Annotated in this window: 37 protein-coding genes (2 of these 37 only partly in view); 28 read left to right on the forward strand and 9 right to left on the reverse strand. The window is 34.6% G+C overall.

Annotation, left to right across the window (positions count from 1 at the left end; translation table 11 throughout):
- The 3 genes from carB to LXH21_RS13490 all read left to right on the forward strand — a co-directional run.
- On the forward strand, positions 1 to 1715 hold the 3' portion of the coding sequence (gene carB / locus LXH21_RS13480; protein ID WP_239866776.1) for a carbamoyl-phosphate synthase large subunit. It extends 1138 nt beyond the left edge of the window; the window shows 1715 of its 2853 coding nt (coding positions 1139-2853); its start codon lies off the left edge, out of view; the stop codon is at positions 1713 to 1715.
- Between the two features lie 1570 nt (positions 1716 to 3285).
- Positions 3286 to 3732, forward strand: coding sequence for a GNAT family N-acetyltransferase (locus LXH21_RS13485; RefSeq protein WP_239866778.1), 447 nt, complete (start codon positions 3286 to 3288; stop codon positions 3730 to 3732).
- Between the two features lie 119 nt (positions 3733 to 3851).
- A complete protein-coding gene (locus LXH21_RS13490; protein WP_239866780.1) occupies positions 3852 to 5018 on the forward strand; it encodes an alginate lyase family protein in 1167 nt (388 codons plus the stop codon).
- Positions 5019 to 5057: 39 nt separating this feature from the next.
- Here the strand turns inward: LXH21_RS13490 and LXH21_RS13495 are convergent, their stop codons facing one another.
- Positions 5058 to 5879: a hypothetical protein gene (locus LXH21_RS13495; RefSeq protein WP_239866783.1), complete on the reverse strand. Its 822-nt coding sequence runs from the start codon at positions 5877 to 5879 to the stop codon at positions 5058 to 5060.
- A 369-nt stretch (positions 5880 to 6248) separates the two neighbouring features.
- On the opposite strand from LXH21_RS13495, the gene LXH21_RS13500 reads away from it, so the two are divergent.
- Complete coding sequence (locus tag LXH21_RS13500) at positions 6249 to 8057, forward strand: hypothetical protein (RefSeq protein ID WP_239866787.1); 1809 nt, start codon at positions 6249 to 6251, stop codon at positions 8055 to 8057.
- Between the two features lie 108 nt (positions 8058 to 8165).
- Here the strand turns inward: LXH21_RS13500 and LXH21_RS13505 are convergent, their stop codons facing one another.
- Positions 8166 to 8846, reverse strand: a complete 681-nt coding sequence (locus LXH21_RS13505; RefSeq protein WP_239866792.1) for a Crp/Fnr family transcriptional regulator — start codon at positions 8844 to 8846, stop codon at positions 8166 to 8168.
- A gap of 108 nt (positions 8847 to 8954) precedes the next feature.
- Between LXH21_RS13505 and LXH21_RS13510 the strand changes: the two genes are divergently transcribed.
- The 8 genes from LXH21_RS13510 (at position 8955) to LXH21_RS13545 (ending at position 17833) form a co-directional block, all read left to right on the forward strand.
- Complete coding sequence (locus LXH21_RS13510) at positions 8955 to 11348, forward strand: heavy metal translocating P-type ATPase (RefSeq protein WP_239866794.1); 2394 nt, start codon at positions 8955 to 8957, stop codon at positions 11346 to 11348.
- A gap of 85 nt (positions 11349 to 11433) precedes the next feature.
- Positions 11434 to 11625: a cbb3-type cytochrome oxidase assembly protein CcoS gene (gene ccoS, locus LXH21_RS13515; RefSeq protein WP_239866797.1), complete on the forward strand. Its 192-nt coding sequence runs from the start codon at positions 11434 to 11436 to the stop codon at positions 11623 to 11625.
- 2 nt (positions 11626 to 11627) lie between these two features.
- A complete protein-coding gene (gene ccoN / locus LXH21_RS13520; protein ID WP_239866800.1) occupies positions 11628 to 13811 on the forward strand; it encodes a cytochrome-c oxidase, cbb3-type subunit I in 2184 nt (727 codons plus the stop codon).
- A 10-nt stretch (positions 13812 to 13821) separates the two neighbouring features.
- Positions 13822 to 13995 carry a CcoQ/FixQ family Cbb3-type cytochrome c oxidase assembly chaperone gene (locus LXH21_RS13525; RefSeq protein ID WP_239866802.1) on the forward strand — a complete coding sequence of 58 codons (174 nt, stop codon included), beginning with the start codon at positions 13822 to 13824 and terminating at the stop codon, positions 13993 to 13995.
- 24 nt (positions 13996 to 14019) lie between these two features.
- A complete protein-coding gene (locus tag LXH21_RS13530) occupies positions 14020 to 14916 on the forward strand; it encodes a cbb3-type cytochrome c oxidase N-terminal domain-containing protein (RefSeq protein WP_239866803.1) in 897 nt (298 codons plus the stop codon).
- Positions 14917 to 14939: 23 nt separating this feature from the next.
- On the forward strand, positions 14940 to 16358 hold the full coding sequence (gene ccoG / locus LXH21_RS13535) for a cytochrome c oxidase accessory protein CcoG (RefSeq protein ID WP_239866805.1): 1419 nt from the start codon (positions 14940 to 14942) through the stop codon (positions 16356 to 16358).
- 127 nt (positions 16359 to 16485) lie between these two features.
- Positions 16486 to 16995 (forward strand): FixH family protein, encoded by a 510-nt coding sequence (locus LXH21_RS13540; protein ID WP_239866807.1) that lies wholly within the window; start codon positions 16486 to 16488, stop codon positions 16993 to 16995.
- Between the two features lie 136 nt (positions 16996 to 17131).
- Positions 17132 to 17833 carry a sulfite exporter TauE/SafE family protein gene (locus LXH21_RS13545; RefSeq protein ID WP_239866809.1) on the forward strand — a complete coding sequence of 234 codons (702 nt, stop codon included), beginning with the start codon at positions 17132 to 17134 and terminating at the stop codon, positions 17831 to 17833.
- 162 nt (positions 17834 to 17995) lie between these two features.
- On the opposite strand, the gene hemN is transcribed toward LXH21_RS13545, so the two are convergent.
- Both hemN and LXH21_RS13555 read right to left on the reverse strand, forming a co-directional pair.
- Positions 17996 to 19360: an oxygen-independent coproporphyrinogen III oxidase gene (gene hemN, locus LXH21_RS13550; RefSeq protein WP_239866811.1), complete on the reverse strand. Its 1365-nt coding sequence runs from the start codon at positions 19358 to 19360 to the stop codon at positions 17996 to 17998.
- Between the two features lie 168 nt (positions 19361 to 19528).
- Complete coding sequence (locus LXH21_RS13555; protein WP_239866813.1) at positions 19529 to 21463, reverse strand: DUF349 domain-containing protein; 1935 nt, start codon at positions 21461 to 21463, stop codon at positions 19529 to 19531.
- A gap of 475 nt (positions 21464 to 21938) precedes the next feature.
- Here LXH21_RS13555 and LXH21_RS13560 point away from each other — a divergent pair, with 475 nt between their 5' ends.
- Positions 21939 to 22172: a helix-turn-helix domain-containing protein gene (locus LXH21_RS13560; protein WP_239866815.1), complete on the forward strand. Its 234-nt coding sequence runs from the start codon at positions 21939 to 21941 to the stop codon at positions 22170 to 22172.
- Between the two features lie 86 nt (positions 22173 to 22258).
- Here the strand turns inward: LXH21_RS13560 and LXH21_RS13565 are convergent, their stop codons facing one another.
- The 5 genes from LXH21_RS13565 to LXH21_RS13585 all read right to left on the reverse strand — a co-directional run bounded on the left by LXH21_RS13565 (position 22259) and on the right by LXH21_RS13585 (position 41140).
- The gene (locus tag LXH21_RS13565; protein WP_239866817.1) at positions 22259 to 23038 is read right to left on the reverse strand and encodes a 4'-phosphopantetheinyl transferase family protein; all 780 of its coding nucleotides are present in this window, start codon (positions 23036 to 23038) and stop codon (positions 22259 to 22261) included.
- Positions 23025 to 27020 (reverse strand): non-ribosomal peptide synthetase, encoded by a 3996-nt coding sequence (locus LXH21_RS13570; protein WP_239866820.1) that lies wholly within the window; start codon positions 27018 to 27020, stop codon positions 23025 to 23027. Before LXH21_RS13570 ends, LXH21_RS13565 begins: the two co-directional genes overlap by 14 nt.
- Positions 27021 to 27144: 124 nt before the next feature.
- On the reverse strand, positions 27145 to 29811 hold the full coding sequence (locus tag LXH21_RS13575; protein ID WP_239866823.1) for a non-ribosomal peptide synthetase family protein: 2667 nt from the start codon (positions 29809 to 29811) through the stop codon (positions 27145 to 27147).
- Positions 29812 to 30500: 689 nt separating this feature from the next.
- Positions 30501 to 34481 carry a non-ribosomal peptide synthetase gene (locus LXH21_RS13580; protein WP_239866826.1) on the reverse strand — a complete coding sequence of 1327 codons (3981 nt, stop codon included), beginning with the start codon at positions 34479 to 34481 and terminating at the stop codon, positions 30501 to 30503.
- A gap of 26 nt (positions 34482 to 34507) precedes the next feature.
- Entirely contained in the window at positions 34508 to 41140 is a 6633-nt protein-coding gene (locus tag LXH21_RS13585; protein ID WP_239866842.1) for a polyketide synthase, read from the reverse strand.
- A gap of 1143 nt (positions 41141 to 42283) precedes the next feature.
- Between LXH21_RS13585 and LXH21_RS13590 the strand changes: the two genes are divergently transcribed.
- The 15 genes from LXH21_RS13590 to LXH21_RS13660 all read left to right on the forward strand — a co-directional run.
- Positions 42284 to 42706, forward strand: coding sequence for a T9SS type A sorting domain-containing protein (locus LXH21_RS13590; protein WP_239866845.1), 423 nt, complete (start codon positions 42284 to 42286; stop codon positions 42704 to 42706).
- 18 nt (positions 42707 to 42724) lie between these two features.
- A complete protein-coding gene (locus LXH21_RS13595; RefSeq protein WP_239866847.1) occupies positions 42725 to 43462 on the forward strand; it encodes a hypothetical protein in 738 nt (245 codons plus the stop codon).
- A complete protein-coding gene (locus tag LXH21_RS13600) occupies positions 43459 to 45663 on the forward strand; it encodes a hypothetical protein (RefSeq protein ID WP_239866850.1) in 2205 nt (734 codons plus the stop codon). Before LXH21_RS13595 ends, LXH21_RS13600 begins: the two co-directional genes overlap by 4 nt.
- A 297-nt stretch (positions 45664 to 45960) precedes the next feature.
- Positions 45961 to 46167: a helix-turn-helix domain-containing protein gene (locus tag LXH21_RS13605; protein ID WP_239866853.1), complete on the forward strand. Its 207-nt coding sequence runs from the start codon at positions 45961 to 45963 to the stop codon at positions 46165 to 46167.
- A 687-nt stretch (positions 46168 to 46854) separates the two neighbouring features.
- Positions 46855 to 47811: a GDP-L-fucose synthase family protein gene (locus tag LXH21_RS13610; protein ID WP_239866856.1), complete on the forward strand. Its 957-nt coding sequence runs from the start codon at positions 46855 to 46857 to the stop codon at positions 47809 to 47811.
- Between the two features lie 291 nt (positions 47812 to 48102).
- The gene (gene gmd, locus LXH21_RS13615) at positions 48103 to 49227 is read left to right on the forward strand and encodes a GDP-mannose 4,6-dehydratase (protein WP_239866859.1); all 1125 of its coding nucleotides are present in this window, start codon (positions 48103 to 48105) and stop codon (positions 49225 to 49227) included.
- Positions 49228 to 49252: 25 nt separating this feature from the next.
- The gene (locus LXH21_RS13620) at positions 49253 to 50665 is read left to right on the forward strand and encodes a nucleotide sugar dehydrogenase (RefSeq protein WP_239866863.1); all 1413 of its coding nucleotides are present in this window, start codon (positions 49253 to 49255) and stop codon (positions 50663 to 50665) included.
- Positions 50666 to 50715: 50 nt separating this feature from the next.
- A complete protein-coding gene (locus LXH21_RS13625; protein WP_239866866.1) occupies positions 50716 to 52005 on the forward strand; it encodes a lipopolysaccharide biosynthesis protein in 1290 nt (429 codons plus the stop codon).
- Positions 52002 to 52781, forward strand: a complete 780-nt coding sequence (locus LXH21_RS13630) for a xenobiotic acyltransferase family protein (protein WP_239866870.1) — start codon at positions 52002 to 52004, stop codon at positions 52779 to 52781. The genes LXH21_RS13625 and LXH21_RS13630 overlap by 4 nt, the downstream gene beginning before the upstream one ends.
- 58 nt (positions 52782 to 52839) lie before the next feature.
- The gene (locus LXH21_RS13635) at positions 52840 to 53745 is read left to right on the forward strand and encodes a glycosyltransferase family 2 protein (protein WP_239866873.1); all 906 of its coding nucleotides are present in this window, start codon (positions 52840 to 52842) and stop codon (positions 53743 to 53745) included.
- Between the two features lie 107 nt (positions 53746 to 53852).
- Positions 53853 to 54326, forward strand: coding sequence for an acyltransferase (locus tag LXH21_RS13640; protein ID WP_239866876.1), 474 nt, complete (start codon positions 53853 to 53855; stop codon positions 54324 to 54326).
- Between the two features lie 21 nt (positions 54327 to 54347).
- Positions 54348 to 55253, forward strand: coding sequence for a glycosyltransferase family protein (locus LXH21_RS13645; protein WP_239866879.1), 906 nt, complete (start codon positions 54348 to 54350; stop codon positions 55251 to 55253).
- Between the two features lie 73 nt (positions 55254 to 55326).
- Entirely contained in the window at positions 55327 to 56442 is a 1116-nt protein-coding gene (locus LXH21_RS13650) for a glycosyltransferase family protein (RefSeq protein ID WP_239866882.1), read from the forward strand.
- 7 nt (positions 56443 to 56449) lie between these two features.
- Positions 56450 to 57040, forward strand: coding sequence for an acyltransferase (locus LXH21_RS13655; RefSeq protein ID WP_239866884.1), 591 nt, complete (start codon positions 56450 to 56452; stop codon positions 57038 to 57040).
- Positions 57028 to 57671, forward strand: partial view of a glycosyltransferase family 4 protein gene (locus LXH21_RS13660; protein ID WP_239866887.1) — the 5' portion only. It continues 619 nt past the right edge of the window; the window shows 644 of its 1263 coding nt (coding positions 1-644); the start codon lies at positions 57028 to 57030; the stop codon falls past the right edge of the window. Before LXH21_RS13655 ends, LXH21_RS13660 begins: the two co-directional genes overlap by 13 nt.

Below are 57671 nucleotides of genomic sequence, written 5' to 3' on the forward strand. Positions count from 1 at the left end.
AATCGGTAGGTGAGGTTATGGGAATTGGACGTTCGTTCCAAGAAGCATTGCACAAAGCTACTCAATCATTAGAAATCAAGCGTAATGGTCTAGGAGCTGATGGAAAAGAGAATACCAACTACGAGCAAGTGATTGAAAAATTAACGTATGCAAGTTGGGATCGTGTATTCATTATATATGATGCAATCGCAATGGGTATTCCGTTGAGTCGTATCCATGAGATTACAAAAATCGATATGTGGTTCTTAAAACAATATGAAGAACTTTATACTACCGAAAAAGAAATTACCAAGTATACAATTGCCACTTTACCAAGAGAGTTGTTGTTGGAAGCGAAACAAAAAGGTTTTGCAGACAGACAAATCGCGCACATGATGAAATGTCTAGAAAGCGAAGTACACACTTTGCGTATGGACAAAAACATCAACCGTGTGTTCAAATTGGTAGATACGTGTGCAGCTGAATTTGAAGCAAAAACACCTTATTATTACTCAACTTTTGAGGCAGAAATCGAAAAAGCGGATGGTACTCGTTATGTAGATAACGAAAGTATTGTGACAGACAAAAAGAAAATCATCGTTCTAGGTTCAGGACCAAACCGTATTGGACAAGGAATCGAATTTGATTACTCTTGTGTACACGGAGTTTTGGCAGCCAAAGAATGTGGCTACGAAACCATCATGATCAACTGTAACCCTGAAACGGTTTCTACTGATTTTGATACAGCAGATAAATTATATTTCGAACCAGTTTTCTGGGAGCATATCTACGATATCATCCAACACGAAAAACCAGAAGGTGTCATTGTACAATTAGGTGGTCAAACAGCCCTAAAATTAGCTGAGAAACTATCTAAATACGGAGTAAAAATCATCGGAACTAGTTTTGATGCTTTGGATTTAGCGGAAGATAGAGGGCGTTTCTCTGACTTGTTAACCGAATTAGAAATTCCTTTCCCTCAGTTTGGAATTGCTGAAACAGCTGACGAAGCTTCTGCTCTTGCAGATACTTTAGATTTCCCATTATTGATTCGTCCTTCTTACGTATTAGGTGGTCAAGGAATGAAAATCGTAATCAACAAACAAGAATTAGAAGAGCATGTTGTGAACTTGCTAAAAACAATTCCTGGAAACAAATTGCTATTAGACCATTATCTTGATGGTGCGATCGAAGCAGAAGCAGATGCAATTTGCGACGGTGAAAACGTATACATCATCGGAATCATGGAGCATATCGAACCATGTGGAGTGCACTCTGGAGACAGTAACGCGACTTTACCTCCTTTCAACCTAGGAGAGTTTGTGATGCAACAAATAAAAGATCATACTAAGAAAATTGCTTTAGGATTGAAAACAGTTGGTTTAATCAACATTCAGTTTGCGGTTAAGGATGATGTAGTATATATCATCGAAGCCAATCCAAGAGCCTCTCGTACGGTTCCGTTTATTGCAAAAGCATATGGCGAGCCTTATGTAAACTATGCGACTAAAGTTATGTTGGGTCACAATAAAGTAACGGACTTTGACTTTAACCCACAGCTAAAAGGATACGCAATCAAGCAACCGGTTTTCTCTTTCAGCAAATTCCCAAATGTAAACAAAGCACTAGGGCCAGAGATGAAATCAACAGGAGAAAGCATCTTGTTTATTGATGACTTAAAAGACGACCAATTCTACGAATTGTACTCTAGAAGAAAAATGTACTTGAGTAAATAATTCACTCAAACTATAATACTTATAGGCTGTCCCACAAAGACAGCCTATTTTTTTGTGCTTATTTTTTTGGATTTTGAGAGCAGAAAGATCTGTTTTCAATGGGACAAATTTTTCCGCATCTGATTTTTGGGATGTTGGAAACTCTTGTGTCGCTATTGCTCTGGGTTAATCTCGAATTGGAAAAAAAGCATTTCGACAGGCTCAATGTGACAATCGTTATTTCGATTAAGTTTAGGTTTAAGTATTGATATTTGTGTATTTTCGACTTTATGCGGTTGAATATGACTTGAAATAAAAGCATTTCGACAGGCTCAATGTGACAATAGTAGTTTATTTTCTTTTGAACTTTATGTGGGGTATTAGTGTATTCGACTTAAGTTTGGATTTGGTTGCTTTCGACATTTTACGGTTGAACGCGACTGGAAGTAAAAGCATTTCGACAGGCTCAATGTGACAAACAATAGTATTTGATTTTCGTTTGAATATCAAGTTGGGTGTTTGCGTGTTTAGTTCAAATTTGGAGGTAGCTGTATTCAGTTGGAAGTAAAAGCATTTCGGCAGGCTCAATGTGACAATCGTTATTTCGATTAAGTTTAGGTTTTAGGTTGGGTATTTGCATATTTAGTTCAAATTTGACAATGGTTTTTTTCGACATTATGCGGTTGAACGCTACTTTAAAAAAAGCATTTCGACAGGCTCAATGTGACAATGTTATTTTATTTCCGTTTAGATTTTAGGATGGGTATTAGCGGGTTCAGTTCAAATTTGGAGATAGTTGTAGTCAATTGGAAGTAAAAGCATTTCGACAGGCTCAATGTGACAATGGTATTTTATTTTTGTTTAGATTTAGGATTGGTATCAGCGGGTTCAGTTCAAATTTGGAGATAGCTGTAGTTAATTGGAAGTAAAAGCATTTCGACAGGCTCAATGTGACAATCGTTATTTCGATTAAGTTTAAAGTATCGATATTAGTGTGTTTTCGACTTTATGTGGTTGAATATGACTTGAAATAAAAGCATTTCGACAGGCTCAATGTGACAGTTGTATTTTATTTTCGTTTGGATTTCAGATTGTGTGGTAGTGTGTTCAGATCAAATTTAGCTGTGGTTTTTTTCGACATTATGCGGTTGAACGCTACTTTAAAAAAAGTATTTCGGCAAGCTCAATATGACAATCGTTATTTCGATTAAGTTTAGGTTTAAGTATTGATATTTGTGTATTTTCGACTTTATGCGGTTGAATATCACTTGCAATAAAAGCATTTCGATAAGCTCAATGTGACAGCGGTTGTGGGATTTGCGACTAGTTTTAGTTTGGGATTATTATGGGATAAAATATCAATAGGAATGGGCTTTAGCCTGTTTTAAAGATGCGTTTGTGATTGGCTTTAGCCGAAATAGCTCTACGAGTGCACATTGATTTTATAAGTAAACATTTTTACAGTTCCCGATTTTTGGTGATTAAAAACTGATTTAAATAAAGAGAAATAAAAAAGCAATTGTACTTTTAATTAGACACATTCATTTAGTATTTTTGAAGTCTTTCAAACATAACAAAAACAACACCATAAATGAATATAACTTGGCACATAAAACCTTTTGAAGCTTTGACGGTAAATGAACTCTATGACATGCTGCAACTGCGCAGTGAAGTGTTTGTAGTGGAGCAAAACTGTGTGTATCTCGATCTAGATGGGAAAGACAAAAAAGGCTTGCATTTACTGGGAATATATGATGGTAAAATTGTGGCTTGCACACGACTATTCAAGCCTGGGATTTCATACGAATACGCGTCTATTGGGCGTGTGGTAGTCGCGCAAGAGTACCGCGATAAAAAATGGGGTCATGATTTAATGCGTGAATCTATTATAGGAATAGAAAATCATTATGGTGTAAGCCAAATAACCATTGGAGCGCAATTATACCTCAAAAAGTTCTATGAATCTCATGGTTTTGTGCAATCTAGTGAAATGTATCTTGAAGATGGTATTCCGCATATCCATATGAAAAAGGAATAATTAAGATGTATCTTTTAATGTGTTTTTTGCAAATCATTTTACATTTGAAAATGTTATTTTTGAAAGTACATTTGAAATAAATCGTTAACTAATCCGCTCACAAATTTTAATTTTAAAACATGAAAAAAACAATACTAGCATTCACTGTTCTTTTGTGCAGTAGCCTGCAGGCACAAGTAGTAGTTTGGAACCTTAAAAGTTTGGATAAAGCAAAAGTTGCCAATACAGAGGAAATTCGAACCATAGTTAAAACCGCTGATAAGAAATTAGGAGAAGCGATCACTACAGTTGTCGATAAAGAAATGACGCCTTCTAGCGGAGACAAGCATGATTACATGAGCATAGGGCGCTACTGGTGGCCCGATCCGACCAAAGCAGATGGCTTACCTTACATCAGGAAAGATGGTGTATCAAACCCTGAGATTGAAAAATTAGACCGTTACCCACTTGGTGATTTTGCCAAAAGTGTAGAAATTCTTTCTCTAGCGTATTACATCACGTCAGACGAAAAATATGCTCAAAAAGCAGTAGAAAATTTACGTATATGGTTTTTTAATGAGGGCACTAAAATGAATCCGAATATGAATTATGGACAAACAATTCCTGGTATTCGTAACGGATTGGGTAGAGGTGAAGGCGTTTTGGATACCTATTCTTTTTTAGAAATGCTGGATGGCGTTGAACTGCTTAAAAAATCAAAGTCATTTACATCTGCTGATCAAATTGCAGTGAAGGAATGGTTTACAGCTTATGTCAATTGGTTGCTAACAGCGCCTGTAGCCAAAGAAGAGCAAGAAGCAAAAAACAATCATGGTACAGCATTTGATATTCAGCTAGCCCGTTACGCACTATTTATAGGTAACGAAGATCTAACAAGAAAAATAGTTTCAGATTTTCCACAAAATAGATTGTTTAGCCAAATTCAGCCCGATGGCTCGCAGCCGTTAGAGCTGGAGAGAACGACCGCTTTTGGTTATTCGACCTTTAATTTGACCCACTTTTTGGACATGCGACAAATAGGTTTATTAGTTGATATAGATTTGCTAGATGCTAAGTCAGAAGACGGAAGAAGCATTTTTAAAGCAATCGATTTTTTAGTACCTTTTACAGGAAAGTCTCAATCGGCTTTTCCGTATAAACAGATTAAAGATTGGGAAGAGGTACAAGAAAAACTATACTGGCAATTGTATCGAGTTGATCAAATGGTGTCAAAACCAAAATACAAGAAGTACTATCAAACAAAATTAAAAACGGCTAAGAAGAATACCGATTCTATTTTATACTAAAAAAAGCAAAGCCCCGAAATTTTCGGGGCTTTGCTTTTTTTAATCAATTACTAAAGAACGAATTGTTTTTCCGGTGTAATCGTCTTCGCTATCGGAGTAGAAATAGAAATAGGCTTTTTGAGAATCAATTGTGTATTTATAGTTTCTTAAGGTCGTAGTAGTACTGCTTGATTTGGTGTAATCAGTGCCGTATTTTGCAATTACCTGCGTCATTGTCGCAGTAGCAAGGTCTAATTTCCATTCGTTTCCAATTTCGTAAGGATACTTGGTGTAGTAGACTTTTGTAATTCCATCCGTTTGCAAGGCATAAAAGTTGCTAGTATTTACTTTGGCAACTGTAACAAGCTTGGAACTTTTGATTACAATAAAACTAATTCCTTTGGAAGGATATTCCCAGTTTTCGACTGGAGTAGTTCCGGCTAAGTCCGTTTTTACTTCAGCTTCACCGAGCAATCTTAGGATTTTATCTGAAGTATCAACATTAATGGTGATTCCTTCTGCCGTTTTGAAATTTAAAATTCCATGTGATGCAAAATTCACGTCAACAGATTTTGTTTTAGTAGATGAATTATTCTTTAGTTCTGCGTAAACTACTGCCGAAGTTGGAGCAGTACTTGATACTTCATAGGTCGTAGTTGACAGTTTGGTGATTTTAATTTTACTGTTGGAAGACGTTAAATTCACATCTGTATATCCTGTTCCATCAACTGTAATAGTGATTGGTTGGTCGATAAAAACATCTGTTTTATTAGTTGTCATGGCGGTAAATGTCACCTCTGGGGCAGCATCTTCGCCAGAAGAACAAGAGGCTAAAAAAAGTACTGCTAGACCTAGCGAGAGCAATCGATTGGTAATTTTCATTTTTAGGGGTTGTGGTTAATAGTGTTGTAAACGTACTTTCTTTATAAGGGAGATACAATACCCACTTTTGGTGATATTAACAAGTTTATTCAGGTGACTAAATGTGTGGTTGTTTTGAAAATAAGAATGTAATAGATAGCCCTAATTGAGGCGTTATCCTCATAGTCCTAAACGGTACGTGATGGATGAAAATGAGGTAATCTGGGACGGAGAGATATAGCCGAAAGTAGGAGGGATCGTTGTTTTGAAAATGAATTCGTTCTGCTCCTAATAATGGCTAGCAAATGTGATACTGACATTTATCATGTTTTAAACGGAGTTGATTATCGAAATTTGTTCCGCTAAATGATTAATTTAAATATAGAACGAATGATAAATACTAAATCTCCTCACAGTTTTCACATTCCAGTTATGGGTTTGGGTTATACTATTGATAGCCCGATTCGGGTAGCACATTACGGAATTTCATCAGTGGTTTCTATTGTCGATGATGATTTAATCGAAAAGATGAATCGTCACTACAGTCAGAAATTCAATTTGAAATACAAAGAGATTACTCAAAAAATGCAGGATTATCGTGCCGAGAGGGTAACGGCATATTTGAATCTGATGGATACAATTGTAAAGCAAAAATTCAATGACTTTAAACAAGATTTGGCCGAAAGTAAAGTAGTTTTGACCAATTATTTGGATATGTTGCCACAAACATCTGACTTGAAAATTGGACTTCAAAACCTGATGGATGAGGGAAAAGATGCCATTATAAATTATCTCGAAAACCATTTGACTCCCGGTGCGATTGATGTAAATATCATGACCAAAGTTGATAAGGATAATTTTGATAAAGATGAGCAACTGCCAATAGAATTTAACGATGCGCATGCTTCATTGCGTGGTTTTGCAAACAGCAATTTGTCTTCATCAGTGATTTTATCTGCAGGTATGAACCCTAGATTATACAGCTATTTTGAGAATTTTGATTGTTTTTATCCGAATGAGAAAGATGAATTAGGAAAAAAAATAGTTTTGAAGGTAAGTGATTTTCGATCGGCTATGATTCAAGGAAATTTTTTGGCCAAAAAAGGATTATGGGTTTCTGAATACCGTATTGAATCGGGCTTAAATTGTGGTGGACATGCATTTGCTACTGAAGGTTTACTGCTAGGACCCATTTTGGAGGAATTTAAAGAAAAGAAATCGCAGCTGATTCAATCTGCACACGAACTGATGGTGAAAGCCTTGACTATAAAAGGTAAGCATTTTCCAGATCAGCCGTTAGAACTTTTGATTACTGCTCAAGGTGGAGTAGGAACGGCTCAAGAACATGATTTTTTACTGGAGCAGTACCAATTGGATTCTATTGGCTGGGGATCTCCATTTCTATTAGTTCCTGAGGCGACTTCTGTAGATCCTGAAACAAGATTATTGCTAGCGAAAGCGAAAGAGTCTGATTTTTATCTAAGTAATATTTCGCCATTAGGAATTCCGTTTAATGCGGTCAAAGGAACTACAAATGAGTTTTACAAGCAAAAACGCATCGATGAAGAAGTGGCAGGAAGTTCTTGCCCAAAAAAGTTCTTGGCATTGAGCAAAGAATACGGTGCAAAAGGCATGTGTTCGGCATCAAAAAAGTACCAAGATTTAAAATTAGAAGAATTAGAAGCTCAAAAGGAAAGCTTATCTCCAGAAACGTTTGAAAAACGTAAAATAACAATTACAGATAAATCCTGCTTGTGTGTAGGACTTGCTAATGCTTCGTACCTTGAAAATGATATTGCCATCAAGGGACAAAAACAAGGAGTAGTTGTATGTCCTGGACCAAACCTTGCTTATTTTGATCATGAAGTCTCATTACATGATATGGTTGGACATATATATGGGCATACTTCTGTATTGACCGAACCTAATCGTCCAAACTTATTTATCAATGAATTAAAGATGTACGTTGATTATTTACGAAATGAAATTGCTGATTTTTCTGAAACAATTTCTGCTGGACAGGTAAAAAAATGGAAAACATTTAAGCAGAATATGCTTAGTGGCGTTCAGTACTACCAGGATTTGTTTAAGAATGCTAGTGTATTACCAGAGAATAATAAGCAAACGATACAACAATTGTATTTCTACGAAGGACTTTTGCAAGAAATTGAAATTCCAGAACTAGCGCAAGCATCTTAGTAGCAACGATACAGAAATAAAAAGCCATTAAAAAATAAGGTAATTGAGCATAAAACTGCTCAGCATGCTTATTTTTTAATGGTTTTTTTATATAAAGCAAATCATAATTTAATCGGCCATTTTTTGTAACCCTTTCAAATCTTTTAGAATAATTTTTTTACCATCTAATTCTATTAAATTTAATTTTTTAAAATCGGATAATAGTCGAATGCAACTTTCGGTAGCAGTACCTATCATTCCGCCAAGTTCATCTCGAGACAGCTGAATGTGTAGTGATCCATCGTCATTTTTTCCAAATTGTGATTCTAGATAGAGTAATGTCTCTGCTAATCTTGCTTTTACAGATTTTTGAGCCATAGAGACTGTATGATCATCTGCATCTTTTAAATCTCCGCAAATGCTTTTCATTACATTCATTGAGAACTTATTATTATTATCAAAGAAGCCTAAGATTTCGGTTTTTGGAATAAAACAAACTTCCATATCCTCTAGTGCAACTGCACTCAAATTAGCTGGCTCATCACTTATCATGGAGCGTTGTCCCAATAATTCACCTGGTTTCATTAATTTGACAATTTGATCTTTACCATTGGCACTTAGTTTGGATAATTTACAAACGCCGGCCTTTATACAATAAATTCCATTGACAGCTTCACCCTCTTCAAATAAAAGTTGTCCTTTTTTAACACTATAAGATGTTTTGCAGTCAGCAATTTGCAAAAGTTCATTTTTATTCAACGCCTTAAGGGAGCTGAATTCTCTAACGATACATTGTTCACATTTGCTCATTACCTGGTGTTTTATTGTTTGATTCTCAAAATTAACAATTTATATGACAAATGTCATAGTTTGCACAACAATCATTGAGGAACTTTGCAGCAGGTAAATGAGTAAATTATGGATACATTAAATTGTTTCCATTGTGGATTAGAGATTATAAAAGAAGATGAGATTGTTTTTGATGATAAAAGTTTTTGTTGCAGCGGTTGTAAAACCGTGTACGAAATCTTTTCTGTCAATGATATGACCTGCTATTATGATTTTGAAAATTCCCCTGGAGCAACCCCCTTAGACATTCAAGGCAAGTATGACTTTTTGGACAATGACCAAATCGTTTCTAAATTATTAGAATTTGAAGAAGACCAAACCGCAATCGTTTCACTGAGTATTCCGCATATTCATTGTAGCTCCTGTATTTGGATTCTAGAGAACTTACAAAGATTAGAAAAAGGAATTAACAGTTCACAAGTTAATTTCAATCAAAAAACAGTACGTATAGTTTACGATAAAACTGCTGTAAGTTTAAAATCCATTGTGCTTTTACTAAGTAGAATAGGTTATGAGCCCTACATAACTCTTGAGAATTATGAGACAGGAGAGAATAATATAGACAGAAGTTTGACCTACAAGTTAGGGGTAGCATTCTTTTGTTTCGGAAATATAATGTTACTTTCTTTTCCAGAATATTTCGAATTAGGAGAATTTTGGCTAGATACCTATAAACCTTTCTTTAGAGGGTTAATTTTTGTATTGTCTTTGCCTTCCTTTTTATATTCTGCAAGTGGCTATTATGTTTCAGCTTATAAAAGTATCAAATCAGGTTTGCTTAATATCGATGTCCCTATTGCACTTGGAATCATTGTTATGTTTGTGCGTAGCGCAGTCGATATTGGTTTTGACTACGGATCTGGCTTTTTTGATAGCTTAACTGGACTAATATTCTTTATGCTTTTGGGGAAATCATTCCAAATGAAGACTTATAAGTTTTTGAATTTTGAAAGAGATTTTAAATCTTATTTTCCGATTGCGATAACTAAAATAGGAGAGGGACTTAAAGAGGAAAATATCCCAGTATATGAAATAGAAAAAGGTGACCGTCTTTTAATTCGAAATCAAGAGTTAATTCCGGTGGACGGATTATTGATGAGCGAGAGTGCTTCTATTGATTACAGTTTTGTGACAGGAGAAGCTGTTCCTGTAACAAAAAAAGTAGGCGATAAAATTTTTGCAGGTGGAAAGCAAATGGGGAAAGTAATCGAAATGCAGGTTTTACATTCTGTCTCTCAAAGTTATTTAACGCAACTGTGGAGTAATGATGTTTTTCAGAAAACGGTAGATCAAAGACATAAGAGTATTACTGATACTATTAGCCGATATTTCACCCCTTTATTACTACTGATCGCGTTTGCATCCTTTGGTTATTGGATATTTATTGATACCAAAACGGCATTCAATGTCTTTACAGCGGTGTTGATTGTGGCCTGTCCTTGTGCTTTGGCTTTGACCGCACCTTTCACAGTGGGTAATATTCTACGCATTGTGGGCAAGCAAAAGTTTTATCTCAAAAATGCTTTGGTGATTGAACAACTAGCTGCGGTCGACACAATAGTATTCGATAAAACAGGAACGATTACAACCAATAAAAAAGCAGCTATTACCTATCATGGTCAAGTAGCTACTAGTGATCAACTAGATTTAATAAAAAACGGGCTACGAGCTTCTAACCATCCTTTAAGTCGAATGTTGTATGAATCGTTACCTGAGAATAAAATCCTTAAGGTTGATAATTTTGAAGAAGTAGTAGGAAAAGGGATTCAGGTAACCATGAAAGGAATTTTAGTTAAAATGGGATCGGCCGCTTTTTGTGAGCTAAATTCGATTGAGGAAAGTCAAAATTCGATTAAATATACTTCAGTCCATATTCAAATTGATGGTCACTATCTAGGTTATTATGAATTTAAAAATCAGTATCGTGATGGATTGGAAAAACTTTTTGTGAATTTAAAATCCAAATATGAATTAAAAGTTCTCTCGGGAGACAATGAAGGAGAAAGAGCAACTTTGGAAAATCTTTTACCGAAAGGTACCGAATTAATTTTTAATCAAAAACCAGACGAAAAGCTTCAGTTTATTAAAAAATTGCAAGATTTGGGTAAAAATGTGATGATGGTAGGGGATGGACTTAACGATGCAGGTGCTTTGGCACAAAGCAATATCGGAATTTCAATTTCTGAAAATGTGAACGTTTTCTCTCCCGCTTGTGATGGAATTCTCGAAGCTAATGAATTTAAGAAATTGAATTACTTTTTAAAATTATCAAAAAAATCAATGTTGGTAATCAAAATGAGTTTTGGTCTGTCATTACTCTACAATGTTGTAGGTCTCTCATTTGCAGTTACAGGTAATTTACTGCCGCTTGTTGGGGCTATCTTGATGCCGTTGAGCACAATTACAATTGTAAGCTTCGTAACTGTGATGACCAACTACTATGCGAAGAAAACCAAGCGGTAAATTTTAGTTCTTTTTTATGAAGTATGATAAATGTCATATTTAATACAAGGGACAAAGTCTAATTTTGTTAACACAAATTTAAGGTATGAGTGTCATTTATATATTAATCTCCATCAGTATAATTATCGCTATTGGTTTCTTTATTGCGTTTATACGTGCGGTAAAAACAGGCCAGTATGATGATGATTACACACCCTCTGTCAGAATGCTCTTTGACGACGAACTAAAAGTTGAAAATCCAAAACCAAAACAAATAACAGAAGAAAAACAAAATTAATTATGGAAATGCAACAATTTTATTACGATAACAAAATTGTAAAGAAATTCATTTATGCTACTATCCTATTTGGTGTAGTAGGAATGACAGTAGGGCTATTGGTGGCCTTCTTGTATCTTTTTCCTAACCTAACAGACGGAATAGCGTGGTTAAGTTATGGGAGATTGAGACCTTTACATACCAACGCAGTTATTTTTGCCTTTGTAGGAAATGCTTTTTTTGCAGGAATGTATTATTCTATGCAGCGTTTGCTGAAAGCAAGGATGTACAGTGATTTTTTGAGTAATCTTCACTTCTGGGGATGGCAATTAATTATTCTGGCAGCTGCAATTACATTGCCATTAGGATACAGTAGTTCTAAAGAATATGCTGAGTTAGAGTGGCCTATTGATATTGCAATAACTATAATTTGGGTAGTTATGGGAATCAATATGATAGGAACAATGATTAAACGAAGAGAGCGTCACTTATATGTAGCTATCTGGTTTTACTTGGCAACCTTTGTAACTATTGCAGTGCTGCATATTTTTAACAATTTAGAGTTACCTGTTTCTGCTTGGAAAAGTTATTCTGTATACGCAGGGGTTCAAGATGCATTGGTACAGTGGTGGTACGGTCATAATGCCGTGGCATTTTTCTTGACAACACCATTTTTAGGATTAATGTATTATTACGTTCCTAAGGCGGCAAACCGTCCTGTGTATTCTTACCGTTTATCAATTGTTCACTTTTGGTCTTTAATATTTATCTACATTTGGGCAGGACCCCACCATTTATTGTATTCTGCTTTACCAAACTGGGCTCAGAATTTAGGTGTTGTTTTTTCTATAATGTTATTAGCTCCATCTTGGGGAGGTATGATCAACGGTTTATTAACCTTACGTGGTGCTTGGGATAAAGTACGTACAGATCCTGTTCTAAAATTCTTTGTTGTAGCGATTACAGGTTATGGTATGGCTACTTTTGAAGGACCAATGTTGTCTCTTAAAAATGTAAATGCAATTGCGCATTTTACAGACTGGATTATTGCACACGTTCACGTAGGAACATTAGCATGGAATGGTTTTATGACATTTGGTATGATCTATTGGTTGATACCAAGAATGACAAAAAGCAAGTTGTATTCTATTAAATTAGCCAACGTTCACTTCTGGATCGGAACATTGGGTATTATCTTATATTGCTTACCAATGTATGTAGCAGGTTTTCTACAAGCTTCTATGTGGAAACAATTTAATCCTGACGGAACTTTAACTTATGGTAACTTTCTAGAAACTGTTACGCAAATTATGCCGATGTACTTAATGCGTGCAGTTGGAGGATCATTGTACTTAATTGGAATGTTTGTTTTACTTTATAACATTGTTCAAACAGTGCGTAAAGGAGAATCTATCGAAGATGAATTAGCAGAAGCTCCTGCCTTAGTTCGAATGAGCAAAGGTAGAGTAAAAGGCGAAAAATTACACCCATGGTTAGAAAGAAAACCTATTCAATTAACAATCTTAGCGACTGTAGCGATTTTAATTGGAGGTGTGATTCAGATTGTACCAACCTTGATGATAAAATCAAATATCCCAACAATAGCAAGTGTCAAACCTTATTCACCATTAGAATTAGAAGGTCGTGATTTATACATACGTGAAGGTTGTGTAGGTTGTCACTCTCAAATGGTGCGTCCTTTCCGTTCTGAAGTAGAGCGTTATGGTCCGCAATCAAAGGCAGGAGAGTTTGTATACGATCATCCATTTTTATGGGGATCAAAACGTACAGGTCCAGATTTATTAAGGGTGGGTAAGAAATACAATGACAACTGGCATTTCAATCATTTCTGGAATCCTCAAAGTATTTCTGCTGGTTCTATTATGCCAGGCTACAAATGGTTGTTTGATAACAAACCAATGGATATTTCGCTGACACAAAAGAAAATGGAAGCAATGGTTACTCTTGGAGTTCCATACACGGATGCTCAAGTTGCAAATGGTCTCAAAGATCTAAGAGCACAAGCAATCCAGATCGAAGAAAATTTGAAAAATGACCCTGACTTTGTAAAAAGTTATGAGGAAAGTAAGAAGAAAGCAGCAGCTAGAGGAGAGGACTTTGTTCCTATGAACGAAAGAGAAATTGTTGCTTTGATTGCTTACATTCAAAGATTAGGTACTGATATTAAGGTAAAAGATAACAAATAAAAACATAGTTATGTTCGAACAAATCAAACACAATATGGAAACGATAAATGGGGTATCAATTTACCCCATCTTATCGCTACTAATATTCTTTTTCTTCTTTGTTGGCTTGGCCTTTTGGGTGATTTCGTATAAAAAAGAAAAGATAGAGGAGCTGAGTAATATGCCTCTAGACGATAAAATATAAATATAATTTCAAAAATTAAATGTGATGAAAAAAATAATTCCAAACTATCTAAGAGTACTTCTAATCTTCTTTTTGATTTTTGGTGCAATGGAATTTTTTATAGACTCGGGAGATCGTCCTGCGTTTGTGAAGTATCCCATGGTCATAGTGTTTTTATTAGTCTTCCTGTTTCTTTTAATTGCTATCGAAATCACTATAAGTGCTATAGACAATATAACTTATAATCTACTTACAGAGGAAGAAAAAGCAAAACAGGCAGAAGAAGATCAATTATCGATAAAAGACAAAGCATGGTATAAGAATATGATGCAAAAGCTGACTCGCACCGAGCCTATTGAAAGCGAAGAAGCAATTGTTTTGGATCATGATTACGATGGTATTAAAGAGTTGGATAATAATTTACCACCATGGTGGGTCTATCTATTTTATGCAAGTATTGTTTTTGCGGCTGTATATTTTGTACGCTTCCAAGTGATGGGAGGAGATAACCAAGAAATGGAATTACAAAAAGAATTGGCTCAAGCCAAAATCGATGTAGCCGAATACATGAAAACAGCGCCCGATATGATGGACGAGAAAACAGTAACACTATTAACAGATCCAGAAAGTTTGGCTATTGGTAAAACCATTTTCACTACCAATTGTGCAGCTTGTCACAGAGCAGATGCAGGAGGACAAATTGGACCTAACTTAACCGATGATAATTGGATTTTAGGTGGCGGAATAAAAAATATTTTTCACACTCTTGTAAATGGAGGTAGAGACGGTAAGGGGATGATTGCTTGGAAAGGGACACTAAAACCGAAAGAGATGCAAAAAGTAGCTAGTTATATTATCTCACTTAGAGGAAGTAACCCAGTTGATCCAAAAGCTCCAGATGGAGAAATATGGATTGAAGAAGCTGCAGAGGTAGCAAAATAATACTGAAATAAATACCAAATACAATGTCAAATTTACCCAACGAAGCTTTCAGAGATACCATCGGTACTATTGATGATCAAGGAAAAAGAAAATTCATTTTCCCCAAAAAGCCGTCGGGTAAGTTTTATGAGTATCGCAAGTGGGTGAGCTATCTTTTATTAGTTATACTGGTAGCCAACCCCTTTGTGAAAATTAATGGCAACCAATTTATGTTGTTCAATATATTAGAGCGTCGCTTTAATATCTTCGGTTTTCCATTTTGGCCACAAGACTTTTACATCTTTGTATTGTTTATGATTGTGGGAGTGGTATTTGTAATTTTATTTACTGTTATTTTTGGACGTATTTTTTGTGGATGGATTTGCCCGCAGACTATTTTTCTCGAAATGGTTTTTAGACGAATAGAATATTGGATCGAAGGTGATAGGGGAGCTCAAATAAGATTGTCAAAACAAGAATGGAATGCTGATAAAATTAAGAAGAAAGGTTTCAAGTGGTTTTTATTTCTACTTATTTCATTTGCCATAGCAAATGTGTTTTTAGCCTACATCATTGGTAGTGATGCACTCTTCCAAATGATCGAGGACGGACCGCTAGAGCATTTAAGCACCATTATTTCGTTATCTATTTTCACGGGAGTCTTTTATTTCATCTTCGTTTGGTTTAGAGAGCAGGTATGTATTATAGCTTGTCCTTATGGTCGTTTGCAGGGTGTTCTATTAGATAACAAATCAATCAATGTCGCATACGATTTTGTACGTGGTGAAAAGGAAGAAGGTAGAGCTAAATTTAATAAACAAGAGGACAGAGCTGAAACTGGCAAAGGAGATTGCATTGATTGCAAACAGTGCGTTAATGTATGTCCTACAGGTATTGATATTCGCAATGGAACACAGTTAGAATGTGTAAATTGTACTGCATGTATTGATGAGTGTGATGTAATAATGGAAAGTGTCGGTCTACCAAAAGGGTTGATTCGATACGCTTCTGAAGATGAAATTGAGAAAAAAACACCTTTTAAATTCACTGCCAGAATGAAAGGATACACCGCTGTTCTCGGAATTTTGATAGGAATCTTAATTGGAATTTTGTTTTTACGAAATGATGTTGAAGCTACAATTTTACGCCTTCCTGGACAGTTGTACCAGCACAAGGGCGAAAATATAAGTAACATTTATACCTTCAAAATAATCAATAAAACACACAATGATTTTCAAAATGTACATTTCAAATTAGTAGGTATAAAAGGAGATTTGAATGTAGTAGGAAACACCGCATTTAAAGTTCCGAAACAAGGCATGAGCAGTGGAACTTTATTTATTGAAATCAATCAATATATTTTGGAAAGTGAAAGAACTAATTTAAATATTGAAGTTTTCGAAGGTGATAAAAAGATAGAGACGACTACAACCAGTTTTCTAAGCCCGAGAAGTTTTGATTAATAAATAAAACCCATGTATTTCAAACTTCACATTTAATAATACCTCTCTAACTTTTAGAAGTTACATGCTGATTTTGAGTACAGGAGATAATTTATTTTGAAAAAAATTTCAATTAAATATAAAGAATATGAAAAATAATAATTCAGATAATACAAGCAGCAATTCTACTCCAAGCCCTAAGCGATTTAAAATAAATTGGGGAACTGGAATTGTAATTGCGATAGCTTTTTTCATGAGCTTCATACTGTACTTCGTGATTAAAGTACAGACAAATTCGAAATATGATAATGAATTGGTTGTAGAAGAATACTATAAACACGATTCGCATTTTCAAGACGAAATGAAAAAGGTTCAAAATGCTCATGATTTAAAGAGCCAGCCCACATTTACCGAAACTGACAAAGGAATAACAGTAGCTTTTCCTAGCGAATATGATTTAGCTAAAATTAAAGGGAAAGTGTCCCTCTACAGACCGTCTAACAAGAAGTTTGACTTCGAAATTCCCATTTCGTTTTCAAGTTCTAATCCAACTTTACTCATACCTAAATTTAATTTGGTGGACGGTCGCTGGGACATTACTATGGAATGGCATTATGAAGGAAAAGATTATTTGTCAAAAGAAACCTTGTATTTATAGACTGCACTTAAATAATAAAGAGCATTTTAAATTAACAAATACAGATTAACAATTTTTGCTTTAGTTAATAGAATAGGATCCTTTTGTAATTAAACTATAAACTTACTCATTAATTTTTGTAATTGATTTTTAAAACATGTTATACACGGCTTTTATATTTGGTTTAATAAGTAGTTTTCATTGTATTGGGATGTGCGGTCCGATTGCGATGATGCTTCCTGTGGAACGAAATAATCCTGCCAAAAAAACAAAACAAATCCTAACATATCATCTAGGAAGGCTTACCGCTTATGGTAGCATTGGATTACTGTTTGGTATCCTCGGAAGAGGACTTTTTATTGCTGGCTACCAGCAGAAATTATCAATAGTAATTGGTGTACTTATGATTCTTGTAGTTATAATTCCCGAAAAAAAATTAGCAGATTACAATTTTTCAAAACCAATATTTAAAATTATATCTGGGATTAAATCAAAATTGGGAAAACAATTCAAAAATAAGAGTTACAGTTCACTTTTTACAATTGGATTACTTAATGGTTTCTTACCGTGCGGAATGGTTTATGTTGCTCTTTTTGGTGCCATAGCGATGCAATCTGCTAGTCTAGGAATTGTATATATGTTGCTTTTTGGGCTTGGAACAGTACCCATGATGAGCGCGGTCGTCTATATGAATGCCTATTTGACCCTTCCTGTTCGTAACAAAATTCAAAAACTTATTCCGTATGTTGCCATTATAATCGCAGTGCTATTTATTTTAAGAGGATTAGGACTAGGTATTCCCTATGTTTCACCAAACAATATGAGCTTGTTTGTACAAGCAGAAGCCAATTGCCACTAGTTTTCTGTGAATTTATTTGCTAAATCTTTATTTGGTGCCGTAATATAGATTTTAAACATAACTTAAATTAAAAAAAGTCGATACCGCTAGATGTCTAGATCGTATCGACTTATTTATTTGATAAAGTTTCAGTATTTATTTTCGAAAAACTTACAACAGCAACTAAATAGTCATCGAGAACAACTGTGTTTGAGGTGCTTTTCTTTTCAACCGAACATCAAATGCCATACAAAGATTTCGAACATAGGGTTTTCCCTTTGTCGTAACGGTTAAGTGATCCTTATAAATTTCGATCAATCCATCCTTTTCCATTTCTTCCAATTGCGAAAGAATACTTTGGATTTCATCAAAATACTCACTTTCATTGGCCCAAGAAGTGCTAAATTGACACATCAAATTCAAGATATGTTTGCGTATGACTAGGTCTTCACTAGTTAAAAGATGACCTCTATAAAGTGGTAATTCGTTTTGTTCCAGCTTTTGATAATATTCTTCGATTGTTTTTACATTTTGTGCGAAGCTGTACCAGCTATCACCTATAGAGGAGACGCCCAAGCCAATCATCAGCTGTGTTTTTGATGAACTATATCCCATGAAATTGCGGTGCAGTTTATTGTCATTAAAAGAGTGGAATAAGTTATCTTCTTTTAGAGAAAAATGATCCATTCCAATCTCGTAATAACCATTTTTGGCTAACAATTTTTTGCCAATTTCATATAATTTTCTTTTTTCGTCATCCTTAGGCAGATCTTCATCTCTATAACCACGTTGACCATTACCTTTTATCCAAGGCACGTGAGCGTAACTATAAAATGCCAATCGATCTGGCTGCAATGATTTCGTTTTTTCAATTGTGTCGACAACGTTTTCTATAGTTTGAAAAGGAAGACCAAAAATCAAATCGTGACCGATGGAAGTGTATCCAATTTCTTTGGCCCATAAGGTAACTTTTGCAACATTGTGGAAAGGTTGGTGTCGGTGAATCGCATTTTGAACTTTTCCGTCATAATCTTGAACGCCAAAACTCACACGTCTAAATCCTAGGTCGTATAATTTTTTTAAATGTAAACGACTAGTATTATTTGGATGTCCTTCAAAACTAAACTCATGTTGAGGTGCTTTGTCAGCGGTTTCAAAAATACCATTAATTAGGATTTCTAAGTTTTGTATCGAAAAAAAAGTGGGTGTTCCTCCACCCAAATGAATTTCTTTAATAATAGGTCTTTCAGAAAATAAATCACAATATAATTTCCATTCTTTTAAAACCGCCATAATATAAGGATTTTCCAATTGATGGTTTTTGGTGATACGCTTATTACAACCACAGAAGGTGCAGAGACTTTCGCAAAAGGGTAAGTGAATATAAAGACTAATTCCTTCGATAGTATTGCTTTCCAAAAAAGATTTCTGAAAAGTTGTTATCCAGTCCTCATACGTAAAATTGGCTTCGTCCCAATAGGGTACTGTGGGGTAACTTGTATATCTTGGTCCAGGAACATTGTATTTCTGCAAAAGTGACTTTTTCATTTTCAACTAATTTTTCATTAATCAAAAATAGGGGACTGCTGCTTGATTTAAAATGATAATTGTCATATTCAAAAAGAAGCCTAAAAGCAAAAAGTCAATTTAAAAAATTAAATATAATTTTCGAAATTGACTTTTAATATTATGATTAAAGATTAACCAAGCGCGTGCTTATTCCTGTGTTAGATTTCGCAATTGTTCTAACTTTTCCTTCCAAGTATCTAGTGTCTCTTTGTGGATAGCAATATTTTTACGAACTTCTAAAACGATAGAATTTTCTTTTTTTGCATTTTTCGTATTGGTAAAAAACTGAATATTATTTTCCAGCTGAAAAATTTCATTTTGTACTTCATCGATTTTACGTATAATAAAAATCTTTTCATTTTCGATTTTACGTGTGTCGTTGTTTTCAGATAGATTGTCCAAGCGGTTGGCAAAACGCATCATGTCACCCTCTTTTTTACTCAAACTAAGTTTGTCAAATAACGCATCAAGAATTTTATTGAATTTACCTTCAATATGTCTTCTCTGCTGAGGTACTCTTCCAAAGCTTTTCCAAGTTTCAATGTGTGCTTTTATGGCATCCAAATCTACTTTATGATCGCCAACAAGTTGAAATTCTCTAAGGGAGTCTAAATAAGCTTTCTTTTTGTCGAAATTTTCTATTTCTTCAGCATTTTCCTCATTCTTAAACTCTTTTAGTTTATCAAAATAATGATTACAGGCAGCTTTAAATTCTTTCCAAATTTTATCAGAATATTTTCTTGGAACGTGACCTACTAATTTCCATTCCTCTTGAATTTTCTTCATGATAGGAGTCGTAGCTGCGAAATCGGTACTATCTTGTAAGGCTACAGCTTTGGCCACCAAAGCATTTTTCTTGGCAAGGTTGTCATTTTGATCCTTTTTTATGTCTTTGTAGAAGGAGTTTTTAAAAGCATTAAAATTCCTTACTGCGGTTTTAAAAGCATCCCATGTTTCTTCGTTAACATCTGCAGGAACTTTTCCCGCATTAAAGAAAGCGGTGCGCAATGCTTCTACCTTTCCTATTTGAACTAACCATTGAGAGTGAGAGTTCACTTGCACTGTACCCAAAGCTTCAATCTCTGCAATAATTAATTTTTTGTTGCTTAAATTTTCAACTTCATTTCCTCTTTGTTTTTCAAAAAGTTGCTCGCGCTTATCGTGAATCTGCTTGGTGTAATCGCTAAATTGATTCCAGATGGCATCGCGATGTTCCCTCGAAACGGGACCAATATCTTCTTTCCAAATGCGGTGTAAATCTTGCAATTCTCTAAAAGCTTTATTGATATCAGCCTCCTCTGCAAGTACAGCAACACGCTCTATAATTTTATTTTTTAATTCCAAATTATGCTTAAAATCTACATCACGTGCTTCTCTATCCAAGTGTAAAATGTCATAGAAATTCTCAACATGAAAGTGGTAGTTGTTCCAAACATGATTGTATTTGTCCTTTGGAATAGGACCAGCATTTTTCCAACGTTCTCTTAATTCATTAAAATGTTTTAAGGTGTCTTTTATATTTTCTTGCGGGTTGATAAGTTCTTTTAGTTCCTCAACAATCGCTAGTCTGTTTTCAAGATTAGACTTTAAGTTTGATTCTAAGCTCTTGAAGTGTGAATTCTTCTTGTTTCTATATTCGGTATAATAATGGTCAAATGTTGATTTTAAAGGCAACTGATAATGAAAATCTTCAGTAGTATCAGGATTTTCAGCATGAAACTCCTCTTTTTTCTCTTCGATAAAATGATAATATTTAGCTAAGAAAGACTTTTTGATCTCGTCAATATGTTCTTTAATAGACATTACTTTATCTGTAGCTACAAGCTTTTGCAGTTCTTCTACAAGCGCTTCCATCGACAAAGTGTCATAGTCTACCAATGGTATCTCATGGCGATCTCTCAAGGAGATGTCTTCACTTTCTTCAGCATTTGATTGATCAATAGCATTTAAAGCATCTTGATTCACATTTTCTGCTTCAGGTGCCAACTCAGGTACGTCATTTGTAGTTTGTAGTGATTGATCAGCATTGCTACTTAAATTTCCATCTGCATCTTGCAGGTTATCATGTTGTTCTTCTAACATTGGTTCAATGTTTAAGGTTTGTAATATTTGAACTCGAAAGATAGTGAAGAGTGGCTGAAAATCAAAACAATTCTCGTATTTCAGAATGATTCTTGTTATGAAATTATAATAAAGTTTCTAGTATAATGCACACTATTATTTTAAAATTTGTTTAAAATTTACTGGATGAGTTATGTTCGTAGTGTTATAATCTATCATTTTTTAATAAGTCTTTTAACAGATTTAAGAATCTTTTGTACCGATTCTTTTGAATAATGCATAAAGTAAGTAATATTTATTTATTTTTACAGCCGAAAAAAAAGGTAAATGTTATTAATTCTAAATGGAGTAAATAAAACTTTAGTTTGTGAATGGATTTTATAAGTAAATGAAAACTAATTTTGATAGTAAAACGTAATTAAAGATGCTATTAGAATTTTCAGCAATGAAAATCTTTAGATTAGAATACCACAATTGAATGATTTAAATTTTTTTTATGAGTAAATCGAGTGTATATATAAACATCAGGAAAATCCGCGAGTTGAAAAATTTAACGCGAGAATATGTTGCTGCTGAGCTAAATATGAGTATGAGTGGTTATGGTAAAATTGAACGTGGGGACGTAGATCTTACCGTTTCTAAATTGATCGAAATCTCCAAAGTTTTGGAAGTCTCACCAGAATTTATACTTAAATTTGATGTTTCTATTTTCTTTAATGAAGCAAAATAATAGGCGGATTTCCTTGAATTTACTTTAAAATTTACGGAGTTATTATTTCACCTTAAATAGATAAATTCCTCATTTGCTATTAAACTTTATAACATCTTTAATATCTCATTTACATTGCTAGGAACGGTATAGAGTTTTATACTAGCTGAATTTTGTAATGATTCTTCAAATGCTACACTACAACAATAGGCATCAGTTAACAAGAAACTATTGACCTTCCAGTTTTTGGACGTACTATGATAATTAGAGTCGATAAAATGCTGTCCATCAATACACGGAACCTCTTTAAAACCTTCATCAATTCCCTTTCCTATTGCTTTTACAAATGCTTCTTTACGTGTCCACAGTTTGTAAAATTGTTCTTTTTGGTTGTGGGTTGTTGTGATACTATTTGCCGCATCATTAGTAAATATATCAGGAATAAGATCTATATAATCAAATTGTTTATCTAGATATTCAACATCAATGCCTATCTCCTTACTAGAGACGGCGATAACAGCAAAATCTTCTGCATGAGATATGTTAAAATGTATTTTAGGATGATTGGCTAAATAGGGCTTTTTATTTGCTCCATATTCGAAAACGATATTATGCGCGCTCGTATTTGTATAAGATGCTAAAATCATTTTTAAAATAGAACGGTAAATAGTAAAGCGATCACTGTCCATTTTATTATGAAAGCGATTGGCCCTGTCTGTTTCTGAAGTATTTAAAAACCTCCCCAGTTCAGTCTTTAAAGCTGTGAATTGGGGAAGAAAAATGGAATAAATTATTACGTTATCGTTTCCTGATAAGATTTCGTTATTTAGCGGTAATTCGCATTTTGAAATACTAATATCATCTACAGAGATTTTAGATATTTGCATGTTTTTTATCTAATATTTCCTGAATCATGTTTGCTAATATTTTATCATTTGGTGGTGCTACAATATTAAGATGATCTCCAGCTATATTGTGGATGTTGACGCCTTTTAAAGCAGCTTTTTTCCATCCTAGATGTTTCCCGTCATGTTTGTAAGTTTCATCGTTTTCTGCACGAAATAATTCCACTTCAATATCTTGAGGAATAATTTTATAACGATCGACAATGTAATCCACTTTTGCATTTGCTTCCTCAAAAGTTTCTTGCGCCAATGCCTCTTGCTCAGTTAAATTTTCTTTTTTATTTAAATATTTTTTCTGAATGTAATCCGTCTTAGCGTTAAAGCGTAATTTTAATGCCTTCCAACTAGTAAACATCTCGAATAAATAATCCAATCTTCTATAGGTAAGACAATAGTACCTAATCATATTTTTCTGCCAAATTGGACCATAATAGTAAGAAGAATGCAAGTAAGTGTCAAGTAATACTACAGCACTTACAACTTTCCCTTTTTCTTTAAGTTGACGAGCCATTTCAAAGGCAACAACACCACCAAAAGAAAATCCAGATAAGGCATAAGGGCCATCAGGGTTTACTTTTTCAATAGATTCGATATAACGAGTTGCCATAGTTTCAATAGATTCAAACCAATTATCTAGACCATTTGAGCTAATACCTTGTAAAGCATAAACGGGTTGTTCTTTATCAAAATGATTTACAATATGTACAAAATTTAATATGTTAAGACCAGCTCCATGTACGATAAACAATGGTGGTTTTGTACCTTCTGATTTTAAAGCAACTAAGTGATCTGTTGTAATTTCTTCGACTTTTAAAAGTTTGGCAAACTTCTCCACAGTTGAATGTTGAAATAAGGCCGAAAGTGGAATTCTGATTCCTGTTTCTTTCTCTATTCTAATCATAACATTTACAGCCATAATAGAATGTCCGCCCATTTCAAAGAAATTACTAAAGATATCAATAGAATCTTTCTTCAATACGTCTTGCCAAATGTCAGCTACCAATTTTTCTTCAGAAGTACGGGGACCAGTACATTCCTCGTTTTTATGTGAGTCGCATTCATATGCCAGTAAGGTAGTACGATCTACTTTATCATTCAACGTTCGTGGTAGTTTATCTAGAATATGAAAAAGATGAGGCACCATAAATTTAGGTAATTGAGATGCAATCTCATTTCTCCATAATCTTATTTCTTCTATCTCAGAGACAATAGTGTAATCAACTACAATAAAAGCAACAAGAATATCTTCTTTGGCTAACACAATTGCCGACTTTATACCTTTTATAGACGTTAGGACATGTTCTATTTCTCCGATCTCAATTCGGTGACCTCGCACTTTAACTTGATGATCAATTCGACCCAAACACATTACCTCATTACTAGGCAGCAATTTACCAATATCACCAGAAAGGTACATTATAGCATCTTTCTTGTCTGAGAATATATTCGGAATGTACTTTGATGCTGTCAGTTCTGGTTTTCCCAAATATCCTTTTCCAACTCCATCACCTCCAATAGCGATTTCGCCAATAGAATTGGGAGGTAGTAAATTCATCTGCTCATCTACGATATAATACTGCATATTGGCTATAGGAGCTCCGACAGAAATAATAGTGTCTTCCGTTTTTATATGCTTGCAAGATGAAAATATCGTTACCTCTGTAGGACCATAAAGTGTCCATAATTGTTCACTTCTCTGAATTAAATCCTTAGCCAATTTAGCAGGTAGTGGCTCACCACAACACCAAATTTTTATAGGCAATTTTTTTGACCATCCCGAATCCAAAAGCATCTGGTATGTCGTAGGTGTCGCTACAATCAAAGAAATTTTTTCTTTATCAAGCATTTCATAGAAAAGTCGACCATCACTAGATGTTTCGTGATCAGGTAATACTAATACAGCTCCTTTAAATAGAGGGAAAAATAATTCAAAGCTCGCTATATCAAAAGATATAGTTGAAATGAAAGGAACGCGATCCGTCTCTTTTATACCAGGTTCGTTTTCCAATGAACAAAGTAAGTTAACTACATTTCGATTAGTAATTTTTGCTCCTTTGGGTTTTCCAGTAGAACCCGAAGTGTACAAAAGATATAGAGTGTTTTCTGGATCAACTTCTTTCTCCAGTTTAGTTTCAGGATATTGGTCTAGAGAGCGCATAGCGTCATCTATTAATATTGTATTATCACATTTTGGTAATCGAAGAGCCAATGCTTCACTTGTCAATAAAAATTTGGCCTCAGAATCGCTCATCATGTACTCTACACGTTTTGTTGGATATTCGTGATCCAAAGGAAGGTAAGCAGCTCCACACTGAATAATGGCTAAAATAGCATAAACCAATTCCGGACTTCTAGGAAAAGAAACAGCTATATAATCTCCAGATTGAACACCTTGAGCGTCTAGGTAATGAGCAAATTGATTTACTTTTACATGTAAATCTTTGTATGTAATTTGAATATTTTTATATTCAAGTGCAATATTATTTGGTGAAAATTCGGCTTGCTTATTTAATAACGCTGATAACGAAACGTTAGGATATAAAGTATTAGTATCGTTAAGCGTACGGTAGTTTGCAAAGTAATCTCCGTTTACAAATGCATTTAAAGGTTTGTTTTGTTCTGAAATTAATTTAAGTATAGTTTCCTCAAATGATAGTAATAAAGTGTTAATGGTTTCTTCTTTGAATAATGATGTATTATAAGAGCATTGAAAAGTAGGTTTATTCTTCGACATACAAGCATGCAACTGTAGCTCAAATGATGCAAAATCTCTTGGATTAATGATAAAATCATAAGTAAGACCTACAAATGAAAATTCACTTTCTATATCACGACTTAAGTCAACTGTCATTGTTACAGGCACCAAAGGTACTCTGGATGGATCTCTTGCTATAGCCAATTTTTGAAGCAAATGTCCAAAACTTATTTGATGGTGGTTTTGAGCAGTTAGAACTTCAGGTTTTCTTTGTTTTAAATAATCTAAAAAACTCTTTTTGGAATCAATTTTACTGCGAATTGGAAGCAAATTTGCACAATTCCCAATCATGTGGTTCATGTCATAACGCCTGTTGCCAGAAACTGGAACTCCGACAATAAGATCATTTTGACCCGTGATTTTATAAAGAAAGACTTCGTATGCAGCCAATAGGGTAGTAGCTAGACTACAACCAGCACTATTACCCAATTGCTTCAACGAAGCAATTAACTTAGGATCTACAGTAAAGTCAAATCGCTTACTACTGTATGTGCGCAGTGAAGGTCGTGGGAAATCTATCGGTAATTCGACAGTTGGAACAGATTCTTTATATACCGACAACCAATAATCTTCAGTTTCTTTGTAATCGATACTTCCTATTACTGAATTTGCAATCCTTGAAAATTCGCTGAACAATTCAGGTTTAGGAAGCGTAAATGTTGTTTTTTCTATAAAGGAAGAATAGAGTACACTAAGTTCTTCTAATATTATATTTATACTCAAACCATCGCCAATAATATGATGATGTGTAAGTATTAAGATATTTTCTAAGATATCGGTCTTAATTAATCTGACTTTAAATAGAGAATCTTCAGAAAGGTTGAAAGCAGTATTTACTTCTCTACTTATAATTTCCTCCTTTAAACGATTTTTTTCATTTGCAGTATGGTTACAAATATCATCGTAAATTAATTCGACCTCTAAATTTTTATGAATTTTCATAGAGCTGCCATCAACACTAAAAGTAGCGCGTAAACAATCATGACGCTGTATTACATTGTGCAAAGCATATCGAAAAGCTTCAATCACAAATTTACCTTTGAATGTGATCGAATAAGAAAGATTGTATGCTTTGTTCGCATCATCAGAGCCTAGTAAACAGTCCGTCCAAATTTCTAATTGTGAATTAGTAGTTTGTATGACACTCTCAACTTCCGATCGATCAGGATCAGATTGTAAATTCTCGATTAATTTTGAATATTCTTTCATGTCATGTAAGGTTTATAGAGATTTATATTTGGGGCGTTTAAATATAAGTATTTTTAATAGATGAAATTGGTTTGTGCTTGATATGATTCGTTTAGATCATAAGTGTAAATTGATGAAAAACTTTTTAGAGCATACAATATTCTAATAATGCTTCACACTCTGTTTCGAATATAAATAGAAAATTGAGGTGAAAAAGAATAACTTTATCAACAAGTCCTTGGATTATTTTAGCTAAATTTTTGTCATGCGGACTTTCTCTGATATCAAAATTATCGCCAGGTATGTGATGAATAGAAATTCCTTCAGTCGCTGCTTTTTTCCACCCCAAGTGAGTTGGTGCTAGGGTGTGAGCTGGATGATCTTTAGAACGAATTAAATCTATTTTAAAAGGTTGTGGTTTAAGATGGTAACGGTCCAGAATAGTGTTGACTAGACTTACTGCCGTAACAAATTGTTGGTGAGCAAGTATTTCTTGTTCACTACTCTTAGTATCTTTTTCAAGATGCTTTTTTAATAAATATTCCTTTTTTTCAGTTATACGTTTTTTAAAAGCTTTTCTGCTCACTAGCATTTCCCCAAAGTAGCGGGCTCTTCTGCTTGTACGGGCAAGAGTCCTAATTAATTTTTTATGCTTAGTGTTTTTATAATAATAAGCAGAATCAACATAAGAGTCCAATACGGCAGTCATGCATACTTCTCTACCTTGCTGTTTCAACTGGCGAGTCATTTCAAAAGCGACAACACCACCAATACAAAAACCTACTAGAGCATAAGGGCCTTTTGGATTTACTTTGACTATAGCTTCGACATAATGAGATGCCATCTCCTCGACAGATTGATACCAGTGATCATATCCTCTAGGACCAACTCCTTGAATACCATAAAATGGCTGGTCGTCATTAAAATGTTTACTCATATTGACCAAACTCAAAACATTCAATCCGCCGCCATGAATCATAAAGATTGGCGTTTTGCTTCCATTCGCTTTTAGAGGTACAATACAGTCGGCGTAGGTTTCACTATCGGTATGCATTAATTTTGCAAACTTTTCTACAGTAGCATGATCGAATAATGTTGATAAAGAAATCCTTTTCCCAGTATGTTTTTCAATATCTGAAATAATTTTTACAGCTTTAATAGAGTGGCCACCTAATTCGAAAAAATTACTCTGGATATCTATAGTGTCTAAGTTCAAATTTTCTTTCCAGATAGTGGCAACTAATTTTTCCTCTTCAGACTTCGGTGCGTTATATGTTTTATTAACTTCAGATGTTAAAGTATAAGCAACCAACTCTTTACGATCAATTTTCCCGTTTATGGTAGTTGGGATTTTGTCGATTATATAGAAAATTTGGGGTACCATATAGTCTGGTAGCTGACTGTTTAAATAGTTTTTTAAAAGTTGTTTGTATTCACCATACTCTGTGCTTTCTCCCATAGGAACAATCAAAGCAACAAGAGTTTGTTCTTTAACGAGTACAACAGCAGATTTTACAAATGCATTAGAAAGTAAAACATGTTCTATTTCTTCAATTTCAATTCTGTAGCCTCTTACTTTTACTTGATGATCAATTCGTCCCAAACATTGTAGATTACCATTAGGCAAAAGCTTTCCTAGATCTCCAGAAAAGTATATTTTACCTTCCAAGTAAGGATCAAATGGATTAGCTAAAAAGCGTTCGTTAGTAAGTTTAGTATTATTCAGATAGCCCAAAGAAACACCATCGCCTGCAATTACGATTTCTCCAACTTCACCATCATTTACCGGATTTTTATTTTTGTCTAATAAATATACCTTGGTGTTTGCAATAGGTTTCCCAATATGGATAGGATCATCATTAAGGTCAATTTTAGTTAGAAATGAACATACAGTAGTTTCTGTTGGACCGTAAATATTCCACAATTCATCACACAATGAAAGTAATTTTTGAGCTAATACTATTGGAACTGATTCACCACCAATTAAGGCTTTTATTTTTAACGGTTTCTCCCATCCCGAATCTAGTAAAATTTGCCAAATGCTTGGAGTCCCCCAAATTATAGTAATATTTTCTTCAATTGCTTTTTCTAAAAGTAACTTTCCGTCCAACCTAGTATCTTCGTTAACAAGGACTATACAAGCACCAAAAAGTAATGGAAGGTATATTTCCATTACCATCGCATCAAAAGATATTGTAGTTACAGAAAAAATTTTATCATTTTCGTCAATCCCGGGCTCAATAGCCATCGAAAAAAGAAGGTTAATTGCATTATAATGAGCTACTTGAACTCCTTTAGGCTTACCTGTCGATCCTGAAGTATAAATGACATAAGCAGGGGATTCAGGGGCTATTTCAATATTTAAGAAATCTGAAGAAAAAGCTGAAATCGCATTTAGAATTGTATCTATTTTTATAAACTTAATAGTAGAGCTTTTTAATGGTTTTACACCAATATGGAATACAGCTGCAGCATCTTCGAAAATTACATTTAACCGTGCTTCTGGATATTTTGTGTCAACTGGCACATACGAAGCTCCGCATTGCAATATGGCAAAAAGCGATATAATTAATTCGGGAGATCGCTCAAGAGATACAGTTACAATCTGCCCTGGTCTTAATCCTTGATCCCATAGATAATTTGCAGTTTTATTAATTTTCTCCGACAGCTCACTGTAAGTAATTTTTTCTCCATCAAATTCAATGGCTATTGCATGTGGTAATTTCACAGCTTGATCTGCAAATAGCTTATGCAAATTTGTTTTAGGATAATCTAATTTTCTACCGCTAATCATTGTGTAAAGCTGCTCCATCATTACTGTATTAATTACAAAACTATTTTATTCTAATAAAATTCCCAACGCTATAGATGCTATTAGTGATGTTTTTACTAAAATAAAGTAAGGTGTCACTTATGATAAATAATCTTAATGTAGTTATTTTATTATATAGTAATAAATAGCACAGTAAAAAAACGCATAATTTTCCAATAATACTTGTGTAGTCTATATAAGGCTATTATAGTCGACAAACAACATATTTTTGATAAGTTTAAAGTATTTACTACCAGCAGATTCCATTTATTTTTGTTTATGTAAAATTGAATTACTACTGATTTATAAAACAATAGACTCGCTTTATATGATGAATATCCTGAAAATTAAGATAAGTTTTTTTCGAATATTGATTGAAATGAATGCTGATTAAGATTTAAAGATATACACTTGTAGAAAAAATTATTCGTGATAAGTTTACTATGATTTACATGGAAACTATTGTGTAGAAAAAAAATGATACACTCATATTAACTTCGCAGTAGGTCGTTACTATCATATCTAAAAAAACTTCAGTAGGAGAAAACGGTTTTTAAATGTTAATTAAACACCTACCTTTCAATGTTCATATATCAATATTATATGCTGAAAAACTCTACAGCGAATAGACCTAAAATAGAAGGTATATCCTTGGCTTGAAACGTTTAGCATATTTTGTAATAAGAATATTAAAAATTCGCTACTGTATGTCTTCCATTCAAAATAGTTTGAAGTAAACCAGCTAGTAATTTATCATTTGGAGACGCAACAATTTCTAGATGGTTACCGGAAACTTCATGAATTCTAATCCCATTTGGAACTGCTTTTTTCCAACCCAAATAAATAGGGTCGGGCTTGTATTGCACATCATCTTTTGATCGAAATAAATCAACACTAAAAGATTGCGGTTTCAATTGATACAAATCAACAATGCCATTAACCATTTCGTTTGCGGCAGTAAATTGAGCCAAGGCGTCTGCTTCTTTCGCCGTCATAATGGTATCTTGATCTACATATTTTTGAAACAAATAATCTTTTTTGGCTAGCGTACGGTCTTTCATGGCACGCCAGCTAAATAGCATTTCCATTAAATAATTCATTCTTTTCTTTTGTATAGATATTTGTCTGCTATATTCTTTTTGTTGAATTGTATTTTTATAATAAGCGTGATCTACCGTAGTATCTAGTAAAGCGGTTAATATCACTTTTCGACCTTGTTCTTTCAACTGACGCGTCATCTCAAAAGCAACCACTCCACCAAAAGAAAAACCCGCTAGCGCATAAGGCCCAGAAGGGTATAAGTCTACAATAGCTTCAATATATTGTGCTGCCATGTCCTCGATAGAATGATACCAATCGCTATAGGGGCGAGTAGTACCCTGAATACCATACACTGGCTGGTCAGGATCAAAATGTTTGCTAAGGCCGACGAAATTTATGGCATTAAGACCAGCACCATGTATAATAAACAGGGGTGGTTTGTTTCCAGATTTTTGTAAAGGAACCAAGCAGGAAGTCGAAATATGGGTTTCCCTATGTATTAATTTTGAGAATTTTTCAACTGTAGAATGTTCGAAAAGTGATGAAATCGGATACGTTTTGCCCGTTTTTTTCTCAAATTCAGACATGACTTTTACTGCAATAATGGAATGACCACCCATTTCGAAAAAATTACTAAAAATATCAATAGTCGGTAACTTTAAGTACTTTTTCCAAATTTCAGCAACTAAAACTTCTTCGTCAGTTCTAGGCGGGCTAAAGCTGGCCGTTGCATTAATTTTTGCTTTAAGTTGAAACAGTGCTTTATCATCGATTTTTCCGTTGGTAGTCATCGGAATTTGATCTACAAAATAGAACACAGAAGGTACCATAAACGAGGGTAGCTGAATCGTTAAGTGATTACGAACTTGCATTAAAAGTGTTGCCTCATTAGCAGGATCTTCTTGTGGAATTAAAAATGCGATTAACGAGTCGTTATCGGTTAAGACTACAGCAGTTTTTATTTCGTCAAGGCTTGTAATAGCATGTTCTATTTCTCCCAATTCAATACGATAACCTCTTATTTTTACTTGATTATCGGCTCTGCCAACGTATTGGATGGTATTGTTGTCCAATAACTTCCCAATATCGCCTGATAAATACTGTTTGCTTCCCAATTGATCTGTGAAATTGGGAAAAACAAAACGCTCATTGGTTAGTTCTTGCTGTCCCAAATAGCCCGATGATACACCTGCTCCTGATATCGCAATTTCTCCCAACTGCCCTTTTTTTACAGGTTGTCCTAGTGCATTCAACAAGTGAATTTGAGTGTTAGCAATAGGTTTTCCAATAGCTATAAACGCATCGTCTTTATTGATTTGAGATAGAATACAACATACAGTAGTCTCGGTAGGACCGTATATATTCCATAAAGACTGGCAACGGTCCAAAAGTTGTTTGGCTAGCGTTAATGGAACGGCTTCGCCACCAATCAAAACTTTTATAGATAAAGGAGCTTTCCAACCCGAATCGAGAAGGATTAGCCATATCGTAGGCGTTCCCCACATAAGTGTAATTGCTTCGTCTGCCATTTTTTTGAGCAACAATCGTCCATCACGTCGTGTTTGCTCGTCGACCATGACGATAGTTGCCCCGTGCAATAAGGGTAAAAACGTTTCCATGACCATAGCATCAAAAGAAATGGTTGTCAAACAAAGCACTTTATCATTCGCGTCAATTCCTGGTTCTTTCGCCATAGAACACACAAGATTGACAACATTTTTATGCATTACTTGCACTCCTTTTGGTTTTCCTGTAGATCCTGAAGTATAGATGATATAGGCAATTTCGTCTGTTGAAACGGAATTACTTAAAGGCTGGCTATCAAATGGTTTGCTTTTTTTGAGCAAAATAGCAATAGTATATGCTTTTTTAGTCAGTCCAAACAGTTCGGTCTCTTTTTGCCCTACAATAAACTGCGCGTTAGAATCTTCTATCATTAATTTCTGTCTCGCCTGTGGGTAGGCTGGATCGATCGGTACGTAAGCGGCTCCGCATTGTAACACCGCAAAAATTGTCATCAACAATTCAGGAGATCTATCCAAAGAGATAGCAACTATTTGTCCAGAACACAAGCCTTGCGACGATAAATAATTTGCCATCTGTTTGGCAGATTGCCATAGTTCAGTATAGCTAACCGATCTATCTCCGTCTATAACCGCAACAGCATCAGGTGTACGAGTCACTTGCGCTGCAAAAAGCTCGTGCAAATTGTGATCAGGAAATTGGGTTTCAGTCTGATTTAGCACAGTATAATCTGCTGAAAAGTCCTCGTAAACTATGTCGCCAATAGTTTGATTAGGATTTTCGGCTACTCGTTTCATAATATTTTCGAATGATAACATCATCGTTTCAATGGTTTTAGCTTCGAACAAGCTCGTGTTGTAGGACCATTCGAAGATAAATTTTTCACCTTTTTCGCTAAGATTTAAAAATAGTTCGAAAGATTCAAATGCTTTAGGATTGCTTTGACGTGTAAATTGTAAATCAGCAAATTGAACTCCATTGTTCATACCTAAATCAACATTAAAAACTACCGGAAGCAAAGGAATTCTTGATGGGTCACGCGCTATAGGTAATTTTTGTAACAATTGCCCAAAAGTTAAATTTGGATACTCATAGGCATCGAGTAATTCTGATTTTCTTTTCTTTAGGTAAGTAGTAAACTCACTATTTGCATCTATGCTACTTCTTAGAGGTAAAAGGTTGACACAATGCCCAATTAAATGGCTCATTTCCTTTACAGGCTGGCCTGCAAAAGGCATACCGATTACCAAATCGTTCTGCCCTGTAATTTTATACAATAAAATTTCAAAAATAGTAATAAGGGTGGTGACCAAACTCGTTCCTGCTTGGCGACCTGTTTGCTTAATTTGAGCTACTAAAGCTGCGTTTACTTCAAAATCCAGTCGGTTTCCTCCATACGTTTTTAGCTGAGGTCTTAGAAAATCTGTTGGGAGGTCAAGAAGCGGAATGTCTTTCTCAAACTGTGAAATCCAAAAGTTCTCAGTTGCTATATTCTCTTCCGTCTGTACATAATGAAGTTCCTCAGTTGCATAAGCACTAAAAGGTACGGCATTTTCAAGGATTAGCGTTTCCTTTTTAGCATAAGCGGTATACAAGACACCTAAATCTTGAAACAATACTCCAAAGGACCATCCATCGCATACAATATGATGTGCGGTAAGGACAAGTGTATATTTTGTTTCTGAATGTTGAAAAAGAGCCACCTTAATTAGAGGACCATGCACAAGATCAAATAGAAAATGGGCATCATTTCGAACATAATTTAAAACTGTATTCTCTTGATTGGCATCCGTTTCAGTGGTTGAATCAATTTTTTCAATAGGAATATTAATTTTTTTATAAACAGTCATGTACAAGCCATCTGGGCTGAAGGTAGCACGTAAGGATTCATGTCTGGCAACTACAGCTTGAACAGCGGCTTCCATAGCGAGCGTATCAACGGCACCATCAAATACTAGGGTTGTCGATTCGTTAAAAGAGCGTGCTGCATTTTCTCCACCAAAATAACAGGCAGTCCAAATTTCTGCTTGTGATTTTGTAGTATGCAATACAAAGTCGATTTCGGGACCAGTAAAGGGATTGTAGGTTACACTATTTTCTACCATTGGGGGATACTTTTCTCTGTTAGTTTTTACAAGTTAATTTTATCATAAGCCCCTTTAATAACCTTATCTTCTACAAACCAAGCTGTATTTCCTTCAGGATCTCTTCCTAGTTTGGCATTAGGGACAGGAGGAGTATTTAGCGTTCTATTTTTATTTGTAGCAATTGCGGCTAACGGTGAAGTAGTGCCACCATAAAAGCCAGCCTGAACCAAAGTCACAAGACTGCTTTGGATTGTAGCTATGATAAAATCGATATCCTGATCGGTATACGGTTCAGTCAAAAAGCACGGAAAACCGTCCATGATATGAATCCCTTTTTCACGCAATACAGTAAAAAGGAGATCAGTGTATTGAACATCATCGTTAAATTTCATACGCCATAACGAGCTGAAGTGATTGATTATCATAGGTAAACCATTCGCACTAAAATAAGCATTTAGTTCTGTAGCCAATCGATCGGTCATGGCATTCAATCGGTTATGCAATGCAGGACCCTGCTTTTTCAAATGAAGAAGTGAGGCTTTGCAACTAGCAAGTGCCAATGGATGGCGTACAAACGTCCCTGCAAAATAGGTTACCCCAATTTCCGGAATCGAATCATCTCCAAAACTCCATTGACCACCGTCCAAAGTATCTAGGTATTTTCGTTTTCCCAATATAGCTCCGATAGATATTCCACCACCAATTACTTTACCATAGGTGGCAATATCGGCTTCGATTCCAAACAATGCTTGTGCACCGCCTAGATTCGATCTAAAGCCTGTGATTACTTCATCAAATACGAGGGCAATGTCATTTTGTTCTGTTATCGCTCGCAATTGTTTCAAAAAAGCAATCGGTTGAAATTCAGGTCGTCTACTCTGTACCGGTTCTACCAGTACAGCGGCTATTTCATCGGCTCTTTCGGTGATAATGCGCAAACTTTCATCTGTTCCATAATCCAATAGGAGCATGTTTTGCACAGATTCCGGCATAATTCCTGCCGCCGCCGGAAAGCTCGTTCCTTTTTTCGAACCTCGAACCAATGCTTCATCATTAATTCCATGATAGGAACCGGTAAAAGCAACAATTAAAGAGCGTCCCGTATAAGTACGCGCAATACGCATCGCACCCAATACCGCTTCTGATCCTGTATTACACAAGGCTGCACGATCTTGGTTGGTGAAAGAAAGTAAAAGTTCGCACACTTCTGCGGCAAGGGGATGTTGAGGTCCCACTTCAAAACCACTTTCAATTTGTTGGTGAAGTGCTTCTTTTATAAAATCAGGTTGATGACCAAAAAAACAAGATCCAAAACCATTTAGCGCATCTAAGTATTGATTCCCATCAATATCCCACAATTGGTTACCAGTTGATTTTTTAATAACAAGAGGATAAACCATCTCTTTGGTTAGGGGTTTAAAACCAGTAACCACCCTTGGATCGGCCATGATACCTCTATTCTTTTGTGCATAGGTTTTACTAGCGGCTGTTTTTTTAGTGTAGCTTGCAGCGAGTTGGGCTAGAAAGGCAGCTTGCGAGGGCGCTAATTCGGTTGCTAATTTTTCAATTTTTGGCGAAGCACCAAAAGGTTTTGAATGTTCAACAATTTCGTTGGCTGTTCTACTATCTGCGTTTGTATTTTGTGCAAGTATCGGCTGAGGTATTTGTTGTGCTGCCGCTTGATGATTAGTGGTGGGTAATTGAATCGGTGCGCCTTGGAGCAATTCTATCTGCTTTCCTAGTAGCTGAATTTGTTGTGCAATCAATCCCAACGCTGTATTGTTTTGTTCAGAACTAACTGGCGAAGTATAGCTAGCAACTGTCACAGCCACAGGAGAAGGGTGCGGTATAGGAACAACTTTTGGAGCAATCGCTACAGGTTCAGGAGGAAGTTGCGCATCCAAAAAGTCGGCTAACAAATCGGGTGAACTTAGACCTTCATTAAGTTGACGAAAAGTAATGGGGAGTTTGAATTCTTTTTTTAATCGAATAGCCAACTGCGTTAGAGTCAAGGAATCCAGCCCCAATTCAAGAAAGGAATAGCTAGTAGCATCTTCTGGATATTCTACACCACTAGTTTGATTGATAGCTGCTGCAATTTGATTTAAAATAGTAATTTTTCTCATAGGTAATAGGTCATTTGTCGGCTCAGTAACTAGTGGAGCTTCGATAGATAGTTGTTCATTTTTTGTTGCCAATGCTGCTATTGGTGCCGATTTGGGAGGATCAATCCAACAGGGTTTTCGATCAAAAACATAACTTGGCAAAGCAATAAGCTGTCGTTGTTGGTCTTTATAGAAAGCCTGCCAATCGGGTTCAAACCCTCTCAACCACAATTCGCCCATGGTGGTTAAAATCGATTGGTAGTCGTTCCCGTTTTCTTTTGGCAAGGGTAGACTTGTGTAAGCAGCGATCATATTTCCCGCTCCGTGTTGCTTGGTTAAAGCCGTTAATGTTTGCCCAGGACCCACTTCTAAAAATGTTGGATCATCCAACTTTAGTAAGGTTTTTGCCGCGGGACTATAGCGAACAGCTTCGCGCATATGGTTGGACCAATAGGTTGGATCGGTTGCTTCTTCGTCTGTAAGCCATGTTCCAGTTACCGATGAGGTTATGGGAAGGGAAGGAGTTCCTAATTTTATTTTTCGAACAGCAGTTTCAAATGGCTCTACAGCCGCATCCATCATGTGTGAATGAAAAGCATGGCTCGTAAATAGCTGTTTGTTGGCAATTTCTGCCTGTTGTAATATTTTCGAAAAAGATAAAATCTCAGATGCTTCACCCGCTACCACGCATAATACAGGCGAATTTACCGCTGCAAGTGAGAGCGTTTTGGGTAAGATGGCGAGTAGTTCCTCTTCACTCATTCGAACAGAAAGCATATTTCCTGTTGGCAATTCATTCACCATTTGACCACGTAAGGCAATCAAATGTAAAGCATCTTCCAAACTGAAAATTCCAGCCAGAACACCACCAACAAATTCCCCAATACTATGACCACAAATGGCGGTTGGTTGTATCCCCCAACTTTTCCAGAGTTGCGCCAACGCGTATTCGGTTACAAACAAAGCGGGTTGGGTAAAGCGCGTGTCCTTTAATTGCGCTTCTGCTTCCGGACTGGGTTGTTCTGGATATAAAACCGTTCGGATATCAATCAGAAGGTCTTTTTTCAAAAGTTCTGCACAAAGATCAATGGTCTCTTGATACACTTTCTCATGCTGGTACAATGCCATTCCCATTTGAGGGTATTGCGATCCTTGGCCTGGAAATAGAAAAACCAATTCGGACGGTACCGATTTTAGCACAGCCAATTTAAGGCTATTTTTTTGTATCGAAAGCAATTGGTTTGCCGATTCAACGCTTGTGTTCCCCACCAAAAAAGAGCGGTGCGCAAAACGCTGACGGGTCTTTTGTAAAGAGTACGCAATATCGGCTAATGAAATTTCACTTTCCGTATTTAAGAATTTCCCCAATTCCTTTTGAAAGCCTTGAGCGCTAAACGCTGTTTTGGCAGACCATAACAGCAATTGTTCTGGACGACTAGGACCGGAAACTTTAATTTCTTGCGGATATTCTTCGACTACCAAATGGACGTTGGTACCACCCACACCAAACGAACTTACTCCTGCACGTAAAGGCAAATCGGTAGTCGATTTCCAATCTCTCAATTGGGTAGTAACAAAAAACGGACTGTTTTTAAAATCAATAATCGGATTCGGATTTTCGAAGCCCAAAGATGGAGGCAGCTGTTGATGGTACATCGCCAAAACGGTTTTGATCAATCCAGCAACGCCTGCCGCAGCAGTAAGGTGACCCATATTACTTTTGACAGAACCTATAGCACAAGATTCCTTTTCGGGCACAGGGCCAAAAGCCATTTTCAAACCTTCAATTTCAATTGGATCTCCCAGTGGCGTAGCGGTACCATGCGTCTCTACATAGCTAATTGTTTCGGGTGCAATGTTGGCATCCTGCATCGCATGCGCAATGGCATCGGCTTGCCCTTCGGTGCTAGGAGCTGTAAAACTCCCTTTGTTTCCCCCATCATTATTAATTCCAACTCCTTTAATAATACCATAAATTGTATCACCATCTTTTTGAGCGTCTTCTAGACTTTTTAATAGTACTACACCAGCACCATCACTAAAAACGGTTCCTTTTGCGTCAGCATCAAACGATCGGCAGTGCCCATCATTACTCAACATAGAACCTTCTTGGTACAAATGACCACTATTAATGGGTGCTGTAACATTAGAGCCTCCTGCGAGTGCAAGATTGCAATGGCCGTTTCGAATAGCTTCTACCGCCTGCGCAATGGCTAGGAGCGAAGTAGAGCATGCCGATTGAATACTCACGGCAGGTCCTTTCAAATCGAGTTGATAAGCCGTTCTAGAGGCAATATAATCTTTTTCGTTAACCGTCTCTGCTTGCAAATAGCCTATTTGGTCTAAAATGGCAGCATTCGGAAGTATGTTTTTCTTATAATAGGTATTGGTTCCCACACCCGCATAAACGCCAGTTTTCCCGTTGTAATGCGCTGGTAGGTAGCCTGTTTGTTCTAGTGTTTCCCATGCAATTTCTAAAAATAAACGAAACTGTGGATCCATCACTTCGGCCAATTTTGGATTAATACCAAAAAAGGACGCATCAAAGAGATTCGCTGACGGAATGATTCCGCGCGCCGCTACATACAAAGGGTCGTTGCGCAGGCTATCAGGCACAGCCGCATCCAAATCTTCGCGTTTGAAAAAACTGATGGTTTCTTTTCCGTTTTTCAAGACCTCCCAAAGTTCAGGAATGGTATTGGCACCAGGAAAGCGACCCGCCATTCCAATGATAGCAACAGCATCGGTTCGGGTATTTTTTTTTGTTTTCGAAAAATCAAATTTTGCTTTTTCCTTTATTGTTGAGTCCAAAAACGAGCTCAAACTACCTACCGTTGGATATTGGTAGATGTTGGTAACAGATATTGGACTGTCTAATTCATTATTCAATACCGCAACCGCCTTTTGTACTAAGAGGGAAGTAGCGCCCATCTCAAAAAAGTTATCATCAATCCCAATAGAAGGGATATGCAACAGCTTTTGCCACACTGTAGCTATATTTTTTTGCAGTTCCGTTTTTGGTTTTCGAAAAAGAGGAGCGTTTGAGGGACGAATATATTCTGGTTTTGGCAAACTCTTTTTATCTATTTTACCGTTGGAGTTCAGCGGAAATTGATCTACCCACATAAAAATGCTAGGTATCATATAAGTAGGCAGCAAGGTAGAAAGTAGTTCGGCTACATTACTATAAGTTGTGCTATTTTCCTCCGCTTTTAAGTAGGCTACAATTCGTGATGTTTCAAAATCTTTGTTAACAATTACAGCGGCCAATTTGATTTCAGGCAAACTAACGAGTGCAGCTTCAATTTCGCCCAATTCAATACGGTATCCATTAACCTTTACCTGATCGTCAATACGCCCCAAATAGATAATATTCCCGTCTGTATCTTTTTTAACTAAATCGCCAGAACGATACATTTTCGTACCCAAATTAAATGGATTCGAGCAAAATTTTTCCGCATTTAATTCAGGTCTATTAATATAGCCTTTTGTAACGCCTTTTCCTGCAATACAAAGTTCACCAATTTCTCCATCTGGCACGACTTGTCCCTCTTTATTTACGATATAAAGTTGCGTATTTGGAAGTGCTTTACCAATTGGAATATTCTCGCTGGTATGTACTTTAGAAGTTGCACATTTATATATGCAACAACCAACAGTTGTTTCTGTTGGTCCATATTCATTAATTACAGTGGCTTGAATTCCATCATTTGCAAATAAATTTAAATGATATTGATATAATGCTTCTCCTCCAACAACGAAATTGGAAGCAATTTGAACGTCGTATTTTCTATTCAAGTTAAAAATTAACAAACTTATGTGTGATGGTGTTAATTTTATAAAGTCATATGGAGCATATTTGTATAAATTAGCGTCACTAAAAACCCCTTCACTTATTGAACCTCCTATTATCATTTTCTTACCATAACTTAATGGTACGAATACATCTGTGATACTTGCATCAAAAGAAAATGATAGATGGGCAAAACAACCTGAGTTTGTATTTGAACTATTAATTAAATACTTGCAACTTGACGTATAATGGTATAAATTACTATGTTCCACCATAACCCCCTTAGGATTCCCTGTACTTCCTGAGGTATAAATTACGTAAGCTAAATGATTGGGATTGACTTTGAAATTAAAAGTGGAATAGGATTTATCTAGGTATGTACTGGATATAAAAAGTGATAAAAAGTTATCGTCAATGGTAAGAGCACTGCTACTATCTTTTATGATATACTCAATTCGCTGTAAAGGATAGCTAGGTTCAATAGGAACATAAGCAGCTCCACATTTTAAAATCCCTAACATACAAACGATTGACATCTCGCTGCGCTCCAATAGTATTGTTATACAATCTCCTTCGGCTATTCCATGCATACTAGTTAAATAATGCGCTAGTTGATTGGACAATACATCCAATTCCAAATAAGTAAGTATTTTATCTTCAAATACAACAGCAACATTCGATGGATGTTCGACTACTTGTTTCTGAAATAAATCCAAAACAGTCCAATCCTCGATAGAAGTAGGGGGGGTGATAAAACTAGTATGTATTGCTTGCTTCATGATGCTAACGTTGATTCGTTTTTCTAATTTGAAATAAACCACACAAAAATTTCTGCAACAGAGTAAATATTTTTTGAACTACCAAATATTGTCAGAAGCTTCATAGGGGTTAACGAAATAGACTTAAAGACCGAGAATCTGATCTAAAAGGAAAACGTTATTTATTTCTCATTTGCGCATTTCTTTTATAGATTAGGTAAATGCGACTACAAAAGAAAGGAAAACTATTCGGTATTGCTTACTATTCCTTTGTAATGCGAATAATTTCGATAAAAAGCATATATGATTATACTATAAAAGGGTTTATTGCGTTACGTCATAGATTAATTGTAGTTTCATGATTTTTATAAAGTCTGATGTTAATACTTTCTAAACAAAATATAAAGTAGCACAAAAATAGTTTTATCACCTATTTAAAAACCGCAATCAGTCTTCGATCTAGAGATTATATCAAAATATAAATTTACTAATCGCAATTGAGCCTCGTTTTTCCGAAAGACACTATAATTATTAATTATTTCGCATTTATTTTTAACACAAAAAGAATTTGCGAAATATTAAATATTTAAAAAATTGCAAATAGCTAATTATTAATTAATTGTAATTCATATATTTTTTACGGATTTTTTACTAATTGATGCTAGTAAGTACTTTTAGACATTAATATTTAGCTTTTTTTGAGCTTTTATTGATAAATTGTAATTTTTACATAAGGTAAATTAATGATTAGATAAAAATGATATGGTGATACAATTTTCGAAATAATTCATCGTTAATTTGTTGGCAGAAATCAACAAGACAAATTCTTGAATATTAGATTAAAAATTTTGCGCATCTTCAGCAAAATTACAGGTCAGTAAAGTCTTTTAATGGTAAAAAGCACAAAAATAAAATTACAGAATTTGTAGTATTTAGATTAACAAATATGTAAAATAACGCTTTTTATCGTAAAAATTGAATGTTTCATCGTTTAAGTCGAATTATTTACTATGTTTGCAGTAGAATTTAGAAAGCAAATTAATTTAACGCCTTTTACCTGTGAGCATTTCCAATAAAAAATTCGTCAACCTACTCATAATAATACTTTTATGTGTAACATTTCAAGGTCACAGTCAAAGTGCTTCAGGAGATAAAAATAATGTAATGGGAACCATCAATGCTTCAGGTTCGGATGCATCTAGTGAATCAGGTACCGTTGCATATTCCATTGGTCAAGTATTCTATAGTTATGTTGGTTTATCGATATACAATGTAGCACAGGGTGTACAGCACGATAATACTATCAATACTTTAATAGTAGAAGAGAATCTAGAACCTACAGCAGAAATTATTATTTTCCCAAATCCTACAACAGATTATGTAACAGTTAACATGAACGGATTAGAATTGGAACAAGGAATAAAATCGTATCAAATGTATGATTTACAAGGGAGAATGGTCAAACAGAATACAATTAGTCAAACTGAAACCCCCATTAATATGACAGATCTTAGTGCTTCCGTCTATATACTTCAAGTAGTAGTAAACAGTGAACTTTTAAAAACATTTAAAATAGTTAAAAATTAAAAAAACACATACAAAAAAATGAAAATAGCAATTACCATACTTTTATTTTTGACTGTTAGCCTAACAGCTATTGCACAGTCGCCAGAAAAAATGAGTTACCAAGCCATTATTCGAAAAGCTGATAATACTTTGGTAATCAATGGACCTATAAGTTTACGAGTTATCGTTCGTCAAGGTGCGTCTACCGGTACAGCAGTCTACCAAGAAACACATAATGTAAATACAAATAATAATGGGTTGGTTTCACTTGAAATTGGAACCGGAGCATCAACAGGAAATGCATTTAGTGCGATTGCTTGGCAAACAGGACCTTACTTTATAGAGACACAAGTCGACTGTACAGGTGGTTCAAATTATAATATCATTAGCATAACACAATTACTAAGTGTTCCTTATGCCTTACATGCAAAAACAGCTGACAGAATAGTAGGTTCTAGCACAACCAATCCTTACCGATCAGTAGTGATACCTTTTATCACCTCTAGAAATATAGCTACTACTGATATCAACAACACAGTTGAATGTACAAAATCGGCTACCTTAACGCTAACCTCTAATTTTGCAAATATGTTAGTAGGGGATACAATCAATCTAGAAGCGCACAATGGAGCTATATTATCCATACAAGCAGCTTCAGATGTGCAACTTAATTATAAATTGAATGGTAGTGCCAGTTTTACGAGTGCTACTGGTAACGTAAGTTTTGGTTTCCTTAGAAAAATCAATACCAATACTTACATAATTTCAGGACAATGAGATATTTAATATACATATTACTTTTTTCAACGGTTACTTTTTCGCAAAATTATCAATATGCACAAAATAAAAAACTGGAACTAGCAAAACCGGACCCATTGTTAGAGGCACCGGTAGCTGTTGATTTAAATCAAAAAGAAGAAAAGGAGTATTTTGCTGCCTATCCTTTACCAGTCGAAAGAAAGTCTGAATTACAAGCTATGTTAAACTTGCATAATGCTGTTAGACTCGGAAAAGGAGTTTATGGCACAGAGCCAATTGTTATCAATAGCGGTCAGAGAATTTATGGCCAATCATCATTAACCAGATTACCAGCAGTAATAACAGTAAAAGCAGGAAGTTCAGATGTGCACATTGAAGAACTAAACCTAGCAGAGGGAGGGGTAGTTTTCGAAGCTGGTTTACCAATTAAAAATAGTGAATTTAAGTCTCTGAAATACGCATCATTTGACGCTGTTGGTGCTAAGCTGGATAATATTACTATTATAAATCTAGATGGAAGAGTAAACTATGATTTTAGTAAAGTAGGATACTACAGGAATTGTAAATTTATAAAGCATAAGATAGGAATATCATCACCGTTGGTTGTTATAAAAGGAAATAGCAGTACTCCTAGTTATGGTAATGTACATGTTATGACTAATTTGCTTGTGCCAGTTGGTGATGGAATGATATTAGATAATTTACAGAGTACTACTTTTATTGGACTCGATGCTGAGGGTTGGAATTTGACAGGTCAAAGTACAGACAATAAAGCGGTTTTTTATGCTCAAAATATGGGGGATCTAAAAATGGTCAACTTTGGAGGTGCAGCTTATCCTGGTCAAGTAGCAAGTGACAAAACTGCTGCATTTGATATTCAGGCAAACAATCTTTTTATGGTTGATACAAATATATATAGTGTAATTCCCAGCACTATATCAAGCAACTGTAATGTTACAAGTATAGGAGCAACAGTAGATTTTACTAAAAAGGCAGGTAGTGTTAGTGGTTTTGATTTTTCAGCAATGAAATATAATAAAGAACCCATCGTTTTAAATGGTACAGCTACAAATTTAATAACCAACACAGCTGTGAAAACTAGTTTTACAGGAGTGCAAAGTACTAGATGGGATAGACCTGTGTACAATGAGATTCCTGATCCTCTGGGTGCAGATTGGAAAGAAAAAAGAAAAGGTCAGCCTGATAGTAGGGCTTATATTCAGGGATTAATTGATTCAAATGGAATTGCCGAACTTCCTGAAGGTGAATTCTATATTTCATCACCAATTTTTGTAACTGGAAATAGTCAAGGTATAATTGGTTCAGGAACTGGTAAAACTATAATTGTAGGCCTAACGGATGATTTTCCATTGATTAGTATGGTATCTTCTCCTAATGATACGCATTATGTTTTAGCTTACTTAACCCTTCAAGGTGGAAGCAACGGGCAGTATTTTCCGGAAAATTATAATGGTAGTTCTTATGTAAATATGAAATTTGTGGTATTTAGAGATCAACAAAAAGGTATAAATTTATACCACATGGGGGGGACAGATAATTGTTGTTATGATAATGTAAGTTTTGTAAACTGCGGTTCTGGTTTGTATCAAGATCCACAGTATTTAACTTCTGCAACGGAACATACATCTGGTTATTTTGATAAAACATTGTTTTATAAATGTCAATATATTAATTGTGGCATTGGTTCTTCTATGCATGCAACAAGGGCTAATAATTTAAACGCATGGATTGACTGTAATTTTATAGGTAATTCTTTGGCTTCTTCTACTTATAGTACGAATGGTTCTTTTTTTCTAAATTGTGACTTTACTAACAATGTTGGAGAGAATGTAATTATTGGTGGTGAGATTTCATTGTACGGATGTAATTTTGATAAAAATACATCGTCTCGAGCAACAACTAGTTTTATTAGTTTACATATTGAAGGGTGCACTATGTTAGACACCGGCAGATTTGCTGATGATGCGCCATTTAATGACAATAGTTTGCTGGTTTTAAACTCAACAATTAAAGGGGATGTGTTAACAAGAACGTGGTCAGGCAGTCAGTATGATAATTGCTTATTTATAAATTCTGATCTTTCAGCACACCCAAGTATTAGTAAGTTAATGACTAAGGTATATAATGGAGTGCCTACAGTTATAATAAATGAGCCAGTTAATGCGTATCCACAATTACTAGTTGATAAGACTTTTTAAAATAATACGGTTGGATCTTTATTCAGGCGAGTAATAATAAATAAGCCGTTTGCATTAACTTGCAAGCGGCTTAATTATTATTATAACTTTAAAATAACAGGTATGTTGTAAGTGTTTAAAAATTTGTGATTGCTAGAGTCTTTACAATTAGTCGGAAATCAAGCCATTTTAACGGATAAATTTTTTGTTATTAAATTTGAATAGTAATTTCACCTCGTATTTAATTAATCTTTAAATAAAAATAGTCCATTTTATTAGTTGAAAATATATTTGGATAGTTTATGACACCACTTTTTTATGAGCAAAAGAGCGATTTATTTTAAAATAAAGGAGTTTAGAGAGGCAAAACAGCATTCAGTAGAATATGTTGCTATTCAGATGGAAATGACGGTTCAATGTTATCTCAAAGTGGAAAGGGGTACGGTGGATTTGAAAATTTCGAAATTAGATAGATTAGCAAAAGTATTAGGAACGAAAAAAAGTGAATTATTTGCTTTTAATTAGTGCACTGAAGCGTTATTATTTTCTTAATTGCCGCTAAGTAGAACATTCAATTAATGGTAAGGATATTTTTAATAACTAAATAGATTCTTGTAATTTTTATTTTCTATTGATTGATGCTCTCCTATAAAATGGATACAAAGTACTTTTTTTATATATTATTTGAAGTATTTCCTTTTTTATTTAATCTGCACATGTAAATTGCAAATATAAACATATCGTTGTTAAATCAAATTCCTTTTTTTGTTTGTCCAAAATTGAATCCTTTCTCAATATAAAGTGTAGTATAGAAAAGTGATGTGACACTGTGTTATTGTAGGGAATACACTGATAAATATATAGTAATCCTGACTGTTTAAAGGAAATTTTTATGTTTAATTGTCCTGAACAAGGAGTTTTTGCTACCAAAATCAACAGTGAATCAGTTCTACACTGCCTAATTTTGTGCACGTTATGGAAAATAATGTCATTAAAGGCAGCGACTACGATTTTTGTTGTTACAAAAAGCACTAAATGGATAGTATTCAGTACAAAGCGATATTTTTACTTATTATTTATTTACCTCTTGATTTGGTTATTCTGTAACTGACAAGGGGGAACCCGTATCACAAACGATCAGAACTTTAATTTTTTTTCATAAGAATTTAATCTCAATTTTATAATAAGCTTTATATTTTTTACAATCATTTTATGACAAACAAAACAGCCAAGATATACATCGCAGGGCACAACGGAATGGTAGGAAGTGCTATTTGGAGAAATTTAGAAAGCAAAGGGTATACGAATTTAGTGGGAGCTAGTAGTAAACAAGTAGATTTACGCAACCAGCAAGCTGTTAATGATTTTATTACTACAACCAAACCTGATGTAATCATTGATGCAGCAGCCAAAGTAGGTGGTATCTTAGCCAACAATGACTTTCCGTACCAATTTTTAATGGAAAACATGCAAATCCAAAATAATTTGATTGATGCGGCACACCGAACTAATGTTTCTAAATTTATTTTCCTAGGTAGTTCATGTATTTACCCAAAATTAGCGCCTCAACCCTTAAAGGAAGAGTATTTGTTGACAGATTCTCTAGAACCTACCAATGAATGGTATGCATTGGCTAAAATTTCAGGAGTGAAATTGTGTCAAGCTATTCGCAACCAATTTCAAAAAGACTTTGTAAGCTTAATGCCAACTAATTTATATGGTACTCATGATAACTTCGATTTAAAAAGTTCGCATGTAATGCCTGCGATGATCCGAAAATTTCATGAAGCCAAAAACAATCAAAACGAAGCTGTCTTGCTATGGGGTTCTGGGACACCAATGCGCGAATTTTTATTTGTAGACGACATGGCTGCAGCTGTAGTTTTTGCCTTAGAAAACAATTTACCCGATTATTTATACAATGTAGGAACAGGAGAAGATTTAACCATCAAAGACCTAGCGAACACTATTCAAAAAATCGTAGGTCACAGAGGCGAAATCGTTTGGGACGACAGCAAACCAGACGGTACACCAAGAAAATTAATGGATGTATCCAAAATGCACGCTCTAGGCTGGAAACACCAAGTACAATTAGAAGAAGGAATCCAAAAAACATACAATTGGTTTCTTGAAAACATAGACAATTTCAAACAAATCGATTACAAATAAAACAGATTGAGGGAAGAGGATAGAAGTTAAAGGTTAGGAATGATAGGTTAGAGGGAATAGTGAAGAAGTTAGAAGGAAAAGAATATAGAGAACACCACAATAACTGCAATCTAAATTTACAAACACTGAAAAACTGAAAACCGCGACAAAAAACTGCGACAACCGCATCAACAATTACTGAAAACTGCGACTGAGACCGAAAACTGAGCAAAGAGACTGAAAACCGGGACTGAATACTGACCTCAGAGACTGAACAATAAAAAAAACGCCATCGTGCATAGCAAATAACTTATGAATCCAACACAAAAAACAGCCTTTATTACAGGAGTTACTGGTCAAGACGGTGCTTACTTAAGTGAATTTTTATTAAAAAAAGGATATATCGTTCATGGTCTTAAGAGACGTTCGTCACTTTTTAATACTGATAGAATTGACCATTTGTACCAAGATCCACATGTAGAAAACAGGAACTTTATTCTACACTATGGTGATATGACTGATAGTACTAATTTGACGCGTTTGATTCAAGAAATTCAGCCGGATGAGATTTACAATTTGGCAGCGATGAGTCACGTAGCAGTCTCTTTTGAGACACCAGAATATACAGGTAATGCTGATGGATTGGGAACATTGCGTATTTTGGATGCGGTGCGTTTATTGGGTTTAGAAAAGAAAACACGTATATATCAAGCTTCTACATCTGAGTTGTATGGTAAAGTACAAGAAGTGCCGCAATCAGAAACGACTCCTTTTTACCCCCGTTCTCCTTATGCAGTTGCAAAAATGTATGCCTTCTGGATTACGGTGAACTATAGAGAAGCATACGGAATGTATGCGTGTAACGGAATCTTATTCAACCACGAATCACCAATACGAGGAGAAACTTTTGTAACAAGAAAAATTACCAGAGCGACTTCAAGAATTGCTTTGGGATTGCAAGATAAGTTTTATTTAGGAAACTTAGATGCCAAACGTGACTGGGGACATGCTAAAGATTATGTACGCATGATGTGGATGATCCTACAAGCAGAGCAAGCAGAAGACTGGGTGATTGCGACAGGAACTACTACACCAGTGCGTGAGTTTGTTCGCATGAGTTTTGCTGAAGTAGGAATCGAATTGGAGTTCAAAGGAGAAGGAGTGGAGGAAAAAGGATACGTAAAAGCATGCAACAATCCAGACTACCAATTGGAAATTGGAAAAGAAATCCTTGCCGTTGATCCAAAATACTTCAGACCTACAGAAGTTGATTTATTGATTGGTGATCCCACCAAAGCTAAAACGAAGCTGGGATGGGAATGTCAATACGATTTAGCGGATTTGGTAAAAGACATGATGCAATCGGATATTGCTTTGATGAAAAAAGACCAATATTTGAAAGAAGGTGGGTACCAAACTTTGAATTATTTCGAATAGTTGTCGGATAAACTAAAATGTAATTATGAAAGTTAAAAATATATGTTGTCTGGGTGCTGGTTATGTAGGTGGTCCTACCATGTCAGTAATTGCCTTAAAATGTCCTGAAATAAAAGTTACGGTAGTTGATTTAAATGAAGCGCGAATTGCGGCATGGAATGAAGAAGATTTAGACAAGCTTCCGGTTTACGAACCAGGTCTTGCTGAAGTAGTACAGGAAGCCAGAGGGCGCAATTTGTTTTTTTCAACGGATGTTGATGCGGCTATTGATGCCGCAGATATGATTTTTATAGCGGTAAACACCCCAACCAAAACCTATGGTGAGGGAAAAGGGATGGCAGCAGATTTAAAATTTGTAGAGCTTTGTGCTAGACAAATTGCAAGAATAGCCAAAAACGATAAAATTATTGTTGAAAAATCAACTTTACCCGTACGTACCGCTCAAACCTTACAAACCATTTTAGACAGTACAGGGAATGGCGTACATTTTGAAGTACTTTCTAATCCTGAATTTCTTGCGGAAGGAACAGCGATTGACGATTTATTTAATGCAGATCGTGTATTGATCGGTGGTAAGCAAACTGAAAAAGGATTGGCTGCTATTCAGTCTTTAGTTGATATCTATGCACATTGGTTATCTCCAAAACAAATTTTGACAACCAACGTTTGGTCGTCTGAATTGTCGAAATTAACAGCAAATGCTTTTTTAGCGCAGCGAATTTCTTCTATCAATGCTTTGTCTGCTTTGTGTGAAGCGACTGAGGCAGATGTAGATGAAGTAGCGAATGCTATTGGTACTGATAGCCGTATTGGACCAAAATTTTTAAAATCATCAGTTGGTTTTGGAGGCTCTTGCTTTCAAAAAGACATTTTAAATTTAGTGTATTTGTGTCGTCATTTCAATTTACCAGAGGTGGCCAATTATTGGGAACAAGTGATAATTTTGAACGATTACCAAAAACGTCGTTTTGCAAAAAAGATAATTACGTCACTATTTAATACCGTTAGCGACAAAAAAATCACATTCTTGGGTTGGGCCTTTAAAAAAGACACCAATGATACACGTGAATCAGCAGCCATCTCTGTGGCAGATCATTTAATAGAAGACGGTGCAGAAATACATGTGTACGATCCTAAGGTCTCAGAAGCGAAGGTAAAACAAGACATGCAATACATTTGGGAATTGAATGGCGTTTCAGAGGCAAGAATTCAATCCAAATTAAAACAAATCGTAGTGTACACAAGGCCAATGGAAGCGATGGACCAAGCGCATGCAATTGCTGTTTTAACCGAATGGGACGAATTTAAAATCTACGATTGGGAAATGATATATGCCAACATGTACAAACCAGCCTTTATATTTGATGGTCGTAATATTTTAAATGCGGTTGACTTGACTAAAATTGGCTTTGAAGTTAAGGGAATTGGTAAGGGTTAATTAATAATATAATAGTACTAATAAAATAAAATACAACAATAAACAAATAATTGAAAGGTAAAATACGAAATATAAAACAGCATCCTAAATACGATACTTTGGTGCAGTGGGGTAAATTATTATCTATTACTGGTGGCGCACAAATAATTGTTCAAATAGTCGGATTTATTAGTGGTATATTAATAATTAGATTATTGCCAGTACAAGAATATGCTCTATATACCTTGTCAAATACAATGTTAGGAACAATTGCTTTACTTGGTGACAGTGGAATATCATCAGGTGTTATGGCAGAGGGAGGTAAGGTATGGCAGGACAAATATAAATTAGGAATAGTTCTTAAAACTGGTTTAAAGCTCAGGCGAAAATTTGCTATCGGAAGTTTTGTTATTGCTCTACCTATTTTATCTTATTTATTACTCCATCAAGGAGCAACTTTACTGATGACATTGTTAATAATTCTGTCATTGATACCTGCTTTTTATGCAGCAATTTCAGATTCATTGCTAGAAATTGTACCTAAATTGCACCAGAATATCATACCTCTTCAACAGAACCAAATTACTGTTGGTGTTTTAAGATTGTTAATGACAGCTGCTTCAGTTTTTATATTTCCTCTAACATATATCGCAATATTAGCAGGTGGAATACCTAGGCTATTCGGTAATATTAAATTAAGTAAAATTGCTGATGAATTTGTTGATAAAGAAGCGAATATTGACAAGGAAGTAGAACAGAAAATGCTTAAAATCGTTAAGCGAATTTTTCCAAACGCAGTTTATGCAGCATTTTCAGGCCAGATAATAATATGGATTTTATCCATTACAGGTTCTAGTATAGGATTAGCGCAAATTGGAGCCTTAGGACGTTTGACAATACTACTTAATGTTTTTGGAGCAATATTAGGCCAGCTGATGATTCCTAGATTTTCAAGATTTGAAGAAAACAAGAGCTTGTTATTAAAAAGATATATTCAAATAAATGCTGGAATTATACTGGTAAGTATTTTCTTTGTAATTACAAGTTGGTTATTAAGAAGTCAAATATTATGGGTTTTAGGTTCTAATTATACCGACTTAGAACTTGAATTGCTTTTAAGTATTGTAGGAGGAGTTTTAGCTCTATTAGGAGGTATAAGTTTTTTATTGGCAGCTGGTAGAGGATGGGTTATATCTCCAATTATAGCCATTGGGAGCAATCTTTTAGCGATATTTGCTGGAATATTTGTTTTTGATATATCAAGTGTTATAGGCTTACTGTGGTTTAACATATTTATCTCTTCTGTTTTATTACTACAAAATAATATATTCGTAATTATTAAAATTTTTAAGTTGAAATGAAAGGTATAAAAAATTTTATAGTCAGACAGATTCACATTATCATAACGTATTTGCACCATTACAATGCTGTTTGTAGTACTGGGACAATTATTAAGAGATCAAAAGTTTGCAAAATTAATTGCTGTTTTTATAAAAATGTTTTTATTACCGATTCAAATATTTCAAATGATGTTACTATATATGATAATAGTTTTATTAGTAATAGTAGTTTATTAGGGTATAATAGAGTTGGATCTAATAGTAGTGTGGGTAATTCTGAAATAAATAAATTTTCATACATAGGTGATTTTAGTAAAGTTAATAATTGTATTGTAGGTAAATACTGTTCGATTGGTGGTAATCTATCAGTAGGTCTAGGTTCGCATCCTACGGATTATGTAAGTACCTCTCCTGTATTTTATAGTGAATCTAATTATTGGAATATCAAAGTTGCAATTAAATCAAATTTTGATGAATATGGTATAGAGAAAACTCAAATTGGTAACGACGTTTGGATTGGTGTTAATGTTGTTATTTTGGATGGAGTTAAAATAGGAAATGGTGCAGTAATTGGTGCAGGTGCTGTGGTTACCAAAGATATACCTGATTATGCAGTAGCAGTTGGTGTTCCAGCGAAAATTATAAAGTATAGATTCGATAAGGAAATAATTACTTTACTTCAAAAATTAGAATGGTGGAATAAAGATATGGACTGGTTATCACAAAATAATCAGTACTTTCAAAAATCACTAAAATTAGAACAGATTTTATCACTTATTAATAAGGATAATATATAATTAGTATTTGCAATGCTATATTATATTTTGTATAGTAAACTTGAGTTAATATAAAAAAATGAAATATTCAATTGGAATTCCCACTTTTAAAGGACGTTATTTTGAAGAATGTATAGAGAGTATAATTAATCAATCATATTCAGATTTTGAACTAATTATTGTAAATGACTGTTCTCCAGATGATATTGAAGGTTCGTTAGCTAAATTTAACGATCCGAGAATTCGTTATTACAAAAATTCTGTTAATACAGGTGCGGAGAATGTAATTGATAATTGGAATAAATGTTTAAGCCTAGCAAATGGCGAGTATTTTGTTTTAATGGGTGATGATGACAAGTTTGAGCCTAATTATCTTGAAGAATTTAATAAGCTTATTGATAATTATCCTGATTTGGATGTTTATCACTGTGGAATAAAAATTATAAATGAGGAATCAGAACTGATTGAATACAGTAATAATTGTCCTGAATTTGAGACTACAAATGATTATATTTTAAACTGTATCCAAGGTAGAAGTGAACAATTCATATCTGATTTTGTTTACAGATCATCAGCATTGAAGAATAATAATGGTTTTTACAAACTACCATTAGCTTGGTGTTCAGATTATACATCTGCCTTTATAGCATGTGGAGATAAGGGAATTGCATATAACAGCAAGCCACTATTTATGTATCGTAAAAATCAGTATAATATCACCAGTACCAGCAGTCTTGAATTGAAGAGACTTGCACATATAGGAATGGAAAAATGGGTTGAGAAGTATCTTGATTCATCAAAATTTAATTCCAATATTGTTAAATTAGAGTTTGCAAAATATGTAATTTTGAGTAGAGAAGGATTTATAAAGCAAGTTATAGGACGAGATAAATTTAAAGGAATTTTAAATTGTATAATTAAACGTAACTATTTTGATATATCCTTAAATAATATATTATCCGTTTGTTTTAAAAAATTCACATAAATTTAAATGTGTATACTATTATGAGCAAATTTATAGTACCAATTATTATCTCTAAGTTGAAAATTTTAAAAAGTTTTTTTCGAAAAATTTACTTAAAATCGTCTGGAATGGTTTTACCTAACAATACTATAATTGGTCGAATAGTTTGTGATTGGCCTTCTAAAATTAAAATAGGTCAATACTGTGAGATTCAAGACGAGACTTATTTTAAGTTTAAAAATCCATTTGATATGGAAAATTACGTTAGTATTGGCGATAGAACATTTATTGGAAGAAATTGTGAGTTTAATTGTAATTTACAGATAATTATAGGTAGCGATGTTTTAATTGGGAGTAATTCGGTATTCGTAGATAATAATCATCAGATAGATAAAAATATTTGTATAAATTTGCAACCGATTAAAACAGCATTGATTACTTTAAAAAATGATATTTGGATTGGATCTAACTGTACTATTTTGATGGGGGTAACCATTAACGATGGAGCGGTAGTAGCTGCAGGTTCAGTAGTAACTAAAAATATTCCGTCAAATGAGATTTGGGGTGGTATACCCGCAAAAAAAATAAAAGATAGGGTTTAATTATTATATGAAATCAAATAAATGGAGATAGTTACAACTCTTTTTGAAGGTAATTATGAAAAAGGAGTTGGTGCCTTAGTTAATTCATTAATACAATCGTCTTTTGAAGGAATTGTATGCATTGGCTATAGAGGAACTGTTCCCGAATGGACTAGTCAATTAACAAGAAATGGTAATCATTATATTTTAAGTGATACAATCATGATTCGTTTTTTTAAGTTAAGTACGGATATGCACTTTGGGTATTACAAACCTACATTCATGAATGAAATGATTGTAGCTTATCCAAATGTATCAAAGATCTATTATTTTGATCCTGATATTGTAGTTACCTGTAGATGGTCTTTTATATCTAGCTGGGCAGAGTCAGGAATTGGCGTGTGTTTAGACAATTGTTTCCCATTTGTTCATTATAACCATCCATGGCGCAGACAATGGAGACATTTGGCTGAAGATTTTATTTCAAACGATTTAAGTTATTATGTAAATAGTGGATTTATTGGAATTGCAATTGAAAATAAGCAAATTATTGAAAGGTGGATTATGCTGACTCAGAAATATATAGCATCTGATGGTGATGTGAGTCAGTTTGAGAAAGAAGGTAGTAGAGCATTTAAAGGCGACCAGGATCTTTTAAATGCAGCAATGACAATTTCACCAGATTTACCATTTAGTATAATTGGTTTGGAAGGGATGGCTTTTACGTCTCCGAATTATTTAATGGCTCATGCAGTTGAGGCTGTTAAGCCTTGGAATAATAATTTTTTAAAAGAGGTTATTATGAGGGGATTAAAGCCAACGATGGCTGCAAAATTATTTTTTAATAATTGTTCAAGTCCAATAAAAATATATTCAAACAATGAATTATTCATTAGAAAGCTTAATTTAAAAACAGCATCACTGTTAGGTAGAATTATTGGAATCTGAAGCACACAACGCTATAGGTTAGAATATTATATTTTATTATATATCTACACCTATAAAAAAAAATATAGATATAATGAAAATTTTATTTTTATGTGGGTCTTTAGAAGTTGGTAAAGACGGTGTGGGGGATTATACGCGACTATTAGGTAAAGAGCTTAGCAAGAAAGGTAATAATGTTCAATTACTATCTCTATGTGACAAAGAAGTAGAATATTTCACAACTGATGTTATTGATGAAGTAGAGGAAAAAATGCAAAAGATAAATCGCATTCCACGTGCTCATAGTAACAGCAAACGTTTCGAAATAGTGCAAAAAATAATTGATGATTTTGAACCAGAATATATTAGTCTGCAATTTGTGCCTTACAGTTTCCATCCAAAAGGCTTACCATTTTGGTTGCCTAAGATGCTTAGGAAAGTAGATGGTACGCATAAGTGGCATATTATGTTTCATGAGTTATGGATTGGTATGGAGCAACATGCCCCGCTGAAGAATTTTATAATTGGTTATGTGCAAAAGATAGTGGTAAAAGATATTTTAAGATTACATCCAAAACTTGTTATTAATACTCAAACTTCTTTATACAAAAAAAAGTTAGAAAAATTAGGTCAAATTGTATCCATTTTACCATTAATAAGTAATATTCGAATGTTTGAATCTGATGATCAAAACTTGAAAATTGAAAAACCCTACGTGAAATTTTGCATGTTTGGTAATATACATTTTGGTGCTCCGGTTAAAGAATTCATTTTAGATCTGAAGAAATCAGTCAAAGAAACTATGGATGGTAAGATTTTAAAGTTTATATTTATTGGTCAAAATGGGCAACATGCAAGAATTTGGAAAGATACCTTACTTAATAATGAAATCGATTATGAAGAAACTGGTTTTATCTCAGATTTAGAAATAAATAAAATATTAGGAAGTTGCCATTATGGTGTCTCAACTACACCATATATTCTAAGTCAAAAGAGCGGTAGTACTGCAGCCATGTTTCAGCAAAAACTTCGCGTAATCACTGTAGCTAGAAAATGGGAGGTTAGCGGATTTGAACAGGAAGATTTAAAGAACTTGCATAATTACAATAATCACTTAGGACTAATTCAGTTTTTAAAAGGTTCTTATATTTATTCGAATGATCATAATTTAGAGAGTGTTTCACAGAAGTTTATTGGTAACTTAATTTAATTATTTTATGGCAACTTTAAAATATTTATGGGGTCATAGAGTCAAGTCACCATTTCTAAGTAAAGGTTATTTTAAACGTTGGGGAAAACGTTTACTTACTATTTCTGAATTGATTAAAAATAATAACCGAAGGCAAAAATTAGTGCGTAAGGGCGCAAATATCGATGCAACAGCAGAGATTGGAATGACAAAAATAACAGGCAAAAAGGAAAACCTTAGTATTGGTGCATTTAGCACCATCGGCAGAGTTGAAATAGCACTTCATGATTTCGTTTCCATTGGTAATTATGTTTGCATTAATGATGGAGTAATCATATTAAGCGCTTCACATGATGTATTAGATCCCTTGTGGCAGCACAAAAAAGCACCCATTATTATTGGAGATTACGCATGGATTGCTACTAGTGCTATTATTTTACCAGGTGTAAATATTGGTTATGGAGCTGTTATAGGTGCTGGTGCTGTAGTTAGTAAAAATGTTCCTGATTATGCAATAGTTACTGGAAACCCAGCAAAACAAATAGTAAAAAAAAGAACAGAGGTTTTAAAATACAATCCTTGTGAGTTTCTTGCAACAAATGATGCATGGCTAAATTAATATTATTTTCACATCCTACATTAAACGCCAATTCTAAGAATTTAATAAGTGGATTATTAAGAGAAAAAATGCTTTTTAAATTAATGACTACTATTGCGATTTTTCCAACTTCGTTATTATTTAAAATAGGCAATTACTCACGACTCAAAGACTTAAAAAGGAGACGCTTAAATGAATCTTGGCAAGTCCACACGCTTTCAAAATCATTTTATGAATTTGGTAGATTATTGTCATCGAAATTAAATATTGGTTCATTAAATACCCATGAAGTGGGAATGTTTTGTATTGATAAAGTGTATGAGCACCATGATAATTGGGTAGCGACAAGTCTTGAGAAATTTAAAAAGAAAAGTCTGGGAGCAGTATATTGCTACGAAGATGGAGCATTGAAGACATTTCGAGCAGCAAAAAAAATTGGTTTACCATGTTTTTATGATTTGCCAATTGGTTATTGGAAGAGTGCTCGAGCGTTAATGCAAGTTGAATACGATAAAAACCCAAGCTGGTCTCAAACTTTGACTGGTTTTCAAGATTCAAAAAATAAATTATCAAAGAAAGATGAAGAGCTTAACCTTGCTGATTTAATTTTTGTAGCTAGTACCTTTACAAAAAAAACGTTAGAAGAGTACAG

This window comes from Flavobacterium algicola, assembly GCF_022399565.1.
Classification (GTDB): Bacteria; Bacteroidota; Bacteroidia; order Flavobacteriales; family Flavobacteriaceae; genus Flavobacterium; species Flavobacterium algicola.

Excerpts from the sequence above, each read along its gene's own strand:
- LXH21_RS13485 (WP_239866778.1), top strand. The coding sequence starts at position 3,286 with ATGAATATAACTTGGCACATAAAACCTTTTGAAGCTTTGACGGTAAAT.
- LXH21_RS13490 (WP_239866780.1), top strand. The coding sequence starts at position 3,852 with ATGAAAAAAACAATACTAGCATTCACTGTTCTTTTGTGCAGTAGCCTG.
- LXH21_RS13495 (WP_239866783.1), bottom strand. The coding sequence starts at position 5,879 with ATGAAAATTACCAATCGATTGCTCTCGCTAGGTCTAGCAGTACTTTTT.
- LXH21_RS13500 (WP_239866787.1), top strand. The coding sequence starts at position 6,249 with ATGATAAATACTAAATCTCCTCACAGTTTTCACATTCCAGTTATGGGT.
- LXH21_RS13505 (WP_239866792.1), bottom strand. The coding sequence starts at position 8,846 with ATGAGCAAATGTGAACAATGTATCGTTAGAGAATTCAGCTCCCTTAAG.
- LXH21_RS13510 (WP_239866794.1), top strand. The coding sequence starts at position 8,955 with ATGGATACATTAAATTGTTTCCATTGTGGATTAGAGATTATAAAAGAA.
- ccoS (WP_239866797.1), top strand. The coding sequence starts at position 11,434 with ATGAGTGTCATTTATATATTAATCTCCATCAGTATAATTATCGCTATT.
- ccoN (WP_239866800.1), top strand. The coding sequence starts at position 11,628 with ATGGAAATGCAACAATTTTATTACGATAACAAAATTGTAAAGAAATTC.
- LXH21_RS13525 (WP_239866802.1), top strand. The coding sequence starts at position 13,822 with ATGTTCGAACAAATCAAACACAATATGGAAACGATAAATGGGGTATCA.
- LXH21_RS13530 (WP_239866803.1), top strand. The coding sequence starts at position 14,020 with ATGAAAAAAATAATTCCAAACTATCTAAGAGTACTTCTAATCTTCTTT.
- ccoG (WP_239866805.1), top strand. The coding sequence starts at position 14,940 with ATGTCAAATTTACCCAACGAAGCTTTCAGAGATACCATCGGTACTATT.
- LXH21_RS13540 (WP_239866807.1), top strand. The coding sequence starts at position 16,486 with ATGAAAAATAATAATTCAGATAATACAAGCAGCAATTCTACTCCAAGC.
- LXH21_RS13545 (WP_239866809.1), top strand. The coding sequence starts at position 17,132 with ATGTTATACACGGCTTTTATATTTGGTTTAATAAGTAGTTTTCATTGT.
- hemN (WP_239866811.1), bottom strand. The coding sequence starts at position 19,360 with ATGAAAAAGTCACTTTTGCAGAAATACAATGTTCCTGGACCAAGATAT.
- LXH21_RS13555 (WP_239866813.1), bottom strand. The coding sequence starts at position 21,463 with ATGTTAGAAGAACAACATGATAACCTGCAAGATGCAGATGGAAATTTA.
- LXH21_RS13560 (WP_239866815.1), top strand. The coding sequence starts at position 21,939 with ATGAGTAAATCGAGTGTATATATAAACATCAGGAAAATCCGCGAGTTG.
- LXH21_RS13565 (WP_239866817.1), bottom strand. The coding sequence starts at position 23,038 with ATGCAAATATCTAAAATCTCTGTAGATGATATTAGTATTTCAAAATGC.
- LXH21_RS13570 (WP_239866820.1), bottom strand. The coding sequence starts at position 27,020 with ATGAAAGAATATTCAAAATTAATCGAGAATTTACAATCTGATCCTGAT.
- LXH21_RS13575 (WP_239866823.1), bottom strand. The coding sequence starts at position 29,811 with ATGGAGCAGCTTTACACAATGATTAGCGGTAGAAAATTAGATTATCCT.
- LXH21_RS13580 (WP_239866826.1), bottom strand. The coding sequence starts at position 34,481 with ATGGTAGAAAATAGTGTAACCTACAATCCCTTTACTGGTCCCGAAATC.
- LXH21_RS13585 (WP_239866842.1), bottom strand. The coding sequence starts at position 41,140 with ATGAAGCAAGCAATACATACTAGTTTTATCACCCCCCCTACTTCTATC.
- LXH21_RS13590 (WP_239866845.1), top strand. The coding sequence starts at position 42,284 with ATGGGAACCATCAATGCTTCAGGTTCGGATGCATCTAGTGAATCAGGT.
- LXH21_RS13595 (WP_239866847.1), top strand. The coding sequence starts at position 42,725 with ATGAAAATAGCAATTACCATACTTTTATTTTTGACTGTTAGCCTAACA.
- LXH21_RS13600 (WP_239866850.1), top strand. The coding sequence starts at position 43,459 with ATGAGATATTTAATATACATATTACTTTTTTCAACGGTTACTTTTTCG.
- LXH21_RS13605 (WP_239866853.1), top strand. The coding sequence starts at position 45,961 with ATGAGCAAAAGAGCGATTTATTTTAAAATAAAGGAGTTTAGAGAGGCA.
- LXH21_RS13610 (WP_239866856.1), top strand. The coding sequence starts at position 46,855 with ATGACAAACAAAACAGCCAAGATATACATCGCAGGGCACAACGGAATG.
- gmd (WP_239866859.1), top strand. The coding sequence starts at position 48,103 with ATGAATCCAACACAAAAAACAGCCTTTATTACAGGAGTTACTGGTCAA.
- LXH21_RS13620 (WP_239866863.1), top strand. The coding sequence starts at position 49,253 with ATGAAAGTTAAAAATATATGTTGTCTGGGTGCTGGTTATGTAGGTGGT.
- LXH21_RS13630 (WP_239866870.1), top strand. The coding sequence starts at position 52,002 with ATGAAAGGTATAAAAAATTTTATAGTCAGACAGATTCACATTATCATA.
- LXH21_RS13635 (WP_239866873.1), top strand. The coding sequence starts at position 52,840 with ATGAAATATTCAATTGGAATTCCCACTTTTAAAGGACGTTATTTTGAA.
- LXH21_RS13640 (WP_239866876.1), top strand. The coding sequence starts at position 53,853 with ATGGTTTTACCTAACAATACTATAATTGGTCGAATAGTTTGTGATTGG.
- LXH21_RS13645 (WP_239866879.1), top strand. The coding sequence starts at position 54,348 with ATGGAGATAGTTACAACTCTTTTTGAAGGTAATTATGAAAAAGGAGTT.
- LXH21_RS13650 (WP_239866882.1), top strand. The coding sequence starts at position 55,327 with ATGAAAATTTTATTTTTATGTGGGTCTTTAGAAGTTGGTAAAGACGGT.
- LXH21_RS13655 (WP_239866884.1), top strand. The coding sequence starts at position 56,450 with ATGGCAACTTTAAAATATTTATGGGGTCATAGAGTCAAGTCACCATTT.